The organism is Actinomadura vinacea (assembly GCF_039532545.1).
Lineage (GTDB): Bacteria > Actinomycetota > Actinomycetes > Streptosporangiales > Streptosporangiaceae > Spirillospora > Spirillospora vinacea.
In genome coordinates, this window is record NZ_BAAARW010000039.1 from 285,104 (window position 1) to 340,592 (window position 55,489).

Annotated in this window: 55 protein-coding genes (1 of these 55 only partly in view); 28 read left to right on the top strand and 27 right to left on the bottom strand. The window is 73.7% G+C overall.

What is annotated here, in order from left to right:
* Positions 1-130: 130 nt before the first annotated feature.
* The 3 genes from ABD340_RS42560 to ABD340_RS42570 form a co-directional block, all read right to left on the bottom strand.
* On the bottom strand, positions 131-811 hold the full coding sequence (locus ABD340_RS42560) for a CBS domain-containing protein (RefSeq protein ID WP_344597191.1): 681 nt from the start codon (positions 809-811) through the stop codon (positions 131-133).
* A gap of 164 nt (positions 812-975) precedes the next feature.
* Positions 976-2,376, bottom strand: a complete 1,401-nt coding sequence (locus tag ABD340_RS42565) for a GntP family permease (protein ID WP_344597192.1) — start codon at positions 2,374-2,376, stop codon at positions 976-978.
* 64 nt (positions 2,377-2,440) lie between these two features.
* The gene (locus tag ABD340_RS42570) at positions 2,441-2,986 is read right to left on the bottom strand and encodes a gluconokinase (protein WP_344597193.1); all 546 of its coding nucleotides are present in this window, start codon (positions 2,984-2,986) and stop codon (positions 2,441-2,443) included.
* Positions 2,987-3,123: 137 nt separating this feature from the next.
* Here ABD340_RS42570 and ABD340_RS42575 point away from each other — a divergent pair, with 137 nt between their 5' ends.
* The 4 genes from ABD340_RS42575 to ABD340_RS42590 all read left to right on the top strand — a co-directional run bounded on the left by ABD340_RS42575 (position 3,124) and on the right by ABD340_RS42590 (position 7,077).
* Complete coding sequence (locus ABD340_RS42575; RefSeq protein WP_344597194.1) at positions 3,124-3,834, top strand: FadR/GntR family transcriptional regulator; 711 nt, start codon at positions 3,124-3,126, stop codon at positions 3,832-3,834.
* A 115-nt stretch (positions 3,835-3,949) separates the two neighbouring features.
* On the top strand, positions 3,950-4,933 hold the full coding sequence (locus ABD340_RS42580) for a hypothetical protein (protein WP_344597196.1): 984 nt from the start codon (positions 3,950-3,952) through the stop codon (positions 4,931-4,933).
* A gap of 72 nt (positions 4,934-5,005) precedes the next feature.
* Complete coding sequence (locus ABD340_RS42585) at positions 5,006-6,205, top strand: type III PLP-dependent enzyme (RefSeq protein ID WP_344597197.1); 1,200 nt, start codon at positions 5,006-5,008, stop codon at positions 6,203-6,205.
* The gene (locus ABD340_RS42590; RefSeq protein WP_344597199.1) at positions 6,202-7,077 is read left to right on the top strand and encodes a spermidine synthase; all 876 of its coding nucleotides are present in this window, start codon (positions 6,202-6,204) and stop codon (positions 7,075-7,077) included. Before ABD340_RS42585 ends, ABD340_RS42590 begins: the two co-directional genes overlap by 4 nt.
* Before the next feature lie 193 nt (positions 7,078-7,270).
* Here the strand turns inward: ABD340_RS42590 and ABD340_RS42595 are convergent, their stop codons facing one another.
* On the bottom strand, positions 7,271-7,456 hold the full coding sequence (locus ABD340_RS42595; protein WP_344597201.1) for a hypothetical protein: 186 nt from the start codon (positions 7,454-7,456) through the stop codon (positions 7,271-7,273).
* An 89-nt stretch (positions 7,457-7,545) separates the two neighbouring features.
* Positions 7,546-8,346 carry an SDR family NAD(P)-dependent oxidoreductase gene (locus ABD340_RS42600; protein ID WP_344597202.1) on the bottom strand — a complete coding sequence of 267 codons (801 nt, stop codon included), beginning with the start codon at positions 8,344-8,346 and terminating at the stop codon, positions 7,546-7,548.
* 103 nt (positions 8,347-8,449) lie between these two features.
* Here ABD340_RS42600 and ABD340_RS42605 point away from each other — a divergent pair, with 103 nt between their 5' ends.
* Positions 8,450-9,052 (top strand): TetR/AcrR family transcriptional regulator, encoded by a 603-nt coding sequence (locus ABD340_RS42605; RefSeq protein WP_344597204.1) that lies wholly within the window; start codon positions 8,450-8,452, stop codon positions 9,050-9,052.
* Positions 9,053-9,075: 23 nt separating this feature from the next.
* On the opposite strand, the gene ABD340_RS42610 is transcribed toward ABD340_RS42605, so the two are convergent.
* Positions 9,076-10,785, bottom strand: coding sequence for an alkaline phosphatase family protein (locus ABD340_RS42610; protein ID WP_344597205.1), 1,710 nt, complete (start codon positions 10,783-10,785; stop codon positions 9,076-9,078).
* Between the two features lie 50 nt (positions 10,786-10,835).
* Entirely contained in the window at positions 10,836-12,572 is a 1,737-nt protein-coding gene (locus tag ABD340_RS42615; RefSeq protein WP_344597207.1) for an ArnT family glycosyltransferase, read from the bottom strand.
* A gap of 202 nt (positions 12,573-12,774) precedes the next feature.
* On the opposite strand from ABD340_RS42615, the gene ABD340_RS42620 reads away from it, so the two are divergent.
* The gene (locus ABD340_RS42620) at positions 12,775-14,178 is read left to right on the top strand and encodes a glycoside hydrolase family 1 protein (RefSeq protein ID WP_344597209.1); all 1,404 of its coding nucleotides are present in this window, start codon (positions 12,775-12,777) and stop codon (positions 14,176-14,178) included.
* 94 nt (positions 14,179-14,272) lie between these two features.
* On the top strand, positions 14,273-14,698 hold the full coding sequence (locus tag ABD340_RS42625; protein WP_344597210.1) for a hypothetical protein: 426 nt from the start codon (positions 14,273-14,275) through the stop codon (positions 14,696-14,698).
* 30 nt (positions 14,699-14,728) lie between these two features.
* Here the strand turns inward: ABD340_RS42625 and ABD340_RS42630 are convergent, their stop codons facing one another.
* The gene (locus ABD340_RS42630; RefSeq protein WP_344597212.1) at positions 14,729-15,313 is read right to left on the bottom strand and encodes a TIGR03086 family metal-binding protein; all 585 of its coding nucleotides are present in this window, start codon (positions 15,311-15,313) and stop codon (positions 14,729-14,731) included.
* 66 nt (positions 15,314-15,379) lie between these two features.
* On the opposite strand from ABD340_RS42630, the gene ABD340_RS42635 reads away from it, so the two are divergent.
* The 4 genes from ABD340_RS42635 (at position 15,380) to ABD340_RS42650 (ending at position 21,462) form a co-directional block, all read left to right on the top strand.
* Entirely contained in the window at positions 15,380-16,174 is a 795-nt protein-coding gene (locus tag ABD340_RS42635) for a DUF6597 domain-containing transcriptional factor (RefSeq protein WP_344597214.1), read from the top strand.
* A gap of 125 nt (positions 16,175-16,299) precedes the next feature.
* Positions 16,300-17,952, top strand: a complete 1,653-nt coding sequence (locus ABD340_RS42640; RefSeq protein WP_344597215.1) for a Scr1 family TA system antitoxin-like transcriptional regulator — start codon at positions 16,300-16,302, stop codon at positions 17,950-17,952.
* The gene (locus tag ABD340_RS42645) at positions 17,949-20,078 is read left to right on the top strand and encodes an ATP-binding protein (RefSeq protein ID WP_344597217.1); all 2,130 of its coding nucleotides are present in this window, start codon (positions 17,949-17,951) and stop codon (positions 20,076-20,078) included. The genes ABD340_RS42640 and ABD340_RS42645 overlap by 4 nt, the downstream gene beginning before the upstream one ends.
* A gap of 37 nt (positions 20,079-20,115) precedes the next feature.
* A complete protein-coding gene (locus tag ABD340_RS42650; protein ID WP_344597218.1) occupies positions 20,116-21,462 on the top strand; it encodes an FAD-dependent oxidoreductase in 1,347 nt (448 codons plus the stop codon).
* An 89-nt stretch (positions 21,463-21,551) separates the two neighbouring features.
* On the opposite strand, the gene ABD340_RS42655 is transcribed toward ABD340_RS42650, so the two are convergent.
* Complete coding sequence (locus ABD340_RS42655; RefSeq protein ID WP_344597219.1) at positions 21,552-22,088, bottom strand: hypothetical protein; 537 nt, start codon at positions 22,086-22,088, stop codon at positions 21,552-21,554.
* Between the two features lie 197 nt (positions 22,089-22,285).
* Between ABD340_RS42655 and ABD340_RS42660 the strand changes: the two genes are divergently transcribed.
* From ABD340_RS42660 to ABD340_RS42670, 3 genes are all read left to right on the top strand, one after another.
* Positions 22,286-22,987 carry a hypothetical protein gene (locus ABD340_RS42660; RefSeq protein WP_344597220.1) on the top strand — a complete coding sequence of 234 codons (702 nt, stop codon included), beginning with the start codon at positions 22,286-22,288 and terminating at the stop codon, positions 22,985-22,987.
* Positions 22,988-23,140: 153 nt separating this feature from the next.
* On the top strand, positions 23,141-26,002 hold the full coding sequence (locus tag ABD340_RS42665; protein ID WP_344597221.1) for an ATP-binding protein: 2,862 nt from the start codon (positions 23,141-23,143) through the stop codon (positions 26,000-26,002).
* 165 nt (positions 26,003-26,167) lie between these two features.
* Complete coding sequence (locus tag ABD340_RS42670; protein ID WP_344597223.1) at positions 26,168-26,635, top strand: hypothetical protein; 468 nt, start codon at positions 26,168-26,170, stop codon at positions 26,633-26,635.
* An 84-nt stretch (positions 26,636-26,719) separates the two neighbouring features.
* Here the strand turns inward: ABD340_RS42670 and ABD340_RS42675 are convergent, their stop codons facing one another.
* Both ABD340_RS42675 and ABD340_RS42680 read right to left on the bottom strand, forming a co-directional pair.
* Positions 26,720-27,940 (bottom strand): MFS transporter, encoded by a 1,221-nt coding sequence (locus ABD340_RS42675; protein ID WP_344597224.1) that lies wholly within the window; start codon positions 27,938-27,940, stop codon positions 26,720-26,722.
* On the bottom strand, positions 27,937-28,479 hold the full coding sequence (locus ABD340_RS42680) for a GNAT family N-acetyltransferase (RefSeq protein ID WP_344597226.1): 543 nt from the start codon (positions 28,477-28,479) through the stop codon (positions 27,937-27,939). The genes ABD340_RS42675 and ABD340_RS42680 overlap by 4 nt, the downstream gene beginning before the upstream one ends.
* Before the next feature lie 46 nt (positions 28,480-28,525).
* Here ABD340_RS42680 and ABD340_RS42685 point away from each other — a divergent pair, with 46 nt between their 5' ends.
* Complete coding sequence (locus tag ABD340_RS42685) at positions 28,526-29,107, top strand: helix-turn-helix domain-containing protein (RefSeq protein ID WP_344597228.1); 582 nt, start codon at positions 28,526-28,528, stop codon at positions 29,105-29,107.
* A gap of 15 nt (positions 29,108-29,122) precedes the next feature.
* On the opposite strand, the gene ABD340_RS42690 is transcribed toward ABD340_RS42685, so the two are convergent.
* Positions 29,123-29,656: a hypothetical protein gene (locus ABD340_RS42690; protein WP_344597230.1), complete on the bottom strand. Its 534-nt coding sequence runs from the start codon at positions 29,654-29,656 to the stop codon at positions 29,123-29,125.
* A 242-nt stretch (positions 29,657-29,898) separates the two neighbouring features.
* Between ABD340_RS42690 and ABD340_RS42695 the strand changes: the two genes are divergently transcribed.
* From ABD340_RS42695 to hypE, 12 genes are all read left to right on the top strand, one after another.
* On the top strand, positions 29,899-31,236 hold the full coding sequence (locus tag ABD340_RS42695; RefSeq protein ID WP_344597231.1) for a hypothetical protein: 1,338 nt from the start codon (positions 29,899-29,901) through the stop codon (positions 31,234-31,236).
* On the top strand, positions 31,233-31,883 hold the full coding sequence (locus ABD340_RS42700) for a hydrogenase maturation protease (RefSeq protein ID WP_344597233.1): 651 nt from the start codon (positions 31,233-31,235) through the stop codon (positions 31,881-31,883). The genes ABD340_RS42695 and ABD340_RS42700 overlap by 4 nt, the downstream gene beginning before the upstream one ends.
* A gap of 1 nt (position 31,884) precedes the next feature.
* The gene (locus ABD340_RS42705) at positions 31,885-32,226 is read left to right on the top strand and encodes a hydrogenase maturation nickel metallochaperone HypA/HybF (RefSeq protein WP_344597550.1); all 342 of its coding nucleotides are present in this window, start codon (positions 31,885-31,887) and stop codon (positions 32,224-32,226) included.
* Positions 32,223-33,302 carry an NADH-quinone oxidoreductase subunit B family protein gene (locus tag ABD340_RS42710; RefSeq protein ID WP_344597234.1) on the top strand — a complete coding sequence of 360 codons (1,080 nt, stop codon included), beginning with the start codon at positions 32,223-32,225 and terminating at the stop codon, positions 33,300-33,302. The genes ABD340_RS42705 and ABD340_RS42710 overlap by 4 nt, the downstream gene beginning before the upstream one ends.
* A gap of 75 nt (positions 33,303-33,377) precedes the next feature.
* Positions 33,378-35,174 carry a nickel-dependent hydrogenase large subunit gene (locus tag ABD340_RS42715; protein ID WP_344597236.1) on the top strand — a complete coding sequence of 599 codons (1,797 nt, stop codon included), beginning with the start codon at positions 33,378-33,380 and terminating at the stop codon, positions 35,172-35,174.
* Complete coding sequence (locus ABD340_RS42720; RefSeq protein ID WP_344597237.1) at positions 35,167-35,763, top strand: NifU family protein; 597 nt, start codon at positions 35,167-35,169, stop codon at positions 35,761-35,763. The genes ABD340_RS42715 and ABD340_RS42720 overlap by 8 nt, the downstream gene beginning before the upstream one ends.
* Positions 35,760-36,398 (top strand): DUF5947 family protein, encoded by a 639-nt coding sequence (locus ABD340_RS42725; RefSeq protein ID WP_344597238.1) that lies wholly within the window; start codon positions 35,760-35,762, stop codon positions 36,396-36,398. The genes ABD340_RS42720 and ABD340_RS42725 overlap by 4 nt, the downstream gene beginning before the upstream one ends.
* Positions 36,398-36,607: a hypothetical protein gene (locus tag ABD340_RS42730; RefSeq protein ID WP_344597240.1), complete on the top strand. Its 210-nt coding sequence runs from the start codon at positions 36,398-36,400 to the stop codon at positions 36,605-36,607. The genes ABD340_RS42725 and ABD340_RS42730 overlap by 1 nt, the downstream gene beginning before the upstream one ends.
* A 30-nt stretch (positions 36,608-36,637) precedes the next feature.
* A complete protein-coding gene (locus tag ABD340_RS48220; protein ID WP_425547524.1) occupies positions 36,638-36,748 on the top strand; it encodes a DUF6893 family small protein in 111 nt (36 codons plus the stop codon).
* Positions 36,749-36,769: 21 nt separating this feature from the next.
* Positions 36,770-37,042: a HypC/HybG/HupF family hydrogenase formation chaperone gene (locus ABD340_RS42735; RefSeq protein ID WP_344597241.1), complete on the top strand. Its 273-nt coding sequence runs from the start codon at positions 36,770-36,772 to the stop codon at positions 37,040-37,042.
* 34 nt (positions 37,043-37,076) lie between these two features.
* Positions 37,077-38,204: a hydrogenase formation protein HypD gene (gene hypD, locus ABD340_RS42740; RefSeq protein ID WP_344597242.1), complete on the top strand. Its 1,128-nt coding sequence runs from the start codon at positions 37,077-37,079 to the stop codon at positions 38,202-38,204.
* Positions 38,201-39,289, top strand: a complete 1,089-nt coding sequence (gene hypE, locus ABD340_RS42745) for a hydrogenase expression/formation protein HypE (protein ID WP_344597244.1) — start codon at positions 38,201-38,203, stop codon at positions 39,287-39,289. The genes hypD and hypE overlap by 4 nt, the downstream gene beginning before the upstream one ends.
* A gap of 4 nt (positions 39,290-39,293) precedes the next feature.
* Here the strand turns inward: hypE and hypF are convergent, their stop codons facing one another.
* From hypF to ABD340_RS42820, 15 genes are all read right to left on the bottom strand, one after another.
* Positions 39,294-41,555, bottom strand: coding sequence for a carbamoyltransferase HypF (gene hypF / locus ABD340_RS42750; protein WP_344597246.1), 2,262 nt, complete (start codon positions 41,553-41,555; stop codon positions 39,294-39,296).
* On the bottom strand, positions 41,552-42,193 hold the full coding sequence (locus ABD340_RS42755; RefSeq protein WP_344597248.1) for a D-sedoheptulose-7-phosphate isomerase: 642 nt from the start codon (positions 42,191-42,193) through the stop codon (positions 41,552-41,554). Before ABD340_RS42755 ends, hypF begins: the two co-directional genes overlap by 4 nt.
* Positions 42,190-42,396 carry a HypC/HybG/HupF family hydrogenase formation chaperone gene (locus tag ABD340_RS42760; RefSeq protein ID WP_344597249.1) on the bottom strand — a complete coding sequence of 69 codons (207 nt, stop codon included), beginning with the start codon at positions 42,394-42,396 and terminating at the stop codon, positions 42,190-42,192. Before ABD340_RS42760 ends, ABD340_RS42755 begins: the two co-directional genes overlap by 4 nt.
* Positions 42,393-43,010 (bottom strand): D-sedoheptulose-7-phosphate isomerase, encoded by a 618-nt coding sequence (locus tag ABD340_RS42765; RefSeq protein WP_344597250.1) that lies wholly within the window; start codon positions 43,008-43,010, stop codon positions 42,393-42,395. The genes ABD340_RS42760 and ABD340_RS42765 overlap by 4 nt, the downstream gene beginning before the upstream one ends.
* A gap of 12 nt (positions 43,011-43,022) precedes the next feature.
* Positions 43,023-43,394 (bottom strand): helix-turn-helix transcriptional regulator, encoded by a 372-nt coding sequence (locus tag ABD340_RS42770; protein WP_344597252.1) that lies wholly within the window; start codon positions 43,392-43,394, stop codon positions 43,023-43,025.
* Positions 43,395-43,502: 108 nt separating this feature from the next.
* Positions 43,503-44,870 carry an alkaline phosphatase family protein gene (locus tag ABD340_RS42775; protein ID WP_344597253.1) on the bottom strand — a complete coding sequence of 456 codons (1,368 nt, stop codon included), beginning with the start codon at positions 44,868-44,870 and terminating at the stop codon, positions 43,503-43,505.
* Positions 44,867-46,042, bottom strand: a complete 1,176-nt coding sequence (eboE, locus tag ABD340_RS42780; RefSeq protein ID WP_344597255.1) for a metabolite traffic protein EboE — start codon at positions 46,040-46,042, stop codon at positions 44,867-44,869. The genes ABD340_RS42775 and eboE overlap by 4 nt, the downstream gene beginning before the upstream one ends.
* Positions 46,043-46,058: 16 nt before the next feature.
* The gene (locus ABD340_RS42785) at positions 46,059-46,922 is read right to left on the bottom strand and encodes a TatD family hydrolase (protein WP_344597256.1); all 864 of its coding nucleotides are present in this window, start codon (positions 46,920-46,922) and stop codon (positions 46,059-46,061) included.
* Entirely contained in the window at positions 46,919-47,560 is a 642-nt protein-coding gene (locus tag ABD340_RS42790) for an EboA domain-containing protein (protein WP_344597257.1), read from the bottom strand. The genes ABD340_RS42785 and ABD340_RS42790 overlap by 4 nt, the downstream gene beginning before the upstream one ends.
* The gene (locus tag ABD340_RS42795) at positions 47,557-48,387 is read right to left on the bottom strand and encodes a sugar phosphate isomerase/epimerase family protein (RefSeq protein ID WP_344597258.1); all 831 of its coding nucleotides are present in this window, start codon (positions 48,385-48,387) and stop codon (positions 47,557-47,559) included. The genes ABD340_RS42790 and ABD340_RS42795 overlap by 4 nt, the downstream gene beginning before the upstream one ends.
* Positions 48,384-49,271: an SCO3242 family prenyltransferase gene (locus ABD340_RS42800; RefSeq protein WP_344597260.1), complete on the bottom strand. Its 888-nt coding sequence runs from the start codon at positions 49,269-49,271 to the stop codon at positions 48,384-48,386. The genes ABD340_RS42795 and ABD340_RS42800 overlap by 4 nt, the downstream gene beginning before the upstream one ends.
* Positions 49,268-50,416, bottom strand: coding sequence for an inositol-3-phosphate synthase (locus tag ABD340_RS42805; protein WP_344597262.1), 1,149 nt, complete (start codon positions 50,414-50,416; stop codon positions 49,268-49,270). Before ABD340_RS42805 ends, ABD340_RS42800 begins: the two co-directional genes overlap by 4 nt.
* A gap of 167 nt (positions 50,417-50,583) precedes the next feature.
* Positions 50,584-51,537 (bottom strand): BadF/BadG/BcrA/BcrD ATPase family protein, encoded by a 954-nt coding sequence (locus ABD340_RS42810; protein ID WP_344597264.1) that lies wholly within the window; start codon positions 51,535-51,537, stop codon positions 50,584-50,586.
* A complete protein-coding gene (locus tag ABD340_RS42815; RefSeq protein ID WP_344597266.1) occupies positions 51,534-52,436 on the bottom strand; it encodes an N-acetylmuramic acid 6-phosphate etherase in 903 nt (300 codons plus the stop codon). The genes ABD340_RS42810 and ABD340_RS42815 overlap by 4 nt, the downstream gene beginning before the upstream one ends.
* Positions 52,437-52,471: 35 nt before the next feature.
* On the bottom strand, positions 52,472-54,691 hold the full coding sequence (locus ABD340_RS42820; RefSeq protein ID WP_344597268.1) for an alpha-N-acetylglucosaminidase: 2,220 nt from the start codon (positions 54,689-54,691) through the stop codon (positions 52,472-52,474).
* Between the two features lie 110 nt (positions 54,692-54,801).
* Here ABD340_RS42820 and ABD340_RS42825 point away from each other — a divergent pair, with 110 nt between their 5' ends.
* Positions 54,802-55,489, top strand: partial view of an ROK family transcriptional regulator gene (locus ABD340_RS42825; RefSeq protein WP_344597270.1) — the 5' portion only. The gene runs 629 nt beyond the window's last position; the window shows 688 of its 1,317 coding nt (coding positions 1-688); its start codon is at positions 54,802-54,804; its stop codon lies beyond the right edge, outside the window.

Below are 55,489 nucleotides of genomic sequence, written 5' to 3' on the forward strand. Positions count from 1 at the left end.
CCACTCCGTCGTCGCGCCGAGACGCGGGGATCCGGGGAGTGCCACCCTGTCCGAATCCGCCGGGCGGTGAGACCGCGCGCCCGGACCCGTCGCCGGCCGGCGCGGGCCGCCGGGCCGGCCGCCGGCGTGATCACATGTACGGGTAGTGCCGCGTGACGAGGTCGTCGGTGTCCCATTGCAGCTCGGCGCGCGCGGACACGACCCCTTCGACGCGGCGGATCTCGTGCATCAGCGCCGGGATGCGCGAGCGGAGGTCGACCGTGCCGCGCACCTGGGCCCGGCCCTGCTCGACGGTGATGTCGAGGCCGGCCGGATCCGGCCCGATGCGGCGGCCGGCGATCTCGGCGACGATGTCGCGCGCGATCTCCTCGTCCGGACGCTCGTACACGCGGAGCAGGTCTGACCGGGTCACGACGCCGGCCAGCGCGCCCGTCTCCGGGTCGATCACGGGCAGCCGGCCGACCCGGTGCCGGCGCATCTCCCGCGCGGCGTCCCGCACGGTGGCGTCCGGCGCGATCGTGTGCACGGGCGAGGTCATCAGTTCGGCGGCGGTCGCGGCCGCCGTCTTGCGCCATTCCCGGTGCCGCCGCCGGGTGGCGAACATGTGCTCCTCCTCCGCGGCCGTGGGATCGGCCTCCTTCATGAGCAGGTCTTCGGCGGAGACGATCCCCGCGACCCGGCCCTCGGGACCGAGCACCGGGACCGCGTGCACGCGGTTGCGGTGGAGCACTTCCACGATCTCTTTGAACGAGGCCGGCTCGTCGACGGTCACCACGTCGGTGGTCATGACCGCCTCGACGGTGGTCTCCATGAGGCCCTCCTTCGGATGGGTGCGCCGGCGCCCGGCCGGGACGACCCGCACGGGTCCTGCCCCGGCCGAGCGCGGCGTCACTTCCATCCTGCGCCGCGACCACCCCGTCCGACCAGGGGAGACGCCCTTGGAAGGAGCGCGGAAGGACGGGGGCGCGGCCGGCCTCACATGATCAGGCTGAGCGCGAGCACGAACACCAGGCCGCAGACCGAGATCACGGTCTCCATCAGTGACCAGGTCTTGATGTTCTGCCCGACGCTCAGCCCGAAGTACTCCTTGACCATCCAGAAGCCCGCGTCGTTGACGTGCGAGAAGAACAGCGAGCCGGCGCCGATGGCCAGGACCAGCAGCGAGGTCTCGCCGGTGTCCAGCGTGCCGACCAGCGGCGCCAGGATGCCGGAGGCGGTGACGGTGGCGACCGTCGCCGACCCGGTGGCCAGCCGGATGAGCACGGCGACCACCCAGGCGAGCAGGAGCACCGACAGCCCGCTGTCGTCGACCCAGTCCGCGACGAGCTTGCCGATCCCGGTGTCGATCAGGGTCTGCTTGAACCCGCCGCCGGCCGCCACGATGAGCAGGATCCCGGCGATCGGCGGCAGCGACCGCTCCAGCGAGGTGGCGACCGCCTGCCGGTCCATGCCGGAGCCGCGGCCGAAGGTGAACATCGCGACGACGACCGCGATGAGCAGCGCCACGATCGGCGTGCCCAGGTTGTCCAGGACGGTCCGGACGCCGTTGCCCTCCTCGGCGAAGATGTCGGCGAGGGCCTTGCCCATCATCAGCACGACCGGCAGCAGCACGGTGGCCAGGGTGACGGCGAACGAGGGGCGCCGGGCGGGTGCCGCCGCGGTGCCGCCGTCGGCGGCCTTCTCGCCCTCCGGCGCGGTGACGTACAGGCTCGGCGCCGGGACGTCCACCCAGCGCGCCGCGTACTTGGCGAACAGCGGGCCGGCGATCGCGATGGTCGGCACCGCGACCAGCACGCCGAGACCGAGGGTGACGCCGAGGTCGGCCTTCACCGCGTCGATCGCGACCAGCGGCCCGGGATGGGGCGGCACGAGCCCGTGCATGGCCGACAGCCCGGCCAGGGCCGGGATGCCGATCTTGATCAGCGAGAGCCCGGAGCGCCGCGCGACCAGGAAGATCACCGGCATCAGCAGGACCAGCCCGATCTCGAAGAACATCGGCAGCCCGATCAGCGCCCCGACCAGGGCCATCGCCCACGGCAGCGAGCGCGGGCCGGAGCGCCCGACGATGGTGTCGACGATCTGGTCCGCGCCGCCGGAGTCGGCCAGCAGCTTGCCGAACATGGCGCCGAGCGCGATGAGGGCGCCGACGCTCGCCGCGGTGCTGCCGAAGCCCTTGCCGAAGCTCTCGACGGTGTCGGCCATCGGCAGCCCGGCGATGGCGCCGACCAGGAGCGAGCCGACGGTCAGGCTCAGGAACGGGTGCACCTTGAAAAAGGTGATCAGTGCGACGATCAGCGCGATGCCGGCGAGCGCCGCCGGTACGAGCCGGCCGCTCGAGGCGCCCTGCTGCGCCGCCTCCAGCGCGAAGAGATGCATGGCTCATCCTCCTGGGGTTCTCCGGACGCGGACTCCGGATGCGGGGGTGGGGGTGGGGGTGGGGCTACCGCCGGGACGGGGTCCGCGAGGCCGCGGCGAGGTAGGACGCGACGAGCGTCTCGACGGGGGAGTCGAGGTCGAGCACGATCCCGTGCTCGTCCGGTTCGAGTGGTTCCAATGCCTGGAACTGGGAGGTCACGAGCGAGGCCGGCATGAAGTGGTCCGGCCGGGCCGCCACCCGCCGCCGGACGGCCTCGGGGTCGCCGTGCAGGTGCACGAAGGACACCGCCGGGGTCCGCTCCCGGATCAGGTCGCGGTAGCGCCGTCTGAGGGCGGAGCAGGCGACCACGCCGCCGCCGGCCCGGTGCTCGGCGAGCCAGGTGCCGATCGCCCGCAGCCAGGGCAGCCGGTCGGCGTCGTCGAGCGGGATCCCGGCCGACATCTTGGCGATGTTGGCCGGGCCGTGGAAGTCGTCGGCGTCCGCGTACGGCACCCGCAGCCGCCGGCTCAGCGCCGTCCCGAAGGTCGTCTTGCCGGAGCCCGTCACCCCCATGACGACGAGCAGGGGCGGAGCCGCGGGGGGCTGCGGCGGAGGCCCGGGAGCGTTCATCGAATCCGACCTTTCACCTGATATTTGCCGCAGTGTGGCACGTATCATCAGCCTTTAACAAGATGTCGAGAGCAAAGATCAGATCTTTTGCCTCTGGATCTGCTCTCACCTGGGCACTCATGTGATGATTGGGCACCATGGCGGACAACGACCGGGCCGGACTCCACGGCAGCGTCCTCGATCAGCTCGGTGTGCTGATCACCTCCGCCCGGCTGCGGCCGGGCGAGGTGCTGCGGATCGAGCAGCTGGAGTCCCGCTTCGGGGTGTCCCGCTCGGTGGTCCGCGAGGCGATCCGGGTCCTGGAGTCGATGGGGATGGTGACCAGCCGTCGCCGGGTCGGCATCACGGTCGCGCCGCGCGCGGGCTGGAACCTGTTCGACCCGCGCATCATCGCCTGGCGCCTGGACGGCGCGGGCCGCGACGAGCAGCTGCGGTCGCTCAGCGAGCTGCGCCGCGGCATCGAGCCGGTGGCCGCGGCGCTGGCCGCCGTCCGCGCGACGCCCGCGCAGTGCGGCGCCCTCACCGGCGCGGTCATGGAGATGTCGGTGCACGGCAGGTCCGGCGACCTGGAGGCCTACCTGGCCGCCGACATCCTCTTCCACCGGACCCTGCTGGAGGCGTCCGGCAACGAGATGCTCGGTGCGCTCAGCAACGTGGTCGCCGCCGTCCTGACCGGCCGGACGCACCACCACCTGATGCCCGCCCGTCCCGAACCCTTCGCGATCCGCTGGCACGCCGAGGTGGCCCAGGCCGTCCAGGCCGGCGACGCCGAGGCGGCCGAGCGCGCCATGCGCGACATCGTCGAAGAAGCCACCCAGGCCATGCTGGACCCCTCCCCACCCGCCTGATCCGCGGGCGCCGCCTCCCCCGCACGAGGGAGCGGGGCCACCTTCGGGCGGGAGGCGGCGCGCCGGTGAGCGGCGCAGTCTCTAGGGCATGATCTCAAGCGCGTCCACTTCGACGATGCCCGCGCCGCCCGGCCGCGGCCGCCCGAGCGCGGTGCGCCTCGCGGTCTGCTACGCGACGATCGCCGCCTGCGTGCCGTACATCGTCCTGAAGCTGGCCTGGCTCTCCGGAAGCACGATCGGCTGGAACGACGAAGAAATGGCCGAAGGGGCCGCGATCTACGCGGCCAACGCGATCACGATGGGCATGGACGCGGTCGCCGTCCTGGTGGCCCTGGCCTTCACCCACCCCTGGGGACGGCGCCTGCCCGCCTGGCTGGTGATCGTCCCGATCTGGGTCGGCACCGGGCTGCTCGCGCCGATCGTCCTGGGCCTGCCGCCGGGCCTGGTGATCCAGACGATCAGCGGCGGTCCGGCCCCGGCCACCGCGGACCAGGGCGGGCTCCAGAGCTGGGTGTACGTCATCGTCTACACCGGTTTCGTCCTTCAAGGGCTCGGGCTCCTGACCGCCTTCGTCCTGTACGCGCGCGACAGGTGGGCGGGCCTGCTCACCGCACGCACCCGCGACCTGCCCGCCGGCGCGACCCATGCCGCGCAGAGCTTCCTCGCGCTCGCGGCCTCGCTGCCCGCGCTCGGCTACGCCGCCGTGAATCTCTACTGGGGTCTCGGAGGCACCGCGGGGCTGCCTCCGGGGAGCCTGGACCGGACGGTGGTCCAGCAGACGGTCACGGTGGTGTGGGGCCTGCTCGCCCTGGCCGGAGCGGCCGGGACGCTCGCGCTGGTCCATGGCCGCGGCGGCGCGGGCCGCACCGGCCGGCTATGGGTTCCGCTGAGCGCCGCCTGGCTCGGCAGCGGCGCGACGTTCACCTTCGCGCTCGCCTCGCTCCTGGGGACGCTGGCGCAGCCGGGCGCCCTCGCGGCGGACAGGTCTCCGGCGGCCGACCTCACCCTGCTGAGCGGCCTGCTCGGAGGGCTCGTCCTCGGCCTGACGGGCGCGTTCTTCCTCACGGAGGCCGGCGGCGGCAGCAAACCCGGGCCATAGCGGTGCCCGCGACGCGGCAAGATGTAGCGGCCGTTCCATCTCGCCGGCGGCCGGTGCGACCTGGGGAGGATCATGACGGACGAGACCGGCGGGCACGCCCGCATCAGGCGCTTCCTCGACGAGCACGCGCCCGCGAGCCCGTGCCTGGTCATCGATCTGGAAACGGTGCGGGACCGCTACCGGGCACTGGCCGGCTCCTGGCCCGAAGCCGATCTTCTCTACGCGGTCAAGGCCAATCCCGCGCCCGAGGTGGTCGGGCTGCTCGCCCGTTCGGGAGCCGGGTTCGACGTCGCGAGTCCGGGCGAGGTCGCTCTGTGCCTGGCGGAGGGCGCGCGGCCGGAGTCGCTCTCCTACGGCAACACGATCAAGAAGAGGGCCGACATCGAGTACGCCCATTCGATGGGCGTCAGGACGTTCACGACCGACAGCCTCCAGGACCTGGAGAACATCGCCGCCGCCGCACCGGGCTCCTCGGTGTTCTGCCGGATCCTCCTCGAGGACACCGGCGCGCTGACCCCGTTCCGAGGGAAGTTCGGCTGCTCACCGGAGACGGCCGTGCGGCTCCTCCAGCGCGCCGCCGAGCTCGGCCTGAGGGCGGGCGGGGTGTCCTTCCACGTCGGCTCCCAGCAGCTGGACCCCCGGGCATGGGACGCGGGGATCGCCGAGGCGGCCACCGTGACCGCGAAACTGGCCGCCGCCGGCACGGTGCTCGACGCACTGAACATCGGCGGCGGCCTGCCCGGCCGCTACACGCAGCGGACGCCGCCGCTGCGGGACTACGTCGCGGCCATCGCAGAGTCGATCGACCGGCACTTCGGCCCGATGGGCGCGGACGCCGGAACGCCGCGCCTGGTCCTCGAGCCGGGACGGTTCATCGTCGGCGACGCCGGCCTCCTCCAGACCGAGGTCGTCCTCGTCGCGGACCGGGGCCCGGCGGACGGGCGGCGCTGGGTCTACCTCGACGTCGGCCGCTACAACGGCCTGGCCGAGGCCGAGGGCGAGGCCATCACCTACCGGATCGCCTCGCCGGACAAGGACGGCCCGCCGGGCCCGGTGATCCTGGCCGGGCCGACCTGCGACGGCGACGACATCATCTACCAGCGGAACGTCTACCACCTGCCGACGGACCTGGGCCCCGGCGACCGTCTGCACATTCTCAACGCCGGCGCCTACACCGCGAGCTACTCCTCCGTGGGCTTCAACGGATTCCCGCCGCTGCCGACCCATTGCATCGACCACCGAACCGACACGGGATTGCGAGGAAGCGTTTGATCGGGTCAGAGAACTCCGGGTACATCGAGGAACCTCTGGGCGACGGGCTGAAACGGGTCTGGCGGCTGGATGAGGTGCTCTGGGCGGGCGACACCGCCTTCCAGCACGTCGTCATCGCCAAGACCGCGCAGGGCGTCACCCTGTTCTGCGGGAACGACCGGCAGAGCAGCGAGTTCAGCCAGCTCGTCTACCACGAGGCCCTGCTGGTGCCCGCCCTGCTGCTCGCCGACCGCGTCGAGTCGGTGCTGGTCATCGGCTCCAGCGAGGGCGTGGTCAGCCAGATGGCCCGCACCGCCGGGGCCGCCAGGATCGACCACGTGGACATCGACCGCGAGGCCGTCGAACTGTGCGCCCGCCTGCTCCCGTACGGCTACACGCCCGAGGAACTCGACCGGGCCGAGCGCCACGACGGCCCGGTACGGATGCACTACGCCGACGGCTGGGAGTTCGTCGCGTCGAAGGCCGGCGCCGCCGCGTACGACATCGTCCTGGTCGACCTGCCCGACGAGGGAGACGACGAGAACGAACAGCACAACCGGCTCTACGGCGTCGAATTCCTGAGAATGTGCCGGTCGGTCCTCGCGCCCGGCGGGGTGGCGGTTTCGCAGGCCGGTTGCGCCACGCTCTGGCGCAACACGACCCTCGTCCGGTCGTGGAAACGCTTCGCGGAGACCTTTCCCACTGTCGCCTATTTCGGGTCGGACGAGCACGAGTGGTCGTTCCTTTTCGGCAGGGCCGACGAGATCGCCGATCCGCTCGCCGTGATGACCGGGCGGCTGGAGCGCTGCGCCTACCGGCCCGTCTCCATCGACGCCGCGGCGCTGACCGGCTGCTCGGTGCCCCCGTACAGCGTCCGGCACGCCGGCCGGTAGGCGGCCTACCCGGCGGTCTACTCGGTGGCCTGCCCGGTGCCGGGACGGGCCGCGAGTGCCGTGGCCAGGGCGGCACGCCGATCAGCACCACCCGGTTCTCCGGCGCGGCGCCCGTCCCCGCCGCCGCGTCCGCGGGAGGGGGCCTGGGCCGCGTTCCCGCAACGGCCGTGCCCGAGCACCGCCGGATCGCGGCTCAGTACTGGCGGCGGAGCGTCCAGAAGAGCCAGTTCGCGGAGGCGGTGCTGGAGGCCACGTCCCAGCCCTGCCCGCCGAGGTCGTTGAGGATCGCGACGACCTCGTTGTAGCCGCCGGTGTACATCCGTTCGTCCCCGCCCGGCAGCGTGAGCCGCAGGGAGTCCTGATCCCAGAGCCATTCCATGGTGGCGAACTCATAGGTATTGATCGCTACCCCCTGCTTCGGTCGGCCGCCAGGGAGGCTAACACGACCGCGAACGGGCGGTTCGGGCATCAAGGGATCGCGGGGGTGAGGTCGTCGGCGACCTCCCTGGTGACCCGCCGCCCGATCAGCGCGATGAGCTTGCGGGGGCGCCTGGGCATCAGGTGCGCGAGGCCGATGTTGCCGCGGCCGGGCACCACGTAGCCGCGGTCGCGTTCGAGAGCGCGCAGCGCCGCGGTGACGACCTGCCCCGGGGTGCTCATCTTGGCCCCGATGGCGGCCTTGCGCGAGCCGATCGCGTCGAAGAACGGGGTGTCGACCGGGCCTGGGGCGACGGTCAGCACCTTCACGCCCGACCCGCGCAGCTCGCTCCACAGGGCGAGACCGAAGTTGAGGACGAAGGTCTTGGACGCGGCATATGTCGCGAAGTAGGGGGAGATGGTGAACCCCGCGGTGGACCCGATGTTGACGACCGCGCCGGAGCCCCGGGCGAGCATGCCGGGCAGCAGCGCGTGGGTGAGGTCCACCAGGGCGACGACGTTGACCATCAGCTCGTCGTGCTCGCGCTCGGCGGCGATGCGCTCGAAGCGCCCCGCCGTCCCGAACCCGGCGCTGTTGACGAGCAGGTCGACGGCGAGTCCGCGGGCGGCGAGTTCCCCGGCCACCAGGGCGCCCGCGTCGGGCGCCGCCAGGTCCTGGCCGATGACCTCGGCCCGCACGCCGTGGCGCGCGGTCAGCTCGTCGGCCAGCGCGTCGAGCCTGGGCCGGGTGCGCGCGACGAGCACCAGGTCATGTCCGGTGCCGGCGAGCCGGCGGGCGAACTCGGCGCCGATCCCGGAGGACGCGCCGGTCACCAGAGCGGTCTTGGCCATGTTCAAGCCCTTTCTGCATCGAAAAAGCTTCAAGTAGAGCGATAACTAAAACAAACTGTAGCAGATCTGAGTGGATACGGATCAGTGCTGTAGTCTGCCCTCCATGACTGCGACGAGCGGTAGACGCCTGCGCGCGGACGCCGAGCGCAGCGTCCGCGCGATCATCACGGCCGCCGAGCGGCTGCTCGGGGCGCACCCGGCGGCCACGATGGAGCAGATCGCCGAGGCCGCCGGGGTCGCCAGGACGACCGTCCACCGCAGGTTCGCCAGCCGCGAGGCGCTGATCGAGGCCATGGAGACCACCGCGTGGCGGGAGATCGCCGGCGCCGTCGGCGCCGCGCGGCCGCACACCGCCCCGCCGCTGGTCGCGCTGCACCAGGCCACCGCCAACATCCTCCAGATCAAGCGGGACTGGCGCTTCACGCTGGCCCGCCCGGTGCCGCTCGCCGCGGAGGCGCAGGCCGTGCAGGCCGACGTCATGGCCGAGTGCGAACTGGTCTTCACCCGGGCCAAGGAGTCGGGGATCCTCCCCGGCGACGCGGACGTGACCTGGATCCGGCGCGCCTACCTCGCGCTCCTGGCCGAAACGGCGCACGGGGCATCGTCAGGGCACGACGCCTCGACGCCGGCCGGCACTCCCGACGACCCGGACGCGCTGTCCTCCAGGCTGATCGAGACGCTCCTGTACGGCGTCGCGAACCGCTGACCCGGCGCGGGCAGGTCCGGAGGTCAGGAGAAGGCGCTCAGGAAGCGGTCGCGGAAGGTGTGCATCGGCCAGACCGGGGCCTTCGGGCCGGGCTTGAGGCCGTCCTGCCAGCCCCATCCGGAGATCCGGTCCAGGACGGCCGGGTCGCGGGCGACGATGGTGATCGGGACGTCCCGGCCCGCGCCGTCGCCGGTGATGAGCGGGGTGGGCTGGTGGTCGCCGAGGAAGACGAGCACGAGGTCGTCGTCGCCGTACTTCTCCATGTAGGAGATGAGGGAGCCCAGCGTGTACTCGATGGAACGCCGGTACTCGGTGCGGACCCGGCCGCGGTCGGGCCACGGCGGCATGCCGGCGCCGGGTGCGCCGTTGTAGACCGAGCCGTCCCCGATCCTGTCCCAGTCGACGAGCCGGGAGACCGACGCCCAGGGCGCGTGGCTGGAGACCAGCGGGATCTCCGCCATGACCGGGGCACGGTCGCGCCTGGCGCGCTCCAGCCGCTCGAAGGCCGCGAGGGTGTACTGGTCGGGCATGGTGGCGAAGCTGAAGCGCGGGCCGCGGTACCCCAGCTGACGGGAATCGTAGACCTGGTCGAAGCCGAAGAACCTCCCCTCCGGCCAGGCCCTGGTGACGCCCGGCATGAGGCCGACGGTGCGCCAGTCCGCCCGGTTGAAGGCCCGGTTGAGCGTCAGGCGGTCGCTGCCGACGAGGCTGTGGTAGCGCTGCTGGTTGTCGATCCACAGACCGGACAGCAGCGTGGCATGGGCCAGCCAGCTGCCCCCGCCCGCGGTCGGCGAGGTGAGCCAGCCGCTGCGGGAGGCGAACCCGGCCTCGCGCAGCCGGCGGCCGCCGTCGTCCAGGAGCGCGCCGACCTGCGGCGCGTACCGCGGGTCCTCGACCGCGTCGCGCCCGTAGCTCTCGACGAAGGCCAGCAGCACGTCCTTGCCGCGCAGCCCGCCCAGCAGGTCCTTGCCCGGGGTGTCGCGGAAGGCGTCCACGGCGGCCTGCGCGGCGAACGTCTTCCGGTCCCGCAGGCCCGCGCGCACGTCGAGCACACGGTCGTGGGCGAGGGACGCCGCGCCGGTGGAGGCGACCGGCGTGTCCGGGACGATCTGCACGCCCAGGGCCGCGCACATGCCCCAGACCACCCCGAGCACCGACGCCGTCCCGGCCGTCGCCCCGCCGTGCCGGACCGCCGCGCGGGTCAGGCGCAGGACCGACGCCGCCATGAGGACGACCAGGCCGGCGGCGAGCACCACGGCCGCGACCGCGGCGGCGACCGCCCCGGCCCCGCCGATCGATCCGCCGAGGAACTCCACCGCGGCCCCGATCGAGATCCAGTCGAGCACCGGGTCGAACGGCCGGGCGAGGACCGCGGAGAAGCCGAGGTCCATGATCTTCAGGACGGTCAGCAGGCCCAGTGCGCCCCCGGCCAGGATCGCCGGCACCCGCCTCGCCCGCGGCGGCAGCGCGAGGAGCAGGACGACGCCGAGCACGCCCTCCAGCGGGATGCGCACGAACGCGCCGGGCGTGAGGTGCTCCGCCTCGTCCGGCGCGACGAGGGCGGACAGCACCAGCACACCGGCGAGCACGGTGATCGTCCGTGCCACGATGGGACGCCTTCGCCACGGGCCGCGGCCGGGCGCATCCGTCCCGCCGCCGCTGTCGTCGGCGTCGCCGCCGTCGCCGTCGACGTCCTGGGCAGGCGGTCGATCAAAGCGCGGCGGGGCGTTCACAAGGGGAGTCTGCCAGCACGGCGACCCCATCGTGCCCCGAACACGCGGGGTCAGCCCCTGCGGAAGATCGTGATCGAGTGCCCCACCGTGCCGATCCGCTCGCTGCCGTCGATCAGCCGGGCCAGCCTTCCCCCGGCCTTGGCGATCGAGGTGTCGGACACCACCAGCAGCCCCTTGACCTGGCCGGGCGGCACCTTGAGCGGGTCGGAGGCGCGGATGCCGTAGTACGACGGCACGCCGCTGCCCTTGTAGACGAGCCAGACCTTCTCGCCGGGATGGCGTTCCCGGAGCCGGTCGGCGAGCCGTCCCAGATCCTGGCCCCAGTCCACGTTGGAGTCGTGCAAACGCAGATGGGTCTTCGACGGCCCGCCGAAGGCCTCGTTGGAGTACGGCAGGTAGTACGGGAACGTGCGCAGCGAGCTGGCCGCGACGAAGGCGAGCAGCGCCGCCGCGGCGACGGGCGTCCACCGCCACCGCCGACGCAGCGCGAGCACACCGGCCGCGGCCACGGCCAGGAAGAGCGGAACGAAGACGGCGTACCGGGTGCCGAAGTCGCGGGACCCGTTCATGGCCACGGCCAGCAGCACACCCGGCGCCAGGAGCACGTACGGCGCCGCGGCGCGCAACCGCCGCACGCTCACCATCGCGGCGGCACCCGCGGCCCACAGGGCCAGCATCCCGAGCGGGGTCTTCACCAGCAGCGCGACCGGCTGGTAGTACCAAAGCGAACCCTGGTAATGGCGGCCGAACAGGAACCCGCCCCAGACCCGGTCCTCCATGCCGAACTGGACGCGCATCCCGTCCCGGAACGGCTCGGGGAACGGCAGCCAGCCGACCGCGAGCCCGCGCAGGCCGTCGACGGCGGGCACGGTCTGAGGCGTGACCCAGCGCAACCGCGGGTCGACGGCCAGGTAGCTCGCCCACACCACGACGACCGCGACCAGCGCCACCCCGGCCGCCGCCGCCACGCTGAGGACGGCGATCCGCGCCTTGCCAGGGCGCGGGCCGGAAGCGTCCGCACCGGATTCGCCCGCCGGGTCGCCGGGAGCACGGACGGCCGACCAGGCCGACAGCAGGGCCAGGAGCAGCAGCACCGGAACGGCCGCCAGCATGCTCATCTTCGTGGCAAGGGCCGCCCCGAGCGCCGCCCCGGCCAGAGGAAGGTACAGCAGGGGACGGCGGCGGGCCCGCCACAGCAGCCACGCCGACGTCAGCAGCAGCCCCGCGGAGAGAACGTCGAGGGTGGCCAGCGAGCCGTGCGCGATGACGTCGGGCGAAAGGGTGTACAGGGCGAGCGCCGCCAGCCCTCCGGCCCTGCCGGTGAGGTCGGTGGCGAACGCCAGGACCACCAGGCCGAACAGCAGCGTCAGCACGATCATCGGCAGCCGCGCCATCAGCATCACCCGGCCGGCGTCGTTGCCCCACTCGTACAGCACGCGCCGTCCGAGCTCCTCCTGGGTGCCGGTGAACCCCGGGGCGAGGTGGACGTCGGTGAGCGCCAGACCGGCCCCGATGACCAGCTTGCCCAGCGGAGGGTGCTCGGGGTTGTAGCGCAGGCTGTGCTGCTCCATGTAGGACGCCGCCGCGCCCACGTACACCGGCTCGTCGATGGTCGGGGTCTGCTGGACGGCGGTCGTGAGCATCGCGGCCGCCATCTGGGCGAGGAGCGCTAGGGCGACCAAGGGGAGCAGCCAGCGCCGGTGCCGCCGCAGCGTCGCCAAGCGGTCCGGCCCTTCCGCGGTGCTCGGCGCCTGGGGCGGGCTGGACACGGCAGGCGGCGACATCATCACCCTCCTTCCCGCCGCGAGCAGCGCGGCGGGCCTCGTCGCGGCGGATCGATGCCCGATCACAGGATGATCGCAGGCGGAGGGCGCGGCTGTGGCCGGGCCGGCGCGAACACGTCGGACCCGGCACCCGGACTGAGGGTTGAGACGCCGTCCAGGATAGGGCCCGTGGCTTATCCCGCGGTGTCGGTTAGTGTGTGACGTTGTGACCGCCGAAGAGCGGCTGCCCCGCTTCCCCGAGGGCTTCCTCTGGGGGACGGCCACGGCGGCGTACCAGATCGAAGGGGCGGTGACGGCGGACGGCCGCGGCCCGAGCATCTGGGACGCCTTCTGCGCCGAGCCCGGCCGCGTCAAGAACGGCGACACCGGAGCGGTCGCCTGCGACCACTACCACCGCTGGCCCGAGGACGTCGCGCTGATGGCCGGCCTCGGCGTGAACGCCTACCGGTTCTCGGTCGCCTGGCCGCGGATCCAGCCCGCGGGCCGGGGCCGCGCCAACCCCAAGGGCCTGGACTTCTACGAGCGCCTCGTCGACGCGCTCACCGAACGGGGCATCGCTCCCGCGCTCACGCTCTACCACTGGGACCTCCCGCAGGCGCTCCAGGACGGCGGCGGCTGGATGAACCGCGACACCGCCCACCGCTTCGCCGACTACGCCGCTCTCGTCGCCGACCGGCTGGGCGACCGGGTGGCGGTCTGGATCACCCTGAACGAGCCGTTCGTCCACATGACCGAGGGCTACGGCCTCGGCACCCACGCGCCGGGGCAGGCCCTGCTCCTGGACGCCCTCCCGGCCGCGCACCACCTCCTCCTCGGCCACGGGCTCGCCGTGCCCGTGCTGCGGGAACGGGTCTCCGGCCAGGTGGCGATCACCAACAACTACAGCCCCGTCCGCGCGGCCGGCGGTTCGGCGGGCGACCGGGCCGCCGCGGACGCCCTCGACGCACTGCAGAACCGGCTGTTCACCGACCCGCTCCTCCTGGGCGCCTACCCGGACCTGTCGGCCTTCGGGATCGGCCCCGGGCTCCCGTTCGTCCGGGACGGCGACCTCCGGGTCATCTCGGCGCCCCCCGACCGTCTCGGCGTCAACTACTACAGCCCGACGATGGTCGCCGCGCCGGGCGCCGGGTCCCGGGCCGGCGGCGGGCCGTCGGTGCTGAGCGAGGTGGGGGAGCGGCTCGAATCCGCCGCGCTGCCCTTCGAGGACGTCCCGATCGAGGGATGCCCGGTCACCGCGTTCGGCTGGCCGGTCGTCCCCGACGGCCTGCGGGAACTGCTGCTGTACCTGCGCGACCGGTACGGGGACGCGCTGCCCCCGATCCTGATCACCGAGAACGGCTGCTCCCAGCGGGACGAGGCGGGCCGTCCCGACCGGGAGCGGATCGAGTTCCTGGACGGCCACCTGCGCGCGGTGCACCGGGCCATGGAGGCCGGCGTGGACGTCCGCGGCTATTTCGTCTGGTCGCTGCTGGACAACTTCGAGTGGGCCGAGGGCTACGACCAGCGGTTCGGCCTCGTCCACGTCGACTTCGCCACCCGGGAACGCACCCCCAAGGCGTCCTACCACTGGTTCCGGGAGCAGCTGCGGGCGCAGCGGGACCGATCCTGACCGCGGCGGAGGGCGCCCTTGGGGCCCGCTCGTTACATGCCCGGCGGCGTCGGGTATGGCCGCAGCAAGATCCGATCGAGGGGGCGGGGGCCCGATGCGCAGAAAGATCGAACTCCGGCGAGTGCCGCCACGGCTGGCGGCCGGGGCGCTCATCCTGGACCAGGGGCTGTTGATACGCGGCGCGGACGAGCAGACCGCCGCGCGGCTCCATGGCATGGCCGCGAACGTGTATCCGTTCTTCGGCAAGCTGCCCCCGAAGAAGTTCGCCCGGCTGCTGTCCGGCGGCGAGATCGCGCTCGGTGCCGCGCTGATACTGCCCGGCGTCCCGGCGGCCCTGGCCGGGGCAGGACTGACGGCGTTCGCGGCCGGCCTGGTCGGCATGTACCTGCGCACGCCGGGGATGCGCAGACCGGGAAGCCTGGGCCCTACCCAGGAAGGCACCCTGCTGGCCAAGGACGTGGTGTTGCTGGGCATGGGGCTCGGCCTCGTCATCGACGGGACGGCGCGCAAACGCGACTGACCGGACCTGACCTCCTAAGGCTGCGCTCCGTCAGGCCTGCCGTTCCCAGCCCGGGTCGCGGCCGGAGGCGGCGAGGGCCCGGTGGAAGGCCGGGGCGTTCGCCGCCACGGCGACCGGGTCGGCGAAGCCGTCGTATTGCCGGTACATCTCCGCGTGCTCCTCGACGACGCCCAGCAGGAACCCGCCGACCTCCGCCGAGACGCGGAACTCCTGTCCGGTGGCCTTGGCGACGTCCCAGCCGTGGACGGCCAACTCCGTGATCAGCTGTGCGGCGACCTTGGGCGCGGGCTCGGCCGCGAACCCCAGGTCGATCTCGCCCTCCCACGCGGCCGGGTCGGCCCAGGCCGCCACCGCGCGGTCGAGCTGTGCGGCGTACTCCTGCGGCCACGCCTCGTCCGCGGTGAAGTCGCGCTCGGCGAGCGCCTCGGGAAGCTGCTTGCGCAGCGCCCGGTGCTCCAGCCCGTGGGAGGTATAGAGCACCCAGTGGTTCACGAGCGCCCGAAGGTCGAACTCCCCGCACGGGGTCGGGTCGTCCAGCCGCTCTTGGGGGACGCCGCGGGCGATCCGGGCGGCCTCGGCAGCGCATTCCTTCATGTGGGTGTGCAGATCGTTCACCCGAGCAACGCTAGGGAGGCCGCGGCGGCGGCTTCTTGGAGAATCGCGCCAAGTACGCTGGCCCATGTGGGGGATCTTGGACGCGGCGTGCTCCATCCGCACGAACAGGCCGCCTTCGTCGACGTGAACCGCCGAGCCCCGAGCCCGGCCGTCGCGCGCTTCGTGCAGTACTACTGGCACGTCCGCTGGAACACCCCCGAGCCGTACGAGACCAAGGTGCTCACCCATCCGAACGTCCACCTCGTCTTCGAGGCGCCGGCGCCGCTGGTCTACGGGGTCGACCGCAGCCTGTTCGCCCGCCGGCTCGAGGGCCGGGGGCAGGTCCTCGGGGTGAAGTTCCGTCCCGGCTGCTTCCGGCCGTTCACGGCGGAGCCCGTCATCGGGCTGGCCGACCGCCGGTTCCCGGCCGCGGACTTCTTCGGCCCCGCGGTCGAAGAGGTCTCCGCGGCCGTTCTCGAGAGCGGCGACCTGACCGCGATGGTCGACCTGGCCGAGCGGTTCCTGCTGCCCCGCCTGCCCGCCCCGGACCCGGTCGCCGAGCAGGTCGCGGCCATGGTCGAGCGCGTCACCGCCGACCCGGTCCTGTTCCGCGTCGATCAGGCCGCCGCGCTGCTGAACGTCTCCGTACGCACGCTCCAGCGGCTCTTCGCCGAGTACGTCGGGGCGGGTCCCAAATGGGTGCTGCGCCGGGCCCGCCTCCACGAGGCGGCCACCCGCGCCGACCAGGGCGTCCCCATCGACTGGGCCGCCCTGGCCGACGACCTGGGCTACTGCGACCAGGCCCACCTGACCCGCGATTTCACCGCCGTGGTCGGGACGCCTCCGGCCAAGTACGCGCACAGCCGCCGCGCTCGCGCTTAGCGGGCGCGTACGATCGGCACTATCCGGCCAAACGCCCTTGAAATCGGAGCAGGGCTGGCACACTGCCTGCTGTGCCGTGGACACGGTGCGTCCGGCGATAGCGGCGCCAAGACAGGGAGGGCAGTGTGGCCGTCGATGACTCCGCGCCGGGCTCGACGGTGCGCCGTCTGGTGCTGGGCGCACAGCTGCGGCGGCTGCGCGAGGCGTGCGGCATCAGCCGCGACGATGCCGGTTACGCCATCCGGTCGTCCGGATCCAAGATCAGCCGGTTGGAGCTGGGGCGCGTCGGCTTCAAGGAGCGCGACGTCGCCGACCTGCTCACCCTGTACGGGGTCACCGAGAGCGGCGCCCGGGAGACGATGCTGCGCTGGGCCAGGGAGAGCAACATCCCCGGCTGGTGGCACCGGCACGGCGACGTGCTGCCGAACTGGTTCCAGACCTATCTCGGCCTGGAAGAGGCGGCCTCCCTCGTCCGGACCTACGAGATCCAGTTCGTCCCCGGCCTGGTGCAGACGCCGGGTTACGCGCGCGCGGTCTTCTTACTGGGGCATCCGGAGGCGGACGAGGAGGAGATCGAACGCCGGGTCGGCCTGCGCATGCGGCGCCAGCGGCGGCTGTGGGGCCCGGACCCGCTCCGGCTCTGGATGGTGATCGACGAGGCGGCGCTGCGGCGTCCGCTCGGCGGCCCGGAGGTCATGCGGGACCAGCTGGAACACCTTCTCGCCCTGTCCCGCCGGCCGAACGTGATCATCCAGGTCATGCCGTTCCGGTTCGGCGGTCACCCCGCCGAAGCCGGCGCCTTCACCATCATGCGGTTCCCCGACCCCGAGGTGCCCGACGCGGTCTACCTGGAGAACCTCGTCGGCGCGGCCTACCTGGAGCGGATCGACGACATCGAGCTGCACCTCCGCGTGATGGAGCGGCTGTCGGTCGAGAGCGCGTCCCCGGAGGAGACCCGGGAGATCCTCATGGAGGTGCGCGACTCGTTCGACCGGCCGGCGGAGCCTCCGTCCCATGCGGAGGCGAGCCAGGTGCGGACGGTGCGCCGCCGCCTGAAGCCGGCCGCCGGCGCGCGGCTGGGAGGCGACGCCACGGCGATCGTCGACACCCCGTTCGGCGTCCGGGTGCTCTCCGCCGACGCCCTGGCCAAAGGACGGAAAGGGGAGCGGGCGGCCGAGGCCGTGCTCGCCGCGTTCCGGGAGCTGGCGCCGCACGAGCCGAGGCTCTCGGGGCTGGCCGAGCGGCTGCACGGCGCGCTGGCCCGTCCGGACACCGCCGAGGACGCCGTCGCCGCGCTTCTGATGACGGTCCGCGCGGACGGCGGCCGTACGGAGATGGTGTGCTGCGGTCATCCGCCACCGCTGCTGCTGCGCGAGGGACGGGTCTCCACCGTGGAGCCGCTGCCGGTGATGCCGCCGCTCGGCCTGCTGGACCTGGACGGCTGGAACGAGGCGATGAGCGTCCCGTTCGCCCCCGGGGACCTGCTCCTGATCTGCACGAACGGGGTGACCCAGGCGCGTGACGCGCAGGGCGCGGCCTTTCCGCTCGCCGAACGGCTGGCCGAGCGCGCGGGCGCGGACCCGGACACGATCGTGGACACCCTCGGCGCCGAACTGCTCCAACACGTGTCGGGCCTCCTGGACGACGAGGCCGGCGTGCTCCTGCTGCGTTGCGAAACCGAAACCGGAGCCGGAACCGATGCCGCGGCCGACGCCGACGACGCGGTCGGCCCGCGTTCCCTGTCCGCCCTCGAGAGCGACGAAACGAGGCGAGCATGACCGAATTCATGACCCGGCGGCTCGGTGACCTGCCGCCCGAGACGACCGGTTTCGTGGGACGGGGCCGTGAGCTGGCCGAGCTCACGGACCTGTGCCGGCGTTCCCCGCTGGTGACGGTGACCGGCGTCGGCGGCGTCGGCAAGACCAGGATCGCGCTGCGCGCCGCGCGCGAGCTGGCCGGGGAGTTCCCCGACGGCGCGTGGCTCGTCGAGCTGGCCGGTCTGCGCGACGGCGCGCTGCTGGGACACGCGGTCGGCAGGGCGCTGCGGATCGTGGACAACACCTCCCGTCCCCGGCTGGACGTCGTCGCCGAGCACCTGGCCGACAAGCGGCTGCTGCTCGTCCTGGACACCTGCGAGCACCTCACCGACGCCTGCGCGCTGATGGTGAAGATCCTGCTGGACGCCGCGCCCGGAGTGCGCGTGCTGGTCACCAGCAGGCAGCCGCTCATGGTGCGGGGGGAGCGGGTCCTGACGGTCGAGCCGCTGGTCACCTCTCCCGTGCCCGGGGGCGGCGCGCTCCGGACGGACGCGATGAGGCTGTTCGAGCAGCGCGCCTCGGCCGTCGTGCCGGGCTTCTCCGTCACCGAACCGAACGCGGAGACCGTGGCCCGGCTGTGCCGCCTGCTGGAGGGGCTCCCGCTGGCCATCGAACTCGCCGCGGGGCAGCTCCGCACCCTGTCGCTGGAGCAGGTGGCGAGCCGGCTGGACGACCGGTTCCGCCTGCTGGTGGACGACGGCCAGGAGACGCCGTCCCGCCATCAGGCGCTGCGGACCACGGTCGGGTGGAGCCACGAGCTGTGCGCCCCGCGCGAGCGGCTGCTGTGGGCCCGCCTGTCGGTCTTCCCCGACGACTTCGACACGAGCGCGGTCGAGCATGTCTGCGGCGACGACGTCCTGCCCATGAACGCCGTGCCCCAGCTCCTGGACGCCCTGGTCGACAAGTCGATCCTGCTGCGGAACGACCGCGGCGGCTCCACGCGCTACCGGCTGCTGGACACCCTGCGCGAGTACGGGGCCGAATGGCTGCGCGAGCTGGGCGAGCAGGAGCTCCTGGGGCGGCGGCACCGGGACTGGTACCTGCGGCTCGCCGAATGGGGCGAACAGCATTGGTTCGGCTCCGTCCAAACGGAGGTGTTCCAGCGCCTGCACAAGGAACACGTGAACGTGGTCGCCGCACTGGGGTACTGCCTCACCACCCCCGGCCAGGCGCGCACCGGCCTGCACATGGCCGCGTCAATGTGGTTCTACTGGGTCGGGTGCGGATTCCTCAGCGAGGGTCGTTACTGGCTGGACCGTGCTCTGTCGCTCGACCCGGAGCCGAGCGGCACGAGGGCCAAGGCGCTGTGGGTCAACGGCTATGTCGCCATCAAGCAGGGGGACAGCAGCGGCGCGGTGACGAACCTGGAGGAGAGCCAGGCCGAGGCCATGGAGCTCGACGACCGGACGGCCCTGGCCAACGCCGTCCACCGGCTCGGCTGCGTCGCCCTGGTCAACGACGAGCACGCGCTCGCGGAAGTCCTGTTCAAGGAGACGCTCGAACACTACGAGGCGCTCGGCGAGCTGAACACCAGCGTCATCATGGCCCGCGTCGAGTTCGCGATGAACACCGCCTTCCAAGGGGATCTGGCGACCGCGGCCGGCATGTGCGAGCAGGTCCACGCCATCTGCGAGCAGCACGACGAGCAATGGGTCAAGGCCTACGCCCTCTACGTGATGGCGTTCGCGGCCCTGACCGCGGGACGCATGGACGAGGCCATGGCCCGGGCCCGCGAAGGCGTGCGGCTCAGCCATGCCTTCCACGACCTGGTGTGCACCGTGCTGTCCGTCGAGCTGCTCGCGTTCATTCAGCTCATGGGCGGAAACGGCCGGGACGCCGCCGCGCTGCAGGGTGCCGCCGGCCGGATCTGGCGCACCGTGGGGCTCCCGCTGTTCGGGTCGGTGTACTTCAACGGGCCGCACCACCAGTGCGAGACGCAGGCCCGGGAGTCCCTGGGCGACCGCGAGTACGAGGCCCTCTACCAGGCGGCCGCCCGGCTCGGGTTCGACGAGGCGGTCGCCTTCGCGCTGGGGGACCTGCCCCGGCCCGAGCCCACCGCGGAACCGTCCGGCGCCGCCCGCCGGTGAGCGGCACGCCACGTCAGCGAGCCTGGAGGCACAGACTTTGGGAACATCCCGCGAGCACGCGATCGTCGTCGGGGGCAGCCTGGCCGGGCTGCTCGCCGCCCGGGTGCTGAGCGATCACTTCGACCGCGTCACCCTCGTCGAACGCGACCGCCTCCCCGACTCGGCCGCCCACCGGCCGGGCGTCCCGCAGGGCCGGCACCTGCACGTGCTGTGGAGCCGCGGGATGGAGATCGCCGAGCGGCTGTTCCCGGGCCTGGAGGAGGAACTGGGCGCGGCGGGCGCGCCGGTTCTCGGCATCCCCTCGGACCTGCTGTGGATGACGCCGCAGGGCTGGCGGCGGCGGTTCGAGGTGAACCGGCTGATGACCTTCAGCCGGGAGCTGCTCGACTTCTCCGTCCGGGCCCGGCTGGCGAAGATCGACAATGTGCGCGTGCTGGACGGGCAGGAGGTCACCGGCCTGATCGCGTCCACCGGCGGCGGCGTCGGCGGGGTCGAGGCGCGCGAGCGCGGTACCACGGGCGACGGCGAGCCGCTACGCGGCGACCTGGTCGTCGATGCGACCGGGCGCGGCACGCGCGCCCCCGAATGGCTGGGCCGGCTCGGTTTTCCCGAACCCAAGCAGACGCTGATCGACCCGATGCTGGCGTACGCCAGCCGCCGCTACGCCATCCCGTCCGGCTTCGACCCCGGCTGGAAGGCCCTGTACCTTCAGGCGGACCCGCCGAACACGCGTACCGGGGCGCTCTTCCCGCAGGAGGGCGGCCGGTGGATCGTCAGCCTCTTCGGCACGGCCGGGGACTACCCGCCCACCGACGACGAGGGCTTCCTGAGCTTCGCCAAGTCCCTGCGCAGCCCCCACCTGTACGAGGCGATCAAGGATGCGGAGCCGCTGACGCCCATCTCCGGCTACCGGCGCACGGCCAACCACCGCCGCCACTACGAGAAGATGCCGCGCCTGCCGGAGGGATTCGTCGCGCTCGGGGACTCGATGTGCGCGCTCAACCCCCTCTACGGCCAGGGCATGAGCGTCGCCGCCCTCTCCGCGCTGACGCTGGACGACGGCATCCGCAACGGGACCGCCCCCACCGCGCTGGCCGGGAAGATGGCCAAGAACGCCGCGGGGGCCTGGCTCGTCGCGACCGGCGAGGATATGCGCTACCCCACCACCAAGGGCGCCTCGGCGGGCATCAGCACCCGCGTCATCAACCGGTACGTGGCCCGCGTCGTCAAGGTCGCCAACCTCGATCAGCACGTCTGCATGCGGATGGTGAACGTCCTGGCCCTGATCGCCCCGCCCCAGTCGCTGTTCATGCCGGACGTCCTGTGGCGCTCCGCGACCGTCCGCGCCCGCCCGCTCGACGGCCCGGGGGAACGCCTGAACTGACCCGCGGGACGGCACTGGACGACGTTGGACGACGCGGAACGGCGCGGCGGACCGCACCGGTCCGCCGCGCCGTCCAGGCTCGCCGGCGGTCAGGCCCGCGTGCGGCGGGCGTAGGCGATCGTGAGCGCCAGGACCAGCGGGCCCCAGGCCAGCAGGGGCGCGTAGCACAGGTGCATGATCAGACCGGCGTCGCCCTGCGGGAAGTCGGGGTTGGCGAGCGGGCCGCCGGGGACCAGGGCGATCGCCGCGCACAGCGCCGTCACCGCGACCGCGCCCAGCGCCGCCACGGTGATCACCGCCCGGCGGGGCAGCGCCCGCCCGCCGACGACGGGCATCCAGCGCGGCGCCGCCTCGCCCCACGGCCGCACCAGGCCGAGCGTCAGGAAGGCGGCGGCCTGCGAGGCGACGGTCAGCACCAGGACGTACACCATGATGTCGATGCCCTGGTACATCTCGCCGAGTTCGCCGGTGAACCCGACGTCGCCGCCGAAGCCGAGAACGAGCCGCCACACGCCGGACGGCACGGTGCACAGCACGGTCGCCCATGCGGCGCGGACGGCCCAGTGCGGCGCGCGGGTGCGGACGACGGGCCGGGGGGAGTCGATGAGCGGGAGCGTGACGGACAAGGTGACTCCTGTTCCGAGGGGGTGAGAGGGGGGAGCGGGGGTGAGAGGCGGTGCTAGCTGCGTGCACCTTCACTCTCACGGGATCGCGTCCGCCGTTGATCACCCGTAGTGGCGAACCGCCTCCCCCGAGCGGGGGAGTTCGGTGTCCGCGACCGGCCGCCGTGAACCCGCGGCCTACCTGACGGCGTCCAAGGGGCATGGGACGTGTGATCACCCTCCGGATCCTCATGCCCGCGGGCCTGGCGCTGCTGGCCGTGGCGCTGTCCTTCGGCGCCGGTTGGCTGCAGGCCTTCGGGCCCATGGGTGTGCTGGGCGTGCTGCTGCGAATGGCCGCGTTCTTCGTGGCGTTCGCCCCCGTCACCGCGCTGTTCTTCGGATGTACCAGGGCGCTGATGGGAATGGCGGCGGCGGTGGTCTTCTTCTTCTGCTACTACCTGGCCAATGAGGCGATGACCCAGCACGCCCTCGCCGAGCGCGGCATCACCTCCCAATGTCTCGTCCAGGACGAGAAGAGGCGGGTCGTCACCGAGTACCATCCCGGTTCCGGAGACGACCCCGGCTACACCACCACCCGCACCGAGTACGTGTACCGGCTGCGCTGCCCTTCGAACGGTCCGGGGTCGATGGTGACCGGTTCCTCGGTGGCCGACAAGGGCGAGGTCATCGCGGTGAGTTGGGATCCGTCCGGCCGGCTGTCGCCCCGTCCGGCGACCGGCGGCGACGACGCCGCCCGCACCACGCGGCACGCTCTCGCCGCGGGCGGGCTGGGGCTGCTGCTGGTCCTGCTGGACGCGCTCATCGATGTGGTGCGCTATCCACGGCGTCCCGACTGGATCCAGATGGCGCGGTTCGACGAGTTCGCGCACCGGCGGCGCCGGCGCAATCGCCGGGTGCCCTGAATTGTCGCCGGATGCTAATCGGCGCCGAGCAGCGGCGCCATTGTTGGCATCCCTTGTCAACGCTCGTGAATTCATCGGCCGTGCGGATATCCGTGCCTAGGCAGGGCGATGCGCCCATGTGAAAATCCCAGCGAGTGTCAGGAGGAACCGCTGATGCCGCCTGAGGAGCCGCCGCTGGTGGAACGCGACGGTGCCCTGGCCGCGCTGGTCGCGGCGCTCGCCCGTCCGCCCGCCGTCGTCGCGGTGGAGGGCGAGCCCGGCGCCGGAAAGACCCGCCTGCTCCGCGAGGCGCTCGACGACCGGGCGCTGGCCGGGCGTGCGCGGTTATGCGGGCAGGCCCGTCCCACCCTGTCGTCCTGCTCGCTGGCGCCGGTGATCGAGGCGCTCGCCACGGCGAACCGGCCGCCTGTGCGGCGTCCCGGCGCGCTCACCGGCGTGCTGCGGGCGGTGCTGCCCGACCTGGCCGGCGTCCTGCCGCCCGCGCCGCCGCCGCTGGAGGACCCGCACCTGGTCCGCCACCGCCTGGTGCGCGCCGTCGCCGAGCTGCTGGCCGCGCTCGGCCCCACGATCCTGGTGCTGGAGGACGTGCAGTGGGCCGACGACGGCACGATCGAGCTGCTCCGGATGATCGGCGCCCGCCCGCCGCCGGACCTCGCGGTCGCGGTCACCGGCACGCCCCCGGCGGTCCTGACCGGGCCGGGCCCCGCCGCCGTCCGGATCCGGCTCGCGCCGCTGTCGGTCCCGGGCGCCGGGAGGCTGGCCGCCGCGCTCCTGGGCGGTCCCCGCGCGGCGCTGCCCCGCGACCTCGCCGAGACGCTGTACGAGCGCAACGGGGGTGTGCCGTCCGCGGTCTGCGAGGACGTGCGGCTGCTCCGCCGGCGCGGGGTGCTCCGGCCGGCGGACGGCGCGTGGGCGCTGGCACCGGACCGCGAGGCGGTGCTCGTCCCGTCCGCGGTCGGCGCGGAGATCCTCGGCCGAGTCCGCCGGCTCGGCGCCACCGGGGGCGCCGCGCTGGAGGCCGCGGCGGTGCTGGCCGGGTCGGCCGAGACCGAGCTGGTGGGCAGGGTCGCCGGGATGGACGCCGAGCGCACCTGCGACGTCCTCGCCGAGGCCGCCCGCCACGGCCTGCTGCGCGACCACGGCCCGGACGGCGGCATCGTGCGGTTCCGCCATGAGCTGGCCCGGCTCGCCGTCCTCGAGGCGATCCCCGGCTACCGGCGGCGCAGGCTGCACGCCATCGCGGCGCGGGAACTGACGCGTACGGGCCGCGGCGCCCTGGCCGTGCGGGCGGTCGACCACCACCGGCGCGCGGGCGACGTCCGGGCCTGGGTGGAGAGCGCCGAGGCCGCCGCGGAGCGGGCCGCCGCCGACGGCTCCTTCGAGGCGGCGCACGCCTGCCTGCGGGACGTCCTCCAGGCGGGCGCGGTCGCGGAGGACAGGCGGACGGAACTGGCCATCAAGCTGGGCTGGGCGGCGTCGGGCGGAGTGGATCCGGGCGGGACGACCGCGGACCTGCTGGCCGCGGCGCTGGAGGGGGGCACCGCGTCCCCGGCGCAGCGGGCCGAGCTGCTCCTGCTGCACGCCTGGTCGTCCCGGGACCCGGGGGCCGCGGCCGACGGGCTGCGCGCCGCGCTGCGCGGGCTGGCCGGGCGGCCCGACCTCAGGGCCATCGCGCTCGCCCTGCTCGCCATGCCGAACGGGCTGCCCCAGCGCGACCTCCGCACGCAGGTCGCGTACCTGAGCAGGGCCCGTGCCGCGCTCGCCCGCACCACCGATCCGATGGCGCACGCGGTCGTCTCGACGACCACGGCGCGCCTGCTCCTGGCGATCGGCAGCCCGGTGGGCGGGCCGGCGGCCGAGGCCCTGCCGCTGCGCCGCGCCCGTCCGGAGGTGGACCGGCAGCTCATCCGGGGGCTGCTCGACCTGGCCGAGACGGCCCTGCACCTGGGGCACTACGCGCGCGGCCTTGAACTGGTCGACCGGGGCCGGAGGCTGGCCGCCGAGGTCCGGTCGCGCACGTACGACCGCCGGCTCCGGGCCGTCGCGCTGCGGGCCCGCTGGACGATGGGCGATCTGGAAGCCGATGAGCAGGCGGGCGTCCTCGCCGACGTGGCGCGGGTCCGCGATCCGCTGCACGCGCGGCTGCTGGCGGCCGAGGTCGGCACCGGCCAGGGCCGGCTGGACCAGGCGCGCCGCACGCTCCGCGAGGTGGCCGAGGAGGCGTGCGCGATCGGCGAACTCGCCATCGCCGCGCGCGCCGTGGCCGAGCTCAACCGGGTGGCGCTGACCAAGGAGCACCGGCACGCCGGGCACGCCTTGGCCCGCCGGGTGCTGGACGAGCTGGGCCGCGGGCGGCTCTGGCTCTACGCGGCGCCGCTGCTGCCTTTCGCTCCTCTCGATCTGGTGCGCCCGGTCCTGCCGCGATATCGCGATGCGCTGAACGGGCTGGACGCGCCGCTCGCCCGTGCCGCGCTCGCCTTCGCCGAGGCGCGGATGCTCGAGCGGCACGGCGACGCGTCGGCGGGCTACCGGCGGGCCCGCCGCGCGTACGCCGCGCTCCCGGAGCCGCGGCTGGCGGCGCACGCGTGCGCGGGCGAGGTGCGGGCCCAGCTGGCGGCGGGGCGGACGCCGGACGCGGACCTGCTGCGCCAGGCGTGGGGCACGTTCACCGGTCTCGGCGTCGTCTGGGACGCCGAGAGGCTCAAGCCGCTGATGCGGGCGGCCGGGCTGCCGGTGCCGCACCGGCGCGGCCGGCCGGGGTACGGCGACCAGTTGTCCCCGCGGGAACGGGAGGTCGTCGCGCTGGCGGCCTCGGGGCACACGAACCGGGACATCGCCGCGAACCTGTTCCTGTCGGACCGCACGGTCAAGTTCCATCTGGCCAACGCCATGCGCAAGCTCCAGGTGAGCAGCCGGCGGCAGCTGCGCGAGGCGCTCGACACCGCGGGGCCGGGCCAGCGGGATCACACCTGCCGCTGCGCCCGGTGCGGCCGACAACTGGTCAATCCGCAATAAACCCGTCCTTATCGGACGGGTTTTTCCCGGCCCGCGGCGCCGATTATGAGACAGATTCACGTTCGACCCGCCGGCACCGGCCTCCCACTCCCACCCACCGGCCGGCCCGGTCGCGTCGGGCGGCGGCGGAAGGACCGCCGAATGTGTCGAGGAGGAGGACTCCCCATGAGACCCGCCAGCTTGCTCGTCGGCCTCTCCGTCATCGCCGCCGCCGGCTTCGTGGCGGCCCCGGCCCACGCCGCCGCCCCCGGCCTGGTCGACGGCACCATCGTCGTGGGCAGCACGACCTGCTCGTGGACCAACGCGACCACCAGTAACACGCCCCCCAACACCCTGACCGTCAACCACACCACCATCAGCCCGACCTGCACCGGCGGCATCACCGTGAGCCTCAGCAGCTCCCCGACGGTCACCTTCAACGACGGCGCCGGCACCGCCTCGTCCGCGCAGATCCAGGTCACCGCCTCGGTGCTCGGCGTCAACTGCGGCTACCGGGTGTCCAACGTCTCGGTCAACCGCCAGGGGACCACGCGGAACTACACCGGCGGCCCCTTCACCGCCACCAAGATCTCCGGCAGCTTCCTCTGCCCGGGCAGCGAGACCGTCGACTCGGCCACTTTCAGATTCCACTGACCGCGTCCGCGCCGCGCGGGGCTCCCGGACTCCGGGAGCCCCGCGTCCCCTTGCGCGCGGGCGGGCGACCGGGAACGTCCGCGGTCAGCGGTCGCTTGGCCGGGTACCCGTGGCCAAAGCGGCTCCTGCCAGGGCGACGACGGCCAGCAGGGTGAACGCCGCCGGGTAGCCGCCGAGCAGGTCGGCGAGGAAGGCCCCGGTCGCGGGTGCCAGGGCAATGGCCAGCGCCGCGGGAGCGGTGGCGAGTGCGTTCAGGGTGGCGAAGCTGTGCGTGCCCCAGCGGTCGCTGACCGCGGTGGCCTGGAGCAGCGTGTAGCTTCCGCGGACGGCACCGGCCAGCACGGCGACGGCGATCACCAGCGGCAGCGGCCCCGGGACGGCGGCCAGCGCCGCGACGCAGGCGGCGCACGCGCTCAGGATGGCGATGGTGCGGGCGCGGGGACTGGTCTTGCGGGTCAGGGTCGGGAAGCCGAGGCGTCCGAGCACCTGCCCGGCGCCGCACAGCCCCAGGGCGGCGGCGGCCGTGGCCGTGTCCGTCCCGCGGCCGGTGAGCAGCGGGACGAGGTTGGTGGTGGCGGCGTAGATGCCGAGCCCGGCCAGGGCCGTCGCGGCCGCCAGGAGGAGGAACGCCCGGCTGGAGGCGACTTCCCGGACGGCCTGGCGGTGCCGCGTCCGTGACCGGCTGGACGGGCCGTCCCAGGACGGGGTCAGGAAGGACAGATGCAGGGGCAGCGTGATCGCGCCCAGCAGGACGGCCAGCACCACGTACACGGCCCGCCAGTCCAGGTGGGCGAGCAGGGCGGCGGTCAGCGGCGCGTAGAGCGTGCTGGCCAGCCCGCCGACCAGCGACAGGACGGTCAGCGGGCGGATCCGGTCGGCGCCGTACCAGCGGGTCAGGGCGGCGAAGGCCGGCGGGTACAGCAGCGTCGCCTGGGCCAGCCCGGCCAGCAGCCACGCGGCGACGAACCACGGCAGGCCGGGGGCGGCGGCGACGGCCAGGAGCGCGCCGGTGCCCAGCACGGATCCGGCGGTCATCACGCGGCGCGGGCCGTGCCGGTCCAGCAGCCGGCCGACCGGCGCCGTCGCCAGCGCGTTGACGACCAGGCCGGCCGAGAAGGCGCCCATCGCCGTCGCCGCCGACCACCCGGTGTCGCGGGTGACCGCCGCGAGCGCGACCGGGAACGAGTAGTAGAGGATCCCCCAGCTGGTGAGCTCGGTGACGCAGAGGGCGACCAGGGCCCGCCGCAGGACGTGCCGCTCCGGCTCGCCGGGGGCGGGCGAGGCCGCGGGGGCGTCCGGTTTCATCGGTTCCGGCCGCCGGCCTTTCCCTCGTCGCAGGGCAGGACGCATTGCATGAGCACGGTGTCGATCCACCGGCCGTGTTTCAGGCCGACGCGGGCCAGCCGTCCGGCGTGCGTGAAGCCGTGCCGCGCGTGCAGCGCCTCCGAGGCGTCGGTCCCGGTGTCGGCGATGACCGCGACCACCTGGCGCAGGCCCGCTCGGGCGCACCGGTCCAGCAGCGTTCCCAGCAGCGCACCGCCCAGGCCGCGGCCGGTCCGTTCGGGCGCGAGGTAGATCGAGTCCTCGACGGTGAACCGGTAGGCCGGTTTGGGGCGCCAGGGGCCGGCGTAGGCGTATCCGGCCACCTCGCCGCCCGTTTCGGCGACCAGGAAGGGCAGGCCCCGGCCGGTCAGGTCGGCGAGCCGCGGCCGCCACTGGTCGGCGGTCGGCGGGATCTCCTCGAACGTGGCCGTGGTGTGCAGGACGTAGTGGGCGAAGATCTCGGCGACGGCCTTGAGATCCGCGGCGACCGCCGGTCGGATCACCGGTTCGGAAGCGGTCACGGCACATCCAATTCTCTATAGCGAAACCAAGTGCCATTATAGAACAATGCTGGATCTTGTGGAGCTGGGCGGGCGCATCCAGGAGCTGCGGTACGGCAGGGGGCTGACCCTCCAGCGGCTCGCCGAGGCGGCCGATGTGAGCGTGAGCATGCTGTCCTCGGTGGAGCGCGGCCGGAAGGCGCCCACCATCGTCGTCCTCGCGCGGATCGCCGACGGCCTCGGGACCTCCCTCGCCGACCTGGTGTCCCGTCCCGACGACGAGCGGGTCATCGTGCGCCGCGCCGCCGACCAGGACACCGTCGAGGAGCCCGGCGGATGGCGGCGGACGGTCCTCACGCCGGTCGTGCCCGGCGTGAACTTCGAATGGGTCCGCTCCACCCTGCCGCCGGGATGCGACGCGGGCGAGTACCCGGCCTACGCCCCGGGCTCCCACGAGTTCATCGCCGTCGAGTCCGGCACGCTGCGGCTGACCGTCGGGGACCGGACGGTCGACCTGGGCCCGGGGGACTCGGTCTACTTCGCCGCCCACCTCCCGCACGCCTACGCCAACCCGGGCGACGAGCCGTGCGCCTACCACGTCGCCGCGCTGATCATGCGGCCGCGCACACCTCGCTCCCGCCCTCGCTGACGGAGGCCGAACGCATCACGCTCGAAGGAGACGATTGAACCGGGCGCGGGGGATCAGCCGCCTCCGCTGGGAGCGCCGCCGGTCCCCTTGCACGGGCTCCGGAGCGAGTCGCCCGGCGACCACGATCCCGTACAGGGTGTGGTCGAGCGCCCCCACGGCCCGCCAGAGGAAACCGTGCTCGTGGACGTGCCGGAGGCGCAGGGCCGGGGCGAAGAGGGCCTCGAAGGCGAGCCAGGCCGCCAGCCCGTATGCCGGACCGGTGGCCGGATGCGTGCGGACCTCTCGGGGGAGCATGCCGTACACCACCCCGCCGACCGCGCCGTAGCCCCAGTGGGCGAGCTCGGTGATGGCCTGCCGGTGCCGTTCCGGCAGTCGATGTACGGATGGCGGCGCGTGCTCGTCCATGAGCGCCTGCGGCGGGGTCTTCTCGTGGGGGCCGATCGCGGCCGCCACGTTGCGGATGCCCGTCATCGCCATGGCGGCGAGGAGCCCGCGCGCTCCCGCACGGACGACCGCACGGGTGTTCCCCGAGTTCGTGAGCGATCCCATGGGCGCCTCCCATGTGGGGCTCTGCCCTCTTTTCGTGGCGGCATGCGGAGGCAGGAGAACGGGGCCGCGCGGCGCAGGACGGTGCTAGATGCGAAAGGCACCTACTGGCGATCTTCACTTACCGAAGCTGATCTCGCTTGCTATACCGGAAGCGGCCGACCCGCGCGCATCGCATGCCGTGGACTGATCGGTGCGGGACGCGGTGAAGGCGTATTCCGGAATGCCACGGGAGGTGCGGCCCAATGGGGAGCGAGCCGGTGACGGCCGTCGACGGTTTCGAGCATGCCCGTGCCGTGGCCGACGCGATTCTGTACGAGGGCTACCTGCTGTACCCGTACCGCCGCTCGTCCGGTAAGAACCGGGTGCGCTGGCAGTTCGGCGTGCTCGTCCCGCCGGTGTGGGCGCAGGCCCACGGCCTGGACGACACGAGCGTGGCCGGTTCGGCCGAGGCGCCGTGGCAGCGGACCGAATGCCTTCTGGAAGGCCCCGGAGAGGCCGTGATCAAATGCCGCGTCCGTTTTCTTCAGCTGCAGAGTAAAGCGGTGGAAAAGCGGCTTCCCGATGGCTCCTACCGTTCGGTCGATTCCCTGGACGCGGGTGCGCGGATGGAACTCGCTTTCGACGAGGCCGTGCCGCGGGAGTTCGATTTCCAGTTCTCCTTGGGGGAGGTGGCGGAAGGCGCCGCGGAGTTCGCCGTGCAGGTGCCCGGGGGCGAGGACCACGAGCCGGTCGAGGACGACGCGGGGCGGCCCGCCGGACGCGTGGTGCGCAGGCGCCGGCCGCTGGCGGCGTCGGTGACGGTGTCGGCGGCGCGCTGCGACGCCCCGCACCGGCTCAGCCGTCTGAGCGTGCGCGTCGACAACATCGACGCGGGCACGGCGGCGGACGCTCCGCGCGAGGAGGCGCTGAAGGGTTCGCTCCTGGCCTGCCATGTGCTGCTGGCGACGGGCGAGGGCGCGTTCCTCTCCCTGCTCGAACCGCCGTCGTGGGCGGAGGCGGCGGCAGGGGAGTGCGTGAACGTCCACACCTTCCCCGTGCTGGCAAGTCCCGCGGGCGATCACCACGTGGTCCTGTCGTCGCCGATCCTGCTGTACGACCACCCGCGCGTCGCCCCGGAGAGCCCCGGCGACCTGCACGACGCGACGGAGATCGACGAGATCCTGTCGCTGCGCACGCTGACGCTGACCGACGCCGAGAAGCGCGAGGCGCGGGCGACCGACCCGCGCGCCGCCGAGATCGTGGACCGGACCGAGGCGATGCCGCCGGAGGCGTTCGCCCGCCTGCACGGGACCCGCCGCCCGCCCGGCGACGGCGGCGTCGTGGTCGGGGGCGTGCCCGTCTCCCGGGGAAGCCGGGTCCGGCTGCGGCCGCGCACCCGCGGCACCGACCCCCAGGACCGGTTCCTGGACGGGCGGACCGCTCTGGTCGAGGCGGTGCTGAGCGACGTCGACGACGCCACGCACGTGGCCGTCACGGTCGAGGACGACCCCGCCGCCGACCTGAACCAGTGGTACGGGCGGTACCGCTATTTCTCCCCCGACGAGATCGAGCCGCTGCCGGCGGCGGGGGAGCGGCCGTGACCCGGGACGGAACCCGCCGGATCCTGGTGGCGGGCATCGGCAACGTGTTCCTCGCCGACGACGGATTCGGCGTGGAGGTCGTGCGGCGGCTGGCGGGCCGCGGGCTGCCGGAGGGCGTGGACGTCGCCGACTACGGCATCCGGGGCGTGCACCTGGCCTACGAGCTGCTGGACGGCCGGCACGACGTGCTGATCATGGTGGACGCCGTCCCGGTGGAGGGGCCGCCCGGGACGCTGGCGGTCATCGAGGTCGACGCGGGGCACGACGACGCCGATCCAGTGGAGGGCGGTGCGGACGGCGCCGATCGGGCGGATCCGCTCGGCATGCCGGCCGTGGACGGGCACGGCATGCATCCGATGGCCGTGCTCGGGCTGCTGCGGCGGCTGGGCGGCGGTCTCGACCGGGTCCTGGTGGTGGGCTGCAGGCCGGCCCGCATCGACGAGCGCATGGAGCTGTCGCCACCGGTGCGCGCCGCCGTGGACGAGGCCGTCGGGCTCGTGACCGAACTGGTGGCCACCGAATTGGCGGGCACTCAAGTGGCGGGCACTCAAGTGGCGGGCACCCAAGTGGCGGGCACCCAAGTGGCGGGCACCCAAGTGGCGGGCACCCAGGTGGCGGGCATGGAGGGGGAGCGGGCGCGTGCATGAGATGGGAATGTGCGAGGCGATCGTCGAGGCGGCCCTGCAGCGGGCCGGCGGGCGGCCGGTGCGGGCGATCCGGGTGCGGATCGGGGGGCATCCCGTCGATCCGGGGGTGATCGAGCAGGGCGTGCGGATGGCCGCGGCGGGGACCGCGGTCGAGGGCGCCGGCGTCGATCTCGTCCTGGAGCCGCTCTCGGTGCGCTGCGGGGACTGCGGCCGGGAGACGGCGGTCACCAGCGCCATGGTGCTGGCGGCCTGCCCGGCCTGCGGCGCGGTGGACGTGGAGAGCACGGGCCGCGACGACGTCGTACTGGAATCGATCACCGTGGACGGGGGGAGCGCACCATGACCGGAGTGAGCGCGGTCGAGGCCGGCGTGAACGGGTACGCCGGGACCGGGGACGGCTTCGAGGAGATGCACATCCTCTGGATCTCCGAGGGCATGAGCTGCGACGGCGACACCGTGTCGGTGACGGCCGCGTCCCAGCCGGCGATCGAGGACGTGATCGGCGGCCTGGTGCCGGGCCTGCCGAAGGTGCACCTGTACAACAAGGTGCTGTCGCCGACGCTCGGGGGCGAGGAGTTCCTGGCCCCGTTCCGGGCCGCGGCGAGCGGCGATCTGGAGCCGTTCATCCTGGTGATCGAGGGCTCGGTGCCGAACGAGAAGATCAACGGCGACGGGTACTGGACGTCGTTCGGCAACGACCCCGTCACCGGCGAGCCGATGACGCTGGACCGGTGGCTGGACATGCTGGCGCCGCGCGCCTGGGCGGTCGTGGCCATCGGGACGTGCGCCGCCTATGGCGGCATCCACGCGATGGCGGGCAACCCCACCGGCTGCATGGGCCTGGCGGACTACCTGGGCTGGGACTTCCGGTCGGCGGGCGGGCTCCCGATCGTGAACATCCCGGGCTGCCCGGTGCAGCCGGACAACTTCATGGAGACCCTGACCTGGGTGCTCTACCACGCCGCGGGCGCCGCGCCCCCGCCGCCGCTGGACGACATGCTGCGCCCGCAGTGGCTGTTCGGGAAGACGGTGCACGAGGGCTGCGACCGGGCCGCCTACTACGAGCAGGGCGACTTCTCCACGGACTACAACTCGCCGAAGTGCCAGGTGAAGATCGGCTGCTGGGGGCCGGTGGTCAACTGCAACGTCCCCAAGCGCGGCTGGATGGGCGGGGTCGGCGGCTGCCCCAACGTGGGCGGCATCTGCATCGCCTGCACCATGCCCGGCTTCCCGGACAAGTTCATGCCGTTCATGGACATGCCGCCGGGGGCGCACCTGTCGTCCGCGCTGATCAAGCCGTACGGGGCGTTCATCCGCCGGCTGCGCGGCATCACCAACATCACCGCGAACAAGGAACCCAAGTGGCGTCACGACCGTGAGCTGCTGACCAGCGGTTACGACCCGCGCTGGCGGCCGTAGCCCGGGCCGCGCGCACGCTGGACCGACCGGAGCGACCAGAACCGGCCCGCCGGGCCGCAGGAGAGGACCGTACCGATGACGACGACCGAGCCGAAGGCCCCCGGGAAGGCAGCGCCCGGGCAAATGGTCGAGATGGCGTGGGACCCCATCACGCGCATCATCGGCAACCTGGGGATCTACACCAAGATCGACTTCGCGAACCGGCGGGTCGCCGAGTGCCACAGCACGTCCTCGCTGTTCCGCGGCTACTCGGTGTTCATGAAGGGGAAGGACCCGCGGGACGCCGGGTTCATCACCAGCCGGATCTGCGGGATCTGCGGCGACAACCACACCACGTGCTCGGTGTACGCGCAGAACATGGCCTACGGCATCAAGACCCCGCCGCTGGGCGAGTGGATCCTCAACCTCGGCGAGGCGGCCGAGTACATGTTCGACCACACGCTCTTCCAGGACAACCTGGTGTTCGTCGACTACTGCGAGGCGATGGTCAAGGACACCAACCCCAGCGTGCTGCGCCGGGCCCGGGACACCGAGGCGCCGAACGCCGCCGTGCACGGCTACCGCACCATCGCCGAGATCATGGAGGCGTTCAACCCGTTCGAGGGCGCGGTCTACAAGGAGGCGCTCCAGGTCAGCCGGACGACCCGGGAGATGTTCTGCCTGATGGAGGGGCGCCACGTGCACCCCTCGACCGTCTATCCGGGCGGTGTCGGGACGATGCCGACCCCGACGCTGTTCACCGACTACCTGTCGCGGCTGCTGGGCATCATCGACTTCATCAAGAAGGCCGTCGCGATGAACGACGACGTCTTCGACTTCTTCTACCAGGCGCTTCCCGGGTACGAGGAGGTCGGCCGCCGCCGCGTGCTGCTCGGCTGCTGGGGCGCCTTCCAGGACCCCGGCGTGGTCGACTACCGGTACGAGACCATGGACCGGTGGGGCAAGGCGATGTACGTCACCCCCGGCGTCATCGTCGACGGGAAGCTGCTGACCACCAACCTGGTCGACATCAACCTGGGCATCCGGATCCTGCTCGGCAGCTCCTACTACGACGACTGGGTGAACGAGGAGCCGTTCGTCACCCGCGACCCGCTCGGCAACCCCGTCGACATGCGGCACCCATGGAACCAGACGACCCTGCCCGTGCCGCAGAAACGCGACTTCGAGGACAAGTACAGCTGGGTGATGAGCCCCCGCTGGCTCCACCCCGAGACGGGCGACCATCTCGCGCTGGACACCGGAGGCGGCCCGTTCGCGCGGCTCTACACCACGGCGCTGGCGAACCTGGTGGACACCCCGTACGTGAAGTCGACCGGGTCGAGCGTGCAGATCTCGCTGCCCAAGGGCGAGTCGCTGCCGGAGACGGTGCTCGAATGGCGGATCCCGCAGTGGTCCAACGCGATCGAGCGCAACCGGGCCCGCGCCTACTTCGTGGCGTACGCGGCGGCGATGGCGGTGCACTTCGTCGAGCAGGCGCTCGGCCGCGTCCGCGCCGGCGACACCAAGGTGTTCGAGGACTTCGAGGTGCCCGACGAGGCGATCGGGTGCGGCTTCCACGAGGCGGTGCGGGGCTTGCTGTCCCACCACATGGTGATCCGGGACGGGAAGATCGCCAACTACCACCCGTACCCGCCCACGCCCTGGAACGGCAGCCCGCGCGACAGCTTCGGCACGCCCGGGCCGTACGAGGACGCCGTCCAGGACATGCCGATCTTCGAGGAGAACGGGCCGGACGACTTCCGCGGCGTCGACATCATGCGGGCCGTGCGCAGCTTCGATCCGTGCCTGCCCTGCGGTGTGCACATGTACCTGGGCAAGGGGCGGACGCTGAAGAAGCTGCACTCGCCGATGTTCGGTGCGACCCATGGCTGACCGGCGGCTCGACGCCGCCGCGGTCGCCGACCGGCTGGGCCGCCTGGACGAGGCGCTGGCCCGGCTGGAGCGCACGCCGGGCGCGACCGCCGAGACCGCCCTGGACGCGGTCGTCATGCTGACCGAGGTGTACGGGGAGGCGCTGGCGCGCGTCCTGGACCGCGTGTCCGGTGACCGCGGGCTCGTCGACGCCATGCTGGGCGACGATCTGGTGGGGCACCTGCTCGTCCTGCACGACGTCCACCCGGAGCCGGCCGAGCGACGGATCGTCCGCGCGCTGGAGGCCCTCGGCGCCGGCGCCGAGTTCGAGGCGGTGGAGGGGCGGACCGCGCGGATCCGGCTGACGGCCGCCGCCGGTGGCGGCGGTTGCGGCAGCGGATGCGGCGGTGGCGGCGGCGCCGAGCCGGTGGAGGAGGCCGTGCGGGACGCCGTGCTGGCCGTCGCGCCCGAGCTGACCGGCGTGGACCTCGTCCGGCCGGACGCCGCGAAGGCAGGGGCGGCCTTCATCCCGGTCGGCGCGCTGCTGAACCGCGCCGGGCCCGCCGCGGACGGCGCGCCGGACCCGAGCCCGAGCGGGGCGAGGGCTTGAGCACGGGGGCGCTGGAACGCGCGATCCGGCGGGCGTCCGCCGGGGATGCGGCGGTGCCCGAACGGTGCGGGCTCTGCGACGCCCCGATCGGCGGCGCGCACGCGCACCTCCTCGACGAGCGGGACGACGACCTGCTGTGCGCCTGCCGCGCGTGCGCCCTGCTGTTCGAGCGGGAGGCGGCGGGACGCGGCCACTACCGGCTCGTCCCCGACCGCAGGATCAGGCTCGCCGGGGTGCGGACCGCCGACCTCGGCGTCCCCGTGGGGCTCGCGTTCTTCACGGTGCGGCCGGACGGCACCGTCGTCGCGCGCTACCCGAGCCCGATGGGCGCCACCGAGTGGAGCGTCGACCCGGCCGTCTGGACGGCGGCCACCGCGGGCTGCGCGGAGCTGGGCTCGATGCGTCCCGCGGTGGAGGCGCTGCTGGTCAGCACCGTACGGAACGGCAGGGTGCGGAACGCCGACGAGCAGTGGCTGGTGCCGATCGACGACTGCTACCGGCTGGTCGCCGTCATCAAGCGGTCGTGGACCGGCCTTTCCGGCGGGCGACGGGTGTGGGACGGCGTCCAGGCGTTCTTCACCGGGCTCGCGGAGCATTCCGACGTGACCGACGAGACCGACCGATCGGAGGAGTGATGGCGGAGATCCGAGTGGGGAAGCCGGACGTGGCCCCCGACGCGCCCTCGCACACCAAGGGCGTCCCGCAGGGCAACAAGAAGGGCGCGTACGAGCACGAGGCCGGGCACCACGTGGACGGCACCGCGGACTCGCGGCGCTCCACCGGCATCAGGCCCAAGCGCCGCGACCCGGTCCTGTCCGCGATGCCGAACCTGCCGCCCGGCTGATCCGGCCGGGGCCGAGAGAGGAGAACAGAGATGCGCAAAGTGCTGATCGCCACGGGCTGCGTGGCCGTCGTGGGGCTGGCCGCGATCTCCTGGAAGGAACTGCCGGCGCTGCGCCGCTACCTCAAGATCGAGCGCATGTGAGCGGGAAGGACGGTAGGGAGGATGTGCCTGGGCATCCCCGGCGAGATCGTCGAGCTCTCGCCGGACCGCGGCGACCTGGCCAAGGTCGAGGTCGCCGGGGTCCGGCGGGCGGTCAACATCGGCCTGCTCGGCCCGGACGAGATCGCCCCCGGCGACTGGGTGCTGGTGCACGTCGGCTTCGCCATGTCGAAGATCGACGAGGCGGAGGCGGCGGCGACGCTGGACCTGCTGCGCGGCCTCGGCGAGGCCTACACCGACGAGCTGGACGCGCTCGCCGGATCGGACATCACATGAGCGCGCGGCACGCGGGGGAGGGGCGCTGACCGGCATGCGATTCGTCGACGAGTACCGCGACGCCGAGCGGGCCCGGGCGCTGGCGGCCGGGATCGCCGCGCTGTGCGGGCCCGGCCGCCGGTACAAGTTCATGGAGGTCTGCGGCGGCCACACGCACACCATCTACAAGCACGGCATCGAAGACCTGCTGCCGGAGGCGGTGGAGCTGGTGCACGGGCCCGGCTGCCCGGTGTGCGTGATCCCGATGGGGCGGGTGGACGACGCGATCGCGATCGCCCGCCGGCCGGACGTGATCATGACCTCGTTCGGGGACATGATGCGGGTGCCCGGGGCGACCGGCTCGTTCCTGGAGGCCAAGGCCGAGGGCGCCGACATCCGGATGGTGTACTCGCCGCTGGACGCACTGAAGATCGCCCGGCTGAACCCGGACCGGCGGGTGGTGTTCCTGGCGATCGGGTTCGAGACCACGGCGCCGTCCACGGCGATGACCGTGCTGCGGGCCGCCGCGGAGGGGATCGGCAACTTCTCGGTATTCTGCAACCACGTCACGATCATCCCGGGCATCAAGGCGATCCTGGACTCGCCCGACCTGCGCCTGGACGGCTTCCTCGGCCCCGGGCACGTGTCCACCGTGATCGGCTGCCGCCCGTACGGGTTCATCCCGTCCAGGTACGGCAAGCCGCTGGTGTGCGCGGGCTTCGAGCCGCTGGACATCCTGCAGTCGGTGCACATGCTGCTGGCCCAGCTCGCCGAGCGCCGGTGCGAGGTGGAGAACCAGTACACCCGCGTCGTCCCCTGGGACGGGAACCGCAAGGCGCTGGACGCGATGGACCGGGTCATGGAGCTCCGGCCGTTCTTCGAATGGCGCGGCCTGGGGTTCATCTCCCGGTCGGCGCTGCGCCTCAAGGAGGAGTTCGTCGCGCACGACGCCGAGTGGATCTTCGACGTGCCCGGCGTGCGCGTGGCCGATCCCAAGGCGTGCCAGTGCGGCGAGGTCCTCAAGGGCGTCATCAAACCGTGGGAGTGCAAGGTCTTCGGGACCGCGTGCACTCCGGAGACGCCGATCGGCACCTGCATGGTCTCCTCCGAAGGGGCGTGCGCTGCGTACTACAACTACGGACGGTTCACCCGCGAGCGCGTGACGGAGGCGACCCGCGCATGACGACCGAGACCGGAGCCTCGGAACGCGAGCTGCGCGTCCTGGAGCGGATCGAGCGGGCGCGGCGGCGCCGTCCCAAGGTCAGGGAGGAACGCGTGACGCTCGCGCACGGCGCGGGCGGCAAGGCGTCCCAGACCCTCGTCGAGGCGGTGTTCGTGGACGCCTTCCGCGACCCGCGGCTGGCGGAGCTGGCCGACGGCGCCACGCTGGAGGTCGGGGCCGAGCGGATGGTCCTCACCACCGACTCCTACGTGATCTCGCCGCTGTTCTTCCCCGGCGGCGACATCGGCGACCTGGCGGTGAACGGGACGGTCAACGACCTGGCCGTCTGCGGGGCCCGCCCGCTGTACCTGTCGGCCGGGTTCATCCTCGAAGAGGGCTTCCCCATCGACGATCTGCGCCGGGTCGCCGCGTCGATGGCCGCGGCCGCGGCCCGCGCGGGCGTCGCCGTGGTCACCGGCGACACCAAGGTCGTCCAGCGCGGCAAGGGCGACGGGTGCTACGTCAACACCGCCGGCGTGGGCGTGCTGGAGCGCGCGGACGCGCTGGGCGCCGCGGCGGTGCGGCCCGGCGACGCGGTGCTGGTCTCGGGCCCGATCGGCGAGCACGGCGTCACGATCATGCTCGCCCGCGGCGAGCTGGACATCGAGGCCGATCTGCGGTCCGACACCGCACCGCTGCACGAGCCGATCGCGGCGCTGCTCGACGCGGGCGGTGTCCGGATGCTGCGGGACGCGACCCGCGGCGGGGTCGCCACGGTCCTCAACGAGATGGCGCGGGCCGCCGAGACGGGCATCGTCGTGGACGAGGACGCCGTGCCGGTGCGGCCGGTCGTCAACGGCGCCTGCGAGCTGCTCGGCATCGACCCGCTGTACGTGGCGTGTGAGGGGCGCTTCGTCGCCGTTGTCGACGGGGCCCGCGCCGACGCCGCGCTCGCCGCGCTGCGCGCCCATCCGCTCGGCGAGTCCGCCGCCGTGGTGGGCCGGGTCGTGGACGATCCGCCCGGGCTGGTGCTGCTGCGGACCTCGTTCGGCGGCACCCGCGTGGTGGACATGCTCGTCGGCGACCCGCTGCCCCGGATCTGCTGAGGCGTCAGGCCCGGTCGCGGGCCGCCGCGACCACCGCCTGCCCGAACGAGACGCCGCCGTCGTTGGGCGGCACGCGCGAATGGACCAGGACGCGGAACCCCTCCGCCTCCAGCCCGGAGACGACCCGTTCGAGCAGCACGAGGTTCTGGAACACGCCGCCGGACAGCGCCACCGTGCCGAGCCCGGTGCGCTCGCGCAACACCACCACCGCCCGAACGGCGGCACGGGCCAGCCCGTTGTGAAAACGCGCGGCGACCCGCTCGACCGCGACCCCGCCGAGCAGATCGCCGACCACCCCCCGCACCAGATCCCCGCCGGCGATGACCGGCTCCGCGCCGTTCTTGAGCTCGGCGGGGTAGGCACCTTGCTCGTCGGGGGCGACCAGTTGCTCCAGTTCGATCGCGGCCTGTCCCTCGTAGCGGACCGTGTCGCGGACGCCGACGATCGCCGCGACCGCGTCGAAGAGGCGGCCCGCGCTGGAGGTCAGTGGCGCGTTCAGGCCGGTGCGCGCCATGGCGGTCACCGCGGGCCACCGGTCGCGATGCCGCCGCACGATGTCGAGGTCGGGCACGGCGTCGCCGTACACGGAACCGAGATGGGACGCCGCCATCCGCCACGGCTCGCGGACCGCCGCCGCGCCGCCCGGCATCGGCACCGCCTCCAGGTGCCCGGCCCGCTCGAACCCGGCCAGGTCGGCGACCAGCAGTTCGCCGCCCCAGAGGGTGGCGTCGGTGCCGAAGCCCAGCCCGTCGAACGCGACGCCGATCACCGGGCCGGTCTCGCCGTTGTCGGCCAGGCACGCGGCGATGTGGGCGTGATGGTGCTGGACGCCCACTGTGTCCACGCCGTCCAGGTCCAGCGCGTACTTCGTGGACAGGTACTCCGGGTGCAGATCGTGGGCGACGACGGCCGGGTCGATGCCGAAGAGCCTGCGGAAGTGCGCGATTCCCTCGGTGAAAGACCGCAGCGTCTCGTGGTTGGCGAGGTCGCCGATGTGGTGGGACACGAACGCGCGGATGCCTTTGGCCAGGCAGAAGGTGTTCTTCAGCTCGGCCCCGCACGCCAGCACCGGACGCGGGAACGGGCGCGGCGCGGTCAGCGGCGCGGGCACGTACCCGCGCGAGCGCCGCACCGGCAGCTCCCGCCCGCGGAAGACGCGCACCACCGAGTCGTCGGTGCGGACGTGGATGGGCCGGTCGTGCGTGAGGAATCCGTCCGCGACCGCCGCCAGCCGCTCCGGGGCGTCGCGGTAGACGATCGGCTCGTCCGACACGTTGCCGCTGGTCAGCACGAACGGGCGGGCCAGGCGGCGGGCGAGCAGCTCGTGCAGCGGCGTGTACGGCAGCATCACCCCGAGGTCGCGGTTGCCGGGCGCCACCGCGTCCGCGACCGGCGCGCCGGGCAGGCGGGGCGCCAGCAGGACGGGACGGCGGATCCCGGTCAGCACCCGCGCGGCGGCCGGATCGAGGCGGACCAGTGTCCGCGCCGCCGCCTCGCCCGGCGCCATCACGGCGAACGGCTTGTCCTCGCGGTGCTTGCGGGCCCGCAGCTCGCGCACCGCGTGCTCGTGGTCGGCGAGGGCGGCGAGGTGGTAGCCGCCCAGGCCCTTGATCGCCAGGATCCGGCCGCGGAGCAGGAGGAGGGCCGCGGTCTCGACCGGCTCGCCGGGGAGCGGGGCGCCGTCCGGGCCGAGGAGCCGCAGGGACGGCCCGCACGCGGGGCAGCACACCGGCTGCGCGTGGAACCGCCGGTCGCCCGGATCGCCGTACTCCCGCTCGCAGTCCGCGCACATGCCGAACCCGGCCATGGTGGTGTGGCGCCGGTCGTACGGGACGTCGGTGATGATCGTGAACCGGGGGCCGCAGGCGGTGCAGTTGGTGAAGGCGTACCCGGACCGGCGTCCGGACGGGGCGGTCACCTCGGCGACGCAGTCCGCGCAGGTCGCGGTGTCCGGGGAGATCAGGGCGGACCGCGCCGGGGCGGTCGAGCTGGCGACGATCCGGAACCCGGCGGCCCCCACCGGCACGGCCGGTTCTATGTTGATCCGCTCCACCACGGCCAGGACGGGCGCCCGGCGTTCCAGGTCGGCGACGAAGGCCCTCAGGCGGGCCCGGTCGCCCTCGGCCTCGGCGAACACCCCGCCGGAGTCGTTGCCGACGAAGCCGGCGATCCCGTGCTCGCAGGCCAGCTCGTGCACGAACGGGCGGAACCCCACGCCCTGCACGATGCCCTCGACCCGGATCCGGATCCGCTCGGACGTGCTCAAAGGGCACCGTCGAGCGCGCGGTGGGTGAGCTCCCACAGCACGTGGTAGAGCGTCGTCTGCGCCTCCTGGATCCGGTGGACGGACGAGGACGGTACGACGAAGAGGTGCTCGACCGTCCCGGCCCGGGCCATCGGCCCGCCGTCGTACCCCGCGAAGCCCACCGTCAGCAGCCCGAGCCGGGCCGCCTCCTCGAAGGCGCGCAGCAGGTTGCCGGAGCCGCCGCTGGTCGACAGCCCGACCGCGATGTCCCCCCGCACGGCCAGCGCGGCCAGCCGGCGCGCGCAGGCCTGCTCGAATCCCACGTCGTTGGACAGGGCGGTCAGCGCGGCCACGTCGTGCGGCAGCGAGATCGCCGGGAGCGGCCGTGGCGGCCCTGCGAAAAGACCTGCGACCTGCTGCGCGTCGGTGCCGCTGCCGCCGTTGCCGAAGCAGAACAGCCGGGCGCCGGCGCGGAGGCGCGGCGCCATCGCCCGCGCGCACCGCACCAGGCCGTCCCCGTGGCGCTCCGCCAGGGCGGCGCGCAGCCCGGCGATCTCGGCGGCCTTGGCCTCGGTGGAGCGGCGGACGTCGTCGAGCAGCGCCGCGCCGTCGTCCGCCTCGTCGTACAGGAACGGGTACAGCGACTCCAAGCCGGTCATGACGCCTCCACGACCGCGATGGCCTCCTTGGCGTGCACCAGCACGATGTCGCCCGGTCCGGCGTCGACGAGCGCCACGCTGACCTCTTCGGGCCCCGCGTCGGTGTCGACGAGCGCCAGGCCGTCGCCCAGCAGTTCGCGCACCCGCACGGCGACGGCGGCGTCGGAGCAGGTGATGCACATGGCGTCATGGCATCGCGTCATCGGGCTGCCTCCGTTCCGAGCGACCCCGGCCGCTCCAGGAACACGTGCACCAGCTCCCACAGGACGTGGTAGGCGGTGACGTGCATCTCTTTGACGACGCGCGGGTCGTCCGAGCGGGCGATCACGACGTGGTCGACCGGCTCGGCGGCGATGCCGCCGCCGTCCCCGCCGGCCAGCGCCACGGTGCACATGCCCAGCTCCCGCGCGGCTCGCAGGGCGCGCAGGACGTTGGGGCAATGGCCGTCGGCCGAGATGCCGAGGGCGATGTCCCCGGGCGCGCCGAACAGCCGCACCTGCTCGGCGAACACCTCCGCGAGTCCGCGCGCGGCCGCGATCCCCGACAGCAGGGCGGCGTCGTCGGCCAGCGAGATCGCCGGCAGGGCGCGCTTGCCGACGACGACCGGGTGCACGAACTCCACGGCGACGTGCTGCGCGTCGGCCGCCGCGGCCCCGTTGCCGAAGACCAGCAGCCGGCCGCCCCGGTGAAAGCGCGCCGCCATGTCACGGCAGGCGCGGGCCAGCGCGTCCGCGTCCTCGCCCAGCCGCCGGCCGGGTTCGGCCCTGCGGCCGAACGCGGCCCGCACGGCCCCGCCCGCCGTTCTCTCGCCCAGCATGATCGGCCCTCCTCACGGTCGGGGGATCACGTGCGGATCCCGGCGGGACGGCGACGCGGACGACTTCCGCCACAGGGACAGGAAGCCGTCGAGCACGCTTCCGAGACGGGCCAGGGCCGACATCCGCGTCTCCAGGTCGGCCAGCCCCTCCGGGGTCAGCTCGTAGCGCCGGCGGGCCGGACCGGAGTCCGAGGGGACCCAGCTGGAGGTCACGAGCCGCCGCCGTTCCAGCCCGCGCAGCACGCGGTAGGCGTGCCCGGGCTCGACGTCCGGCACCCCCATGCCCGCCAGGCGCTCGATCAGGTCGTAGCCGTGCCCCGGACGCTCGTAGACGAGGAGGAGCAGGAACGGCTGGAGCAGGCTGCGCATCTCACCGCCGGACATCGGCTCTCCCCTCGGTCCGCGCGATCCCATGATCACTTTTACCCCGCGCGCACCGTGGAGGCCGCAAAGGAACCTCCCGGGTCCCCCATGGGGACAGAAAGATCTCCTCTACCGGCTGAGCCGCAGCAGCAGGTCCTTGACCTCGGTGGCGTGGTAGCGGTCGCGTGCCACCGAGGGGTCGGAGCAGATCAGCACGGGACCGTCCGCCGGGTCGGCGGGCAGCCGCCCGTGGGTGCCCCGCACCATGCGGCCGTTCAGCGGGACGACGTTCATCATGTAGCGCAGTCCGGCCTTCTTGCGCGCCAGGGCCATGGCCGCGCGCAGCTTCACGGCCCGGTCGGCGGGATCCATGAACAGCTCGGCCGGGTCGTAGCCCGGCTTGCGGTGGATCTCGACGAGCCGGGCGAAGTCGGGGGCGCGCGAGTCGTCCAGCCAGTAGTAGTACGCGAACCAGGCGTTGGAGGCGGCCACCGCCACCAGGTCCCCGGACCGCTCGTGGTCGAGCCCGGCCTCGGCCTTGCCGTCGGCGTCCAGGATCCGGTCCACGCCGTCCAGCTCGGCCAGCAGCGACCGCACCCGTCCCAGGTCGGCGGGGTCCCGGACGTAGACGTGCGCGATCTGGTGGTCGGCCACGGCGAACGCGCGGGAGGTCCACGGGTCGAGGTACTCCATCCCGTCCTGGGTGTGGACGTGGAGCAGTCCGGCCCGGCGCAGCGCGCGGTTGATCTCGACGGGGCGGGAGGCGCGGGTGATGCCGTACTCCGACAGCGCCACCGTGGTCGCGCCGCGCTCGCGCGCCGCCGCCAGCAGCGGGCCGAGCAGCTCGTCGAGCGCGGCGGCGGCCTGCCCGGCGCGCGGGTCGTCCGGGCCGTACCGCTGCAGGTCGTAGTCCAGGTGCGGGAGGTAGACCAGGGTCAGGTCCGGGCGCTCCTCGGCCAGCAGCAGCCGGGCGGCCCGGCAGATCCACCGGGAGGACTCCAGCCCCGCGCGCGGCCCCCAGTAGGTGAACAGCGGGAAGTCGCCGAGCCGCGCGGTGAGCCGGTCGTGCAGGGGTGGCGGCCAGGCGTAGCAGTCAGGCTCCTTGCGGCCGTCGGCGTAGTAGATCGGCCGGGGGGTGACCGTCCAGTCGACGTCCGCGCCCATCGCGTACCACCAGCACACGTTGGCGACGGTGTAGCCGGGATGCTCCCGCTTCAGCGCCTGCCACACCTTCTCTCCGCCCACCAGGGCGTTGTGCTGCCGCCACAGCAGCACCTCGCCCAGGTCGCGGAAGTACCAGCCGTTGCCGACCACCCCGTGCCCGCTGGGCAACTCCCCGGTGAGCAGGGTGGACTGCACCGAGCAGGTGACCGCGGGCAGGACGGTGCCCAGCTCGGCCTGGAACCCGTCGGCGGCGAGCTTGGACAGGTTGGGCATGTGCGGCAGCAGGCGCGGGGTGAGCCCGACGACGTCGAGCACGACGAGCGGCGTGGTCATAGCGTCTCCCGGGGGGCTGGGTGCGGGGCCGTCTCCGCGGAGAGGCCGAGGCGGACCAGTTCGGCCCGGGTCCAGTCGAGTTCGGCGGCGATGCCCTCGACCAGGTCCGGCTGGTCGCCCGGCAGCACCGTCCAGGTGTAGGTCTCCACTTCGACGTGGTCGGTGCGCGCCGCCGGGCCGCCGAACAGGGCGTTCAGCGCGGCGCAGAGGTCGGCGCGGGTGCTGGTGAGCGGGGCGGGCGGGTCGGCGTGCAGCGGCAGGTGGAAGTGCACGCGCCAGGGGCCGTCGACGGGCAGCCCGCCGGCGAGGGCGTCGGGCAGGTCGTCGGTCCGCCGGACGCCGTCCGCGGCGCGGGCGCGTGTCTGGTGCAGGTAGCGCGGCTCGGCGAACGCGGCGAGTTCCCTCCGGGCGGCGGACGGGTCCGCGGCGTGCAGCGCCGCCGACGCCTGCGTCTTCACCACGGGCAGCCCGGCCGCCTCCAGGCGGGCCAGTGCGGCGTCCGGCTCCTCGAACTCGACGGCCAGGTGGCAGGTGTCCATGCACACTCCCACGCGCGCGGTGTCCAGGTCGCTCAGGTGGCGGGCCGCGTCCGCGGTGGTCTGCACGACGCACCCCGGCTCCGGTTCCAGGCCGACCCGGATCGTCCGGCCGGTGCGCGCCTCCAGGTCGGCAAGGCCCGCGGCGAGAGCGTCCAGGTGGCGGCGGGCGCGGTCGTGCCGCTCGCCGTCCCACCAGGGGGCCCAGCCCAGCGGGAGCGTGGAGACGCTGCCGCGAACGGTGTCCTCGGGGAGCAGCGCGGCCAGCACCGCCGCGAGGTCGAGCGTGTAGGCGAGCCGGTCCGGGTCGGCCCAGTCGGGCAGGTAGACGTCGGTCTTGACGACCTCCCTGCCGAAGCCCGCGTAGGGGAACCCGTTGAGCGTCACCACCTCGAGGCCGCCCTCGGTCAAGGCGGCGCGCAGCTTCTCCAGCGCACCGGGGTAGGCGACGAGCACCGCGGCCACGGGGCGGGGCAGCCACAGTCCCACCGACAACCGGGGGACGCCGAGACGGCGCCGGACCGGGACCGCGTAACGGTGCAGCGCGTCGAGGATGCCGGGGAGGTCGTCGGCCGGGTGGACGTTGGCGCAGTAGGCCAGGTGGACGACGGTCCCATCGGGATGGCGCAGGCGCATGCAGTTCCCCCTGCCTTCAGGCCGTCGTCCGGGGCGTGCCGCGCAGCACCGAGTTGCCCGCGAACAGAGCCTCGCCTCCGGCGGGGGTATCCAGGTCCAGGCGTCCGCTCTGGCCGTAGAACTCGACGGGGTTGCGCCAGAGCACGCGGTCCACGTCGTCCTCGGTGAACCCGGCGGCGAGCATCGCCTCGCCGGTCCGCACGGTCTTGAGCGGATCGCTGCGGCCCCAGTCGGCCGCGGAGTTGACCAGGATCCGCTCGGTGCCGTACTCGCGCAGGACGGCCACCATCCGGTCCTCGTCCATCTTGGTGTCGGGATAGATGGAGAACCCCATCCAGCAGCCCGTCCCGGCCACCAGGCCCACGGTGACCTCGTTGAGGTGGTCGATCACCACCCGTCCGGGCGGGAGCCCCGACTCGCGCACCACGTCGAGCGAGCGGCGGGTGCCGGCGGCCTTGTCCCGGTGCGGGGTGTGCACCAGCGCCGGGAGGCCGTGTTCGGCGGCCAGCGCCAGCTGGTGCGCGAAGACCTCGTCCTCCTCGGGCGTCATCGAGTCGTAGCCGACCTCGCCGACCGCGACCACCCCGTCCTTCTCCAGGTAGCGGGGCAGCAGGTCCAGGACGGGCCGGCAGCGCGGATCACCGGCCTCCTTGGGGTTCAGCGCCATCGTGCAGTGGTGCCGGATGCCGAACTGCGCGGCCCGGAACGGCTCCCAGCCCACCAGCCCGTCGAAGTAGTCGGCGAAGGTGCCCACCGATGTGCGCGGCTGGCCGAGCCAGAACGCGGGCTCCACCAGCGCCCGCACCCCGGCGGCGTACATCCGCTCGTAGTCGTCGGTGGTGCGCGAGGTCATATGGATGTGCGGGTCGAAGATTCTCACCGGACCTCCAGGAAACGGGCCACGTCGGGGGGTACGTCTCGTCCTGCGGCGGTGCGCTCGCGCGCGAAGTCGGTCATCATCCGGGCCAGCTCGGCGTCGGCGCGCTCGTCGAGACCGGCCACCAGGGCCAGCGGCACGCCGGTGAACACGCACTTGAGGACCGCCTGCCGCCAGGCGTGCCCGGTCAGCCGGGCCGCCGCGTAGGGGCCCAGGGCGGCGGCCACCAGCCGGGAGTCGTTGCTGCGCAGCGCGTCGTGGAGCAGCGGCAGCGCGGCGTGCCCCACCTCCGCGCCCAGGGCGTCCAGCGAGCGCAGCACGCCGCGGCGCTCGTGCGCGTCGCCGAAGCGGTACAGGTCGGCCAGCCGCGCCGCGAGGGGCTCGCCGGTGCACGGCAGCGCGAGCAGCAGCGTCACCCGGGCCGCGTCGTCCACGCTCCAGCCGGGCGGCGCGGGCAGGGGACCGCGCCCGCAGCGGCGGCCGACCGCGGGCAGCAGCACGGCGGCGGCCGCCGGATCGCCCGAGACGCTCTCCCGGGCCAGGCCGAGCCAGGCGGCCGCGTCGGGGCTCAGGACCGGGTCCAGCGCCAGGCCGAGTTCCGCGCGCGCGGCCTCCCGCGTGACCAGGCCGTCCCCTGTCATGAGACGCCCTTGAGGAACTCCAGCGAGCGGCACGCGGCTCCCGGGGCGTCGTGCCCGTGCCTGGGCAGCTCCACCGCCACCAGCCCGCCGTAGCCGGTCTCCTCCAGCGCCTTCATGACCGGCGGGAAGTCGATCTCGCCCGCGCCGAACTCCAGGTGCTCGTGGACGCCCCGCCGCATGTCCTCGATCTGCACGCCCGCCAGCCGCGGCCCGGCCCGGAGCACGCAGTCCGGCACCGGCTCCCCCTCCAGGCACCGGCAGTGGCCGATGTCGAGCATGATCCCGAAGCGCTCCGGGTCGCCCAGCCGGGCGGCGAGCCGCTCGTAGCCGGCGATCGTGTCGACGAACATCCCGGGTTCGGGCTCGAAGGCGAGCGTGACGCCGCGCTCGTCGGCCAGCCGCAGCACCTCGGCGCAGCCCCGGGTCAGCCGGTCCCAGAGCACGTCCGAGGGCTCGTCGCCGACGGCCGTTCCGCTCCAGAACGACACCGCCTGCGCGCCGAGGTCCTCGGCGATCCGGACCGCGCGCAGCAGCAGGTCGGTCCGGCGGCCGGCGCCGTCCGCCGACAGCAGCGTCGGCTGGTGCTTGCACCACGGGTCCAGCAGGTACCGCGCGCCCGTCTCGACCACCACGGAAAGGCCCAGCTCCGCCAGGCGCGCCGCGACCCGGCCGACGGCGCGCGGCAGGTCGGGCGCGAACGGGTCGAGGTGCCGGACGTCCAACGTCAGCGCGACGCCGTCGTACCCGAGCCCCGCCAGGACGGCCAGCGCGTCGTCCAGCCGGTGGTCGGCGAAACCGTTGGTCCCGTACCCGAAGCGCGGCCTCATGTCGGCGACACCTTCCGCGCCAGCCGCCGGGCCAGCGGGTGGGCCGGGACGAGCGCCAGCGCCGCCGCCGGATGCCCGCGCGCGGCCGTCAGCGCCGCCTGCAACGGGATCAGCCCCAGGATCCCCGCGCCGACCGCCCGGCGGACCCGATCGGCGCTCGGCTCCCGTACCGCCTCCGCCTGGGGACGGCTGACCGCGCCGGCGTAGGCGCACAGCAGCCCGGCGGCCACCGCCCGCGACGGCCCGGACCTGCGCGCCGCGCGGATCTGCGCCGCCGCCAGGGGCACGACCGGCGCGTTCGCGGCGCAGGCCCATCCGACCCGGCGGGCGGACGTCCCCGCGACCTCGCCCCGGCTCAGCAGCGTGACCGCGTAGGTGTGGGCGCCGACGGTGACGGCGGCGGGCAGCGCGTCCCGCCATCCGCCCAGCGCGGGCGCCGCGCCGAGCATGACGTCGAGCCCGCGGCACAGCGCCATCCCGGCCGGGGCGGCCGGGGTTCGCTTCAACAGCAGGTCGTAGGCCCAGACCGCGCCGGCCAGGGGGATCGCCGTTCCGAGCGCCCGCCGCCCGCCGGCCGCGGCGGCCAGCGCGATCCCGGCACCGGTCAGCCCGGCCGCGACGGCGAGCGCCGTCCCCGGCCGCACCCGCCCGGAGGGGATCGGGCGCTCGGGACGCTCGTCCGCGTCCAGCCGCCGGTCGGCGTAGTCGTTGAGCGCCATCCCGCCCCAGTACAGGCACACCGACGAGGCCGCGAGCGCCGGGCCGCGCGCCCCGCGCAGGGCGCCGGCCGCGGCCGCGCCCGACAGCACGTCGCCGGGCACCGAGAGCGCCGCCGGTGCGCGCACCAGTTCGGCCAGGTCCCGCAGCCTCGTCCCCGCGCTCACCGGCAGCCCCGCGCGGCGAAGGAGCACAGCAGGTCGTACTGGGCGGCCAGATCGTGCGTGCCGGTGCCGATCGGGTCCTTGAAGAAGTAGGCCAGCTCGGGCAGCGGGCCGGCGCGCCCGGAGGCGTGCGCCGCGGCGACGAGCCGGGCCAGGTCGAGCACCAGCGGGGCCGCCAGCGCCGAGTCGTACCCCTGCCAGGTGAACTGCAGCGACATCCGCGCCCCCAGGAAGCCCTGGAAGGTCACGTGGTCCCAGACGGTCTTCTGCTCGCCCAGATCGTCCACGTAGTCGATGTGCAGCGGGCCCTCGACCGGGTAGCCGAGCGTCTCCGACACCAGCCGCCGCTTGGAGTTCAGCTTGCTGGCCGCCACCTGCGGGTCGGCCAGGTTGGCGCCGTCGCCGCCGCCCAGCAGGTTGGTGCCCGACCAGGAGTTCACCCGCAGGTTGCGCCCGGCGAACATCGGCGCCAGCACCGCCTTGAGGAGGGTCTCGCCCGTCTTGCCGTCGTTGCCGGCGTACGGCACCGCGCGTTCCCTGGCGAGCTCTGCCAGCGCGGGCAGCCGGGCGCCCACCGAGGGGGTGAAGTCCACATGCCCGCAGCCGCTCTCGAACGCCGCGTACGCGTAGCAGGCGCTCGCGGGCAGCACCAGCGTGCCGGTCCCGACCGCCCGGCGGAGGTCGTCGAGCGTGGCGTGCTCGGGACGGGACGGCGTGGGCGGCTCGGTCGACGACACGTTCACCACGACCACCCGGTCCAGCGCGTGCCGGTCACGGAAGGCGGCGATGTCGGCGGACAGCCGCTCCAGCGTCCCGGCCAGGTCCCGGGTCCGGCCGTCGGCGCCGCCGGTGACGATGTCGTCCTCCACTGCGGCCAGTTCGCCGTGCAGCCGGGCGGGCAGATCCGCGGGGACGACGCCCGCGTGCGCGAGTTGCTCGGCGCGCTTGGTGAGCGGGACGTCGGAGAGGTCGTGGCCGCCGAAGACCAGCTCGGCCGGTTGGGGCAGGCCGTCGCCGGGGAAGCCGGGCCGCTCGGAGACCATTCCGGTCGTCCCGGCGAGCCCGGCCCGCACCGCCAGCGCGCCGATGACCGCCGTGGTGGCCACCGACCCGCGGGCTCCCGCCAGCCATACGCCAGTACCGCTCATGTCAGGGTCCTTGCTCGAAGTCTCGTTCCAACCGGATGAGATGACAGCGGGATTGGTGCCGGGTGACTACGCCTTCACGATCGGATAAGAACCCGACTTTGTCCAGACAGTGCGAGAAGTTCGGTGAGATTTGATGAAAGACCCTGAGCGTTCTGCAAAAGGGACCACTACGTGGTGAAGAGGTAGAGGTAGGGGTCGTGCGGCCGGACCGAGCCCGCGGCGGCGGACCGGGCCAGGGCGAGCGCGCCGTCGGCGGACGTGCCGAGCGGCGGGGTGAAGCGGGCACCGGGGACGAGCGCCCGCACGGTGCTCTGGAACGGCTCCATCAGCAGGTCGGCGGCGTCGAAGAGGCCGCCGCCCCAGGAGAAGAGCGGCTCGAGCCCGGACGCCGCGGCGGCCGCGGTCTGGCCCAGCTGGCGGCCCGCCTCGGTCCAGATCCCCTGGGCGACGGCGTCCCCGGCCCGGGCCGCCTCGCCCACCGCCGGGGCGAACGAGGCCAGCAGGTGCGCCGCGGCCGCCGACTCGTAGACCTGTGCCACCAGGTCGAGCGGAGGCCCGAAACGGGCCGTCAGACGGTCGAGGAGGGCGGGCGACCCGCCGGCCCGGCCGTCGTGCGCCCGCAGCGCGGCGTGCATGCCCTGCATGCCGATCCAGGCGCCGCCGCCGTGGTCGCCGAGCAGATGCCCCCACCCGTCGGACTGGTTCCAGACGCCGTCCAGGTCGGTGCCGAGCGTGATGACCCCGGTGCCCACGGCGATGACGACGCCCGGCCGGGACCCGAGCGCGCCGACGTGCGTGGTCACCGCGTCCCCGGCGACGACGAGCGCCTCCAGGCCGAACGGCTCCCGGAGGGCCTTCCAGAGCGTGCCGGGGTCGCGGACCAGACCCGGTATCCCGGTGACGCCGATCGCCATGGCGGCGAGCCGTTCGAACCCCGGACCGGGCCTGGCGTCGGCGACGATCCCGGCGATCAGCGGCGCGAGCCGGTGCAGGTCGACCATCCCCTTGTCACGCGGCACCGGGACGGCGCGCTCGCCGTGCCCGCCGGTGCCGTACGCCTCGATCCGCACCCTGATCCCGCCGCCGCCGACATCGACGCCGGCGAAGCCGGCCCGGCTCATTCGGCGCGCCCGCCCAGCGCGGCGACGGCCGCGCGGACGCCCGGGTGCTCCTCCAGCGCGGCCCGCGCCCGCGCCGGCGGGCAGCCCGTCAGCAGCCGAACCAGTGCCTCGGGGATCCGCCCGTCCGCCTCGGCCAGCGCGGCGCGGCAGACCGGCGCCGGCTCGCCGGACGCCTCGGCGAGCAGCGCCACCGCACGCTCGCGCAGCTTGGCGTTGGTGGCCACAAGCCCGACCATGAGGTTGCCGTAGGTCCGGCCCGCCTTGATCATGAGCGCGGTCGAGAACGAGTTGAGCAGCACCTTGGTCGCCGTGCCCGCCTTGAGCCGGGTGGAGCCGGTCAGCGCCTCCGCCCCGGTGTCGGCGACCACGGCGATGTCGGCCAGCTCGCGCAGCGGGGCGTCCGGCACGCACGTGACCAGCACCGTCAGTGCCCCGCCGGCGCGGGCGGCGGCCAGCGCCCCGCGCACGTACGGCGTCGACCCCGACGCGGTCACCCCGACCGCCACGCTCGCGGCGTCCAGCCCCCCGGCGTCGGCGGCGCCCTGCTCCGCGGCGTCCTCGGCGTCGATGGAGGAGTCGGCGACGGCCGCGACGCCCCCGGCGAAGTGGGCGGTGAACAGGTCGCGGGGCACGCCGAACGTCGGCGTGATCTCCGTGGCGTCCAGCACCGCCAGCCGCCCGGACGCGCCGGCGCCGAAGTAGTGCACCCGCCCGCCCCGGGCCAGCCGGTCGTGCGCCGCGTCCACCGCCTCGGCGAGCGCCCCGGCGGCGCCGCGTGCGGCCTCGACGGCCCGCGCGTCCTCGTCGTGCAGCAGCCGCAGGACGTCGCGGGAGTCCAGCGCGTCGATGTCGGCGGTGCGCGGGTTCCGGCGCTCGGTCGGTGGTACTGCCCGGGTCATCGTGCTCCTCATCTGGCGTGATCGGATAGATCGGGTCAGGAGGGACGGGCGAACGGGGAACCGCCCCCGCCCGCGTAGGCGGTGAACAGGCGGCGCGACTCGGCGGCCAGGCCGCCCAGGTCGTCCGGCGATGGCGCCGGGCCGTCCCGGAGGAAGAGCTCGGCGCGTTCGACGAGCGCCTCGCGCAGCCGCGCCTCGTGCTCGGGGCCGGGCGCGGCGACCGCGCGGTCGAGCCCCTCCGCCCACAGCCGCCAGCGGTCGCGGTAGTAGCCGCCGACGAGCCCGGCCCAGTGCCGTCCCGCGTAGTCGTCGAGCAGGGGACTGGCCGCCGGCCCCCACGCCGTGATGACGCGGCGGGCGTTGTCCAGCAGGACCTCGCGCTCGGCCGGGCCGGAAGCCCAGGACAGCGCCTTGGCCTCCCAATGCCGGAAGGTGTACTCGTCCCGGCACGCCAGCATCCGGTCCAGGTCGCCGAAGACGCGCAGGAACCGGTCGGCGCGGGGCGCGCTCGCGCCGCCGGACCGCACCGCGTGCTCGACGGTGTCGAGGTGGAGGCGGTCGGCGACCCTGGCCATGTACGCGATGCCGACCTCGGTGAGATCGTGCCCGAGGGGACCGTCCAGCAGATCGCGATGGCGCTCGGCCACGCCGATCAACCGCTCCCACGCCGCCGCCAGCGCGTCCGGCCGGTACCAGAGGGCGCGGGCGGTGTCGGCGCGCAGCCGTTCCAAGCCGTTCAGGTCCGGTCGCACGGTGATCCACTCGTACGAGGGCGGCGCGGTGATGACGCCGTTGAACTGCTCCGGGAAGATCCGCAGGCCGCGCGCGTCGTAGACGGTGTCCAGGAGCCCGCGCCACGCGGCCTGCAGGCCGGCCGTCCAGCCGCCCTCGCCGTACCGCTGGACGACGAAGGCGTCGAGCCATGCCTCGACGTCGGGGACCCGGTTCCAGAGCTGGTCGGCGACCAGCTCGAAGAAGACCGGGTTGTTGCGCGTGGCCTCCATGGACAGGCCCAGACCGGTGGGCGGGTTGGGCGCCGCCAGCGCCGCGTCGACCGCCGGCGGGACGGCGCGCAGATCGGCGACCGGATCGGTGCGGCCGCCGAAGTTCAGCAGGGCGCACCAGAGCCACGGCTTGCCGGAGAATCCGTCGAAGCGCGTCCATTGGGGGTCGTGCTCGGCCCACAGGTCCGCCACGAGCATCCGGTCGTCGGGGATGGCGCCGAGGAAGGCGGTGACCCGCTCCTCGGTCCAGAACTCCCCCTGGTAGGAGAACGGCCACGCCTGCATGACCCAGACCGCGTCCGGGTCGGCGGCCCGCAGCCCGTCCAGCGTCGCGGCCGCCACGCGTCCCGGGAAGGCCGGGTCGGCTTCGACCGGGATCATCTCGATGAACGGGTCGGCGGCGTACCGGTGATCGGTGCCGAACAGCTCGATCTGGGCGCGCGCGATCTCGGCGCCGATCCGCTCGTACAGGGGGTCGGACGGGTCGAGCACCCAGGTGCCGAACCCCTGCCAGTCACGATGGCCCGCCCGGCCGGCCCCGGCCGCGACCTCCTGCGGGACGTGCCCGGTGAAGGCCGGGAGCACCGGTGCCATGCCGAGGGCGCGCTCCCGGTCGAGGATGCGCTTCCCGAGGTCGGCGTGCGCGTTGATCCAGGACGAGGGGAGCGGCCCGGCGAAGCCGTCCAGGCACCCCATGAACTGGAACGGCAGGTAGCCCGGCCCGCCCAGGAACTCCCGGATCGCCTTGTCTTCCAGGCCGAGCCTGGAGTAGGCGGTGCGCAGCGCGGCCTCGTGCCCTGTGACGGCCAGCGGCATGGTGATGCCGTGCAGGGCCATCCAGTCGATCTCACGTTCCCAGTCGGGCCAGTCCCAGTAGGGCATCGTGTAGCTGAAGGTGCAGAAGTTGAGGTAGTAGCCCTCGCGCACCCGCGCGGACCCCCGGCTCGGCGGCGCGTCCGGGAGGGAGCCGGGTCGCAGCGGCAGCAGGGTGTCCCAGCCCACCGACAGGCCGCAGCGCTCCCGGAGGTAGTGGTGCAGCGCGACGGACGCGCTCACCCCGTCGGTCGCGGCGATGGTCAGCGCGCCCCGGCCGGCCTCATACTCATAGCCGCGCCGCTCGGCGCGACCGCGGCCGGCCTCCTCCAGCGGGACGAACCGGACCGCCTCGGCGACGGGCCCGAGGACGCGGTGGGCGAGCCCCCCGGCGGCCTCCGCCCACGCCGGTGACCGCTCGCCGTCTCCGGTCGTCATCGCAGGTCACGGCCCTTTTCGAATTAGTTCCGTACGGTCCATAATTAATATGCTAGCGTACCGCCCCAATCGGGTCCGGACGGTCGGCGACGGGGGAGGTCGGAGCGGTCATGGAGCAGGTGGTCGCCGCGGACACGCGGTTCATGCGGGAGGTCAACGCCGCCGCCGTGCTGCGCAGGCTGCGGTCCGAGCCCAGCATGAGCGTCTCCGCGCTGGCCAAGGCCGTGGGCCTGTCCCGGCAGGCGGTCACCCGTTCGCTGAACGCGCTGGCCGAGGAGGGCCTGGTCGAGTTCGGCCCCCTCGACCGCGACTCCACCCGCGCCGGTCGCCCCGCGCAGCTGGTGCGGTTCCGCGCGGAGGCGGGCCACGTCCTCGGCCTCTCCATCAGCCCGCAGGACCTGCGGGTCGCGGTGGCCGACCTCGCCGGGACGACCTCCTCGAGCCGGGTGGTCCAGCTCCCCTCGGGCCTGGGCGGTGAGCAGGCGGTGGAGACACTGCTGTCCACGATCGGGGCGGTGCTGGAGCCGGCGGGCCTCACCGTCGGCGACATCTGGTTCGCCACGGCCGGCACGCCGGGCATAGTCGATCCGGCCACCGGGGTCGTCAAGCTGATCCCGAGCATGCCCGGCCTTGGCGGCGACGTCCTCGTGCGGCGCCTGAAGGAGTCCCTCGGCTGCCCGGTCTACGTGGACAACGACGTCAAGCTCGCCACCCAAGGCGAGCGGTGGCGGGGCGCCGAGCGGCGCGAGGACTCCCTGGTGATGCTCCACTGGGGCGAGCGCGTCGGCGCCGGGATCG

Bases quoted from the DNA above. Each gene is read 5' to 3' on its own strand.
- ABD340_RS42560 (WP_344597191.1), bottom strand. From the start codon at position 811: ATGGAGACCACCGTCGAGGCGGTCATGACCACCGACGTGGTGACCGTC.
- ABD340_RS42565 (WP_344597192.1), bottom strand. From the start codon at position 2,376: ATGCATCTCTTCGCGCTGGAGGCGGCGCAGCAGGGCGCCTCGAGCGGC.
- ABD340_RS42570 (WP_344597193.1), bottom strand. From the start codon at position 2,986: ATGAACGCTCCCGGGCCTCCGCCGCAGCCCCCCGCGGCTCCGCCCCTG.
- ABD340_RS42575 (WP_344597194.1), top strand. From the start codon at position 3,124: ATGGCGGACAACGACCGGGCCGGACTCCACGGCAGCGTCCTCGATCAG.
- ABD340_RS42580 (WP_344597196.1), top strand. From the start codon at position 3,950: ATGCCCGCGCCGCCCGGCCGCGGCCGCCCGAGCGCGGTGCGCCTCGCG.
- ABD340_RS42585 (WP_344597197.1), top strand. From the start codon at position 5,006: ATGACGGACGAGACCGGCGGGCACGCCCGCATCAGGCGCTTCCTCGAC.
- ABD340_RS42595 (WP_344597201.1), bottom strand. From the start codon at position 7,456: ATGGAATGGCTCTGGGATCAGGACTCCCTGCGGCTCACGCTGCCGGGC.
- ABD340_RS42600 (WP_344597202.1), bottom strand. From the start codon at position 8,346: ATGGCCAAGACCGCTCTGGTGACCGGCGCGTCCTCCGGGATCGGCGCC.
- ABD340_RS42605 (WP_344597204.1), top strand. From the start codon at position 8,450: ATGACTGCGACGAGCGGTAGACGCCTGCGCGCGGACGCCGAGCGCAGC.
- ABD340_RS42615 (WP_344597207.1), bottom strand. From the start codon at position 12,572: ATGATGTCGCCGCCTGCCGTGTCCAGCCCGCCCCAGGCGCCGAGCACC.
- ABD340_RS42625 (WP_344597210.1), top strand. From the start codon at position 14,273: ATGCGCAGAAAGATCGAACTCCGGCGAGTGCCGCCACGGCTGGCGGCC.
- ABD340_RS42645 (WP_344597217.1), top strand. From the start codon at position 17,949: ATGACCGAATTCATGACCCGGCGGCTCGGTGACCTGCCGCCCGAGACG.
- ABD340_RS42660 (WP_344597220.1), top strand. From the start codon at position 22,286: ATGGGACGTGTGATCACCCTCCGGATCCTCATGCCCGCGGGCCTGGCG.
- ABD340_RS42665 (WP_344597221.1), top strand. From the start codon at position 23,141: ATGCCGCCTGAGGAGCCGCCGCTGGTGGAACGCGACGGTGCCCTGGCC.
- ABD340_RS42670 (WP_344597223.1), top strand. From the start codon at position 26,168: ATGAGACCCGCCAGCTTGCTCGTCGGCCTCTCCGTCATCGCCGCCGCC.
- ABD340_RS42675 (WP_344597224.1), bottom strand. From the start codon at position 27,940: ATGAAACCGGACGCCCCCGCGGCCTCGCCCGCCCCCGGCGAGCCGGAG.
- ABD340_RS42685 (WP_344597228.1), top strand. From the start codon at position 28,526: ATGCTGGATCTTGTGGAGCTGGGCGGGCGCATCCAGGAGCTGCGGTAC.
- ABD340_RS42690 (WP_344597230.1), bottom strand. From the start codon at position 29,656: ATGGGATCGCTCACGAACTCGGGGAACACCCGTGCGGTCGTCCGTGCG.
- ABD340_RS42695 (WP_344597231.1), top strand. From the start codon at position 29,899: ATGGGGAGCGAGCCGGTGACGGCCGTCGACGGTTTCGAGCATGCCCGT.
- ABD340_RS42705 (WP_344597550.1), top strand. From the start codon at position 31,885: ATGGGAATGTGCGAGGCGATCGTCGAGGCGGCCCTGCAGCGGGCCGGC.
- ABD340_RS42710 (WP_344597234.1), top strand. From the start codon at position 32,223: ATGACCGGAGTGAGCGCGGTCGAGGCCGGCGTGAACGGGTACGCCGGG.
- ABD340_RS42715 (WP_344597236.1), top strand. From the start codon at position 33,378: ATGACGACGACCGAGCCGAAGGCCCCCGGGAAGGCAGCGCCCGGGCAA.
- ABD340_RS42720 (WP_344597237.1), top strand. From the start codon at position 35,167: ATGGCTGACCGGCGGCTCGACGCCGCCGCGGTCGCCGACCGGCTGGGC.
- ABD340_RS42730 (WP_344597240.1), top strand. From the start codon at position 36,398: ATGGCGGAGATCCGAGTGGGGAAGCCGGACGTGGCCCCCGACGCGCCC.
- ABD340_RS48220 (WP_425547524.1), top strand. From the start codon at position 36,638: ATGCGCAAAGTGCTGATCGCCACGGGCTGCGTGGCCGTCGTGGGGCTG.
- ABD340_RS42735 (WP_344597241.1), top strand. From the start codon at position 36,770: ATGTGCCTGGGCATCCCCGGCGAGATCGTCGAGCTCTCGCCGGACCGC.
- hypD (WP_344597242.1), top strand. From the start codon at position 37,077: ATGCGATTCGTCGACGAGTACCGCGACGCCGAGCGGGCCCGGGCGCTG.
- hypE (WP_344597244.1), top strand. From the start codon at position 38,201: ATGACGACCGAGACCGGAGCCTCGGAACGCGAGCTGCGCGTCCTGGAG.
- ABD340_RS42755 (WP_344597248.1), bottom strand. From the start codon at position 42,193: ATGACCGGCTTGGAGTCGCTGTACCCGTTCCTGTACGACGAGGCGGAC.
- ABD340_RS42760 (WP_344597249.1), bottom strand. From the start codon at position 42,396: ATGACGCGATGCCATGACGCCATGTGCATCACCTGCTCCGACGCCGCC.
- ABD340_RS42765 (WP_344597250.1), bottom strand. From the start codon at position 43,010: ATGCTGGGCGAGAGAACGGCGGGCGGGGCCGTGCGGGCCGCGTTCGGC.
- ABD340_RS42770 (WP_344597252.1), bottom strand. From the start codon at position 43,394: ATGTCCGGCGGTGAGATGCGCAGCCTGCTCCAGCCGTTCCTGCTCCTC.
- ABD340_RS42775 (WP_344597253.1), bottom strand. From the start codon at position 44,870: ATGACCACGCCGCTCGTCGTGCTCGACGTCGTCGGGCTCACCCCGCGC.
- eboE (WP_344597255.1), bottom strand. From the start codon at position 46,042: ATGCGCCTGCGCCATCCCGATGGGACCGTCGTCCACCTGGCCTACTGC.
- ABD340_RS42790 (WP_344597257.1), bottom strand. From the start codon at position 47,560: ATGACAGGGGACGGCCTGGTCACGCGGGAGGCCGCGCGCGCGGAACTC.
- ABD340_RS42795 (WP_344597258.1), bottom strand. From the start codon at position 48,387: ATGAGGCCGCGCTTCGGGTACGGGACCAACGGTTTCGCCGACCACCGG.
- ABD340_RS42805 (WP_344597262.1), bottom strand. From the start codon at position 50,416: ATGAGCGGTACTGGCGTATGGCTGGCGGGAGCCCGCGGGTCGGTGGCC.
- ABD340_RS42810 (WP_344597264.1), bottom strand. From the start codon at position 51,537: ATGAGCCGGGCCGGCTTCGCCGGCGTCGATGTCGGCGGCGGCGGGATC.
- ABD340_RS42815 (WP_344597266.1), bottom strand. From the start codon at position 52,436: ATGACCCGGGCAGTACCACCGACCGAGCGCCGGAACCCGCGCACCGCC.
- ABD340_RS42820 (WP_344597268.1), bottom strand. From the start codon at position 54,691: ATGACGACCGGAGACGGCGAGCGGTCACCGGCGTGGGCGGAGGCCGCC.